This is a genomic window from Thermicanus aegyptius DSM 12793 (assembly GCF_000510645.1).
Taxonomy (GTDB): domain Bacteria; phylum Bacillota; class Bacilli; order Thermicanales; family Thermicanaceae; genus Thermicanus; species Thermicanus aegyptius.
Window position 1 is genome coordinate 1,781,626 of the sequence record NZ_KI783301.1, and the last position, 54,694, is coordinate 1,836,319.

Annotated in this window: 55 protein-coding genes and 1 other RNA gene (1 of these 56 cut by a window edge); 4 read left to right on the forward strand and 52 right to left on the reverse strand. The window is 46.9% G+C overall.

The window, feature by feature from the left end; translation table 11 throughout:
- The 4 genes from THEAE_RS0109545 to ytvI all read right to left on the reverse strand — a co-directional run.
- On the reverse strand, positions 1–921 hold the 5' portion of the coding sequence (locus tag THEAE_RS0109545) for a methionine gamma-lyase family protein (RefSeq protein ID WP_028987286.1). It extends 348 nt beyond the left edge of the window; only the first 921 of its 1,269 coding nucleotides appear in the window; its start codon is at positions 919–921; the stop codon falls past the left edge of the window.
- Positions 922–991: 70 nt separating this feature from the next.
- Positions 992–1,933, reverse strand: coding sequence for an AAA family ATPase (locus THEAE_RS0109550; RefSeq protein ID WP_005586509.1), 942 nt, complete (start codon positions 1,931–1,933; stop codon positions 992–994).
- A gap of 83 nt (positions 1,934–2,016) precedes the next feature.
- The gene (locus THEAE_RS0109555) at positions 2,017–3,177 is read right to left on the reverse strand and encodes an iron-containing alcohol dehydrogenase (RefSeq protein WP_028987287.1); all 1,161 of its coding nucleotides are present in this window, start codon (positions 3,175–3,177) and stop codon (positions 2,017–2,019) included.
- 15 nt (positions 3,178–3,192) lie between these two features.
- Complete coding sequence (gene ytvI, locus THEAE_RS0109560) at positions 3,193–4,353, reverse strand: sporulation integral membrane protein YtvI (protein WP_028987288.1); 1,161 nt, start codon at positions 4,351–4,353, stop codon at positions 3,193–3,195.
- A 179-nt stretch (positions 4,354–4,532) separates the two neighbouring features.
- Here ytvI and THEAE_RS20615 point away from each other — a divergent pair, with 179 nt between their 5' ends.
- Positions 4,533–5,393, forward strand: a complete 861-nt coding sequence (locus THEAE_RS20615) for a polysaccharide deacetylase family protein (protein ID WP_084213510.1) — start codon at positions 4,533–4,535, stop codon at positions 5,391–5,393.
- A gap of 108 nt (positions 5,394–5,501) precedes the next feature.
- On the opposite strand, the gene THEAE_RS22980 is transcribed toward THEAE_RS20615, so the two are convergent.
- Both THEAE_RS22980 and THEAE_RS0109575 read right to left on the reverse strand, forming a co-directional pair.
- Complete coding sequence (locus tag THEAE_RS22980) at positions 5,502–5,645, reverse strand: hypothetical protein (RefSeq protein WP_156920589.1); 144 nt, start codon at positions 5,643–5,645, stop codon at positions 5,502–5,504.
- 33 nt (positions 5,646–5,678) lie between these two features.
- The gene (locus THEAE_RS0109575) at positions 5,679–6,023 is read right to left on the reverse strand and encodes a hypothetical protein (protein WP_028987289.1); all 345 of its coding nucleotides are present in this window, start codon (positions 6,021–6,023) and stop codon (positions 5,679–5,681) included.
- Between the two features lie 259 nt (positions 6,024–6,282).
- Here THEAE_RS0109575 and THEAE_RS0109580 point away from each other — a divergent pair, with 259 nt between their 5' ends.
- Entirely contained in the window at positions 6,283–6,783 is a 501-nt protein-coding gene (locus THEAE_RS0109580; RefSeq protein WP_028987290.1) for an inorganic diphosphatase, read from the forward strand.
- 67 nt (positions 6,784–6,850) lie between these two features.
- On the opposite strand, the gene THEAE_RS22580 is transcribed toward THEAE_RS0109580, so the two are convergent.
- The 26 genes from THEAE_RS22580 to THEAE_RS22030 form a co-directional block, all read right to left on the reverse strand.
- Complete coding sequence (locus tag THEAE_RS22580) at positions 6,851–6,988, reverse strand: YqzM family protein (protein ID WP_005584200.1); 138 nt, start codon at positions 6,986–6,988, stop codon at positions 6,851–6,853.
- A gap of 164 nt (positions 6,989–7,152) precedes the next feature.
- Positions 7,153–8,889 carry an ATP-binding protein gene (locus THEAE_RS0109590; RefSeq protein ID WP_005584202.1) on the reverse strand — a complete coding sequence of 579 codons (1,737 nt, stop codon included), beginning with the start codon at positions 8,887–8,889 and terminating at the stop codon, positions 7,153–7,155.
- Positions 8,886–9,599 carry a response regulator transcription factor gene (locus THEAE_RS0109595; protein WP_028987291.1) on the reverse strand — a complete coding sequence of 238 codons (714 nt, stop codon included), beginning with the start codon at positions 9,597–9,599 and terminating at the stop codon, positions 8,886–8,888. Before THEAE_RS0109595 ends, THEAE_RS0109590 begins: the two co-directional genes overlap by 4 nt.
- A 43-nt stretch (positions 9,600–9,642) precedes the next feature.
- Entirely contained in the window at positions 9,643–10,860 is a 1,218-nt protein-coding gene (gene ccsA / locus THEAE_RS0109600) for a cytochrome c biogenesis protein CcsA (protein ID WP_005584206.1), read from the reverse strand.
- Entirely contained in the window at positions 10,857–12,437 is a 1,581-nt protein-coding gene (resB, locus tag THEAE_RS0109605; RefSeq protein ID WP_028987292.1) for a cytochrome c biogenesis protein ResB, read from the reverse strand. The genes ccsA and resB overlap by 4 nt, the downstream gene beginning before the upstream one ends.
- Before the next feature lie 109 nt (positions 12,438–12,546).
- A complete protein-coding gene (locus tag THEAE_RS0109610; protein WP_028987293.1) occupies positions 12,547–13,269 on the reverse strand; it encodes a pseudouridine synthase in 723 nt (240 codons plus the stop codon).
- A gap of 118 nt (positions 13,270–13,387) precedes the next feature.
- A complete protein-coding gene (locus THEAE_RS0109615) occupies positions 13,388–13,921 on the reverse strand; it encodes a spore maturation protein (protein WP_028987294.1) in 534 nt (177 codons plus the stop codon).
- Positions 13,922–13,925: 4 nt separating this feature from the next.
- The gene (locus THEAE_RS0109620) at positions 13,926–14,519 is read right to left on the reverse strand and encodes a nucleoside recognition domain-containing protein (protein WP_028987295.1); all 594 of its coding nucleotides are present in this window, start codon (positions 14,517–14,519) and stop codon (positions 13,926–13,928) included.
- Positions 14,519–15,661, reverse strand: coding sequence for a D-alanyl-D-alanine carboxypeptidase family protein (locus tag THEAE_RS0109625; protein ID WP_028987296.1), 1,143 nt, complete (start codon positions 15,659–15,661; stop codon positions 14,519–14,521). Before THEAE_RS0109625 ends, THEAE_RS0109620 begins: the two co-directional genes overlap by 1 nt.
- Positions 15,662–15,727: 66 nt before the next feature.
- Positions 15,728–16,324 (reverse strand): SMC-Scp complex subunit ScpB, encoded by a 597-nt coding sequence (gene scpB, locus THEAE_RS0109630; RefSeq protein WP_005585630.1) that lies wholly within the window; start codon positions 16,322–16,324, stop codon positions 15,728–15,730.
- On the reverse strand, positions 16,324–17,079 hold the full coding sequence (locus THEAE_RS0109635; protein WP_005585631.1) for a segregation/condensation protein A: 756 nt from the start codon (positions 17,077–17,079) through the stop codon (positions 16,324–16,326). Before THEAE_RS0109635 ends, scpB begins: the two co-directional genes overlap by 1 nt.
- Before the next feature lie 15 nt (positions 17,080–17,094).
- A complete protein-coding gene (gene lysA, locus THEAE_RS0109640) occupies positions 17,095–18,426 on the reverse strand; it encodes a diaminopimelate decarboxylase (protein WP_028987297.1) in 1,332 nt (443 codons plus the stop codon).
- 223 nt (positions 18,427–18,649) lie between these two features.
- Positions 18,650–20,137: a spore germination protein gene (locus THEAE_RS0109645; RefSeq protein WP_005585635.1), complete on the reverse strand. Its 1,488-nt coding sequence runs from the start codon at positions 20,135–20,137 to the stop codon at positions 18,650–18,652.
- 44 nt (positions 20,138–20,181) lie between these two features.
- Positions 20,182–20,616, reverse strand: coding sequence for a stage V sporulation protein AB (locus THEAE_RS0109650; protein WP_028987298.1), 435 nt, complete (start codon positions 20,614–20,616; stop codon positions 20,182–20,184).
- Positions 20,600–21,235, reverse strand: a complete 636-nt coding sequence (locus tag THEAE_RS23700) for a stage V sporulation protein AA (protein ID WP_039944411.1) — start codon at positions 21,233–21,235, stop codon at positions 20,600–20,602. Before THEAE_RS23700 ends, THEAE_RS0109650 begins: the two co-directional genes overlap by 17 nt.
- A 56-nt stretch (positions 21,236–21,291) precedes the next feature.
- Positions 21,292–22,047, reverse strand: coding sequence for an RNA polymerase sporulation sigma factor SigF (sigF, locus tag THEAE_RS0109660; RefSeq protein ID WP_028987300.1), 756 nt, complete (start codon positions 22,045–22,047; stop codon positions 21,292–21,294).
- Positions 22,048–22,057: 10 nt separating this feature from the next.
- On the reverse strand, positions 22,058–22,498 hold the full coding sequence (gene spoIIAB, locus THEAE_RS0109665) for an anti-sigma F factor (RefSeq protein ID WP_028987301.1): 441 nt from the start codon (positions 22,496–22,498) through the stop codon (positions 22,058–22,060).
- Positions 22,495–22,848, reverse strand: a complete 354-nt coding sequence (spoIIAA, locus tag THEAE_RS0109670) for an anti-sigma F factor antagonist (protein ID WP_028987302.1) — start codon at positions 22,846–22,848, stop codon at positions 22,495–22,497. The genes spoIIAB and spoIIAA overlap by 4 nt, the downstream gene beginning before the upstream one ends.
- A gap of 143 nt (positions 22,849–22,991) precedes the next feature.
- The gene (locus tag THEAE_RS0109675) at positions 22,992–24,149 is read right to left on the reverse strand and encodes a D-alanyl-D-alanine carboxypeptidase family protein (protein ID WP_028987303.1); all 1,158 of its coding nucleotides are present in this window, start codon (positions 24,147–24,149) and stop codon (positions 22,992–22,994) included.
- 108 nt (positions 24,150–24,257) lie between these two features.
- Entirely contained in the window at positions 24,258–25,559 is a 1,302-nt protein-coding gene (locus THEAE_RS0109685) for a pyrimidine-nucleoside phosphorylase (RefSeq protein WP_028987304.1), read from the reverse strand.
- A gap of 18 nt (positions 25,560–25,577) precedes the next feature.
- Positions 25,578–26,747 (reverse strand): phosphopentomutase, encoded by a 1,170-nt coding sequence (locus tag THEAE_RS0109690; protein ID WP_028987305.1) that lies wholly within the window; start codon positions 26,745–26,747, stop codon positions 25,578–25,580.
- Between the two features lie 56 nt (positions 26,748–26,803).
- Positions 26,804–27,700 (reverse strand): site-specific tyrosine recombinase XerD, encoded by an 897-nt coding sequence (xerD, locus tag THEAE_RS0109695; protein WP_005585644.1) that lies wholly within the window; start codon positions 27,698–27,700, stop codon positions 26,804–26,806.
- Between the two features lie 67 nt (positions 27,701–27,767).
- On the reverse strand, positions 27,768–28,001 hold the full coding sequence (locus tag THEAE_RS0109700; RefSeq protein WP_005585647.1) for a DUF4227 family protein: 234 nt from the start codon (positions 27,999–28,001) through the stop codon (positions 27,768–27,770).
- Between the two features lie 57 nt (positions 28,002–28,058).
- On the reverse strand, positions 28,059–29,174 hold the full coding sequence (gene ald, locus THEAE_RS0109705) for an alanine dehydrogenase (protein WP_028987307.1): 1,116 nt from the start codon (positions 29,172–29,174) through the stop codon (positions 28,059–28,061).
- 104 nt (positions 29,175–29,278) lie between these two features.
- Entirely contained in the window at positions 29,279–29,776 is a 498-nt protein-coding gene (gene fur / locus THEAE_RS0109710; RefSeq protein WP_028987308.1) for a ferric iron uptake transcriptional regulator, read from the reverse strand.
- 87 nt (positions 29,777–29,863) lie between these two features.
- Positions 29,864–30,466, reverse strand: coding sequence for a stage II sporulation protein M (locus THEAE_RS22030; protein ID WP_005585650.1), 603 nt, complete (start codon positions 30,464–30,466; stop codon positions 29,864–29,866).
- 167 nt (positions 30,467–30,633) lie between these two features.
- Here THEAE_RS22030 and ffs point away from each other — a divergent pair.
- Positions 30,634–30,732, forward strand: an RNA gene (gene ffs / locus THEAE_RS22585) — signal recognition particle sRNA small type.
- On the opposite strand, the gene THEAE_RS0109725 is transcribed toward ffs, so the two are convergent.
- The 9 genes from THEAE_RS0109725 to THEAE_RS22985 all read right to left on the reverse strand — a co-directional run bounded on the left by THEAE_RS0109725 (position 30,724) and on the right by THEAE_RS22985 (position 42,063).
- Positions 30,724–31,731 carry a branched-chain amino acid ABC transporter permease gene (locus THEAE_RS0109725; protein WP_028987309.1) on the reverse strand — a complete coding sequence of 336 codons (1,008 nt, stop codon included), beginning with the start codon at positions 31,729–31,731 and terminating at the stop codon, positions 30,724–30,726. The genes ffs and THEAE_RS0109725 overlap by 9 nt on opposite strands.
- Positions 31,732–32,598 (reverse strand): branched-chain amino acid ABC transporter permease, encoded by an 867-nt coding sequence (locus tag THEAE_RS0109730; RefSeq protein ID WP_028987310.1) that lies wholly within the window; start codon positions 32,596–32,598, stop codon positions 31,732–31,734.
- 13 nt (positions 32,599–32,611) lie between these two features.
- Positions 32,612–33,334 carry an ABC transporter ATP-binding protein gene (locus THEAE_RS0109735; RefSeq protein WP_028987311.1) on the reverse strand — a complete coding sequence of 241 codons (723 nt, stop codon included), beginning with the start codon at positions 33,332–33,334 and terminating at the stop codon, positions 32,612–32,614.
- Positions 33,303–34,082, reverse strand: coding sequence for an ABC transporter ATP-binding protein (locus tag THEAE_RS0109740; protein WP_028987312.1), 780 nt, complete (start codon positions 34,080–34,082; stop codon positions 33,303–33,305). The genes THEAE_RS0109735 and THEAE_RS0109740 overlap by 32 nt, the downstream gene beginning before the upstream one ends.
- 29 nt (positions 34,083–34,111) lie before the next feature.
- Positions 34,112–35,389, reverse strand: a complete 1,278-nt coding sequence (locus THEAE_RS0109745) for a substrate-binding domain-containing protein (RefSeq protein WP_028987313.1) — start codon at positions 35,387–35,389, stop codon at positions 34,112–34,114.
- A gap of 66 nt (positions 35,390–35,455) precedes the next feature.
- Positions 35,456–38,632 carry a BTAD domain-containing putative transcriptional regulator gene (locus THEAE_RS0109750; protein WP_169729980.1) on the reverse strand — a complete coding sequence of 1,059 codons (3,177 nt, stop codon included), beginning with the start codon at positions 38,630–38,632 and terminating at the stop codon, positions 35,456–35,458.
- A 129-nt stretch (positions 38,633–38,761) separates the two neighbouring features.
- Complete coding sequence (locus THEAE_RS0109755) at positions 38,762–40,285, reverse strand: acyl-CoA synthetase (protein ID WP_028987315.1); 1,524 nt, start codon at positions 40,283–40,285, stop codon at positions 38,762–38,764.
- Positions 40,286–40,347: 62 nt separating this feature from the next.
- Positions 40,348–41,511, reverse strand: coding sequence for an endonuclease Q family protein (locus tag THEAE_RS0109760; RefSeq protein ID WP_028987316.1), 1,164 nt, complete (start codon positions 41,509–41,511; stop codon positions 40,348–40,350).
- Positions 41,512–41,514: 3 nt separating this feature from the next.
- Complete coding sequence (locus THEAE_RS22985) at positions 41,515–42,063, reverse strand: NUDIX domain-containing protein (RefSeq protein ID WP_005585666.1); 549 nt, start codon at positions 42,061–42,063, stop codon at positions 41,515–41,517.
- Between the two features lie 118 nt (positions 42,064–42,181).
- Here THEAE_RS22985 and mciZ point away from each other — a divergent pair, with 118 nt between their 5' ends.
- A complete protein-coding gene (mciZ, locus tag THEAE_RS22590; protein WP_156920592.1) occupies positions 42,182–42,334 on the forward strand; it encodes a Z-ring formation inhibitor MciZ in 153 nt (50 codons plus the stop codon).
- 23 nt (positions 42,335–42,357) lie between these two features.
- Here mciZ and THEAE_RS0109775 read toward each other — a convergent pair whose 3' ends face one another.
- From THEAE_RS0109775 to THEAE_RS0109825, 11 genes are all read right to left on the reverse strand, one after another.
- On the reverse strand, positions 42,358–43,437 hold the full coding sequence (locus THEAE_RS0109775; RefSeq protein ID WP_028987317.1) for a DUF3866 family protein: 1,080 nt from the start codon (positions 43,435–43,437) through the stop codon (positions 42,358–42,360).
- A 96-nt stretch (positions 43,438–43,533) separates the two neighbouring features.
- Positions 43,534–45,087, reverse strand: coding sequence for an acyl-CoA carboxylase subunit beta (locus THEAE_RS0109780; RefSeq protein WP_005585669.1), 1,554 nt, complete (start codon positions 45,085–45,087; stop codon positions 43,534–43,536).
- Positions 45,077–45,925, reverse strand: coding sequence for a methylmalonyl-CoA epimerase (gene mce, locus THEAE_RS0109785; protein WP_028987318.1), 849 nt, complete (start codon positions 45,923–45,925; stop codon positions 45,077–45,079). The genes THEAE_RS0109780 and mce overlap by 11 nt, the downstream gene beginning before the upstream one ends.
- A gap of 110 nt (positions 45,926–46,035) precedes the next feature.
- Positions 46,036–47,682, reverse strand: a complete 1,647-nt coding sequence (locus THEAE_RS0109790; protein ID WP_028987319.1) for an acyl-CoA mutase large subunit family protein — start codon at positions 47,680–47,682, stop codon at positions 46,036–46,038.
- 24 nt (positions 47,683–47,706) lie between these two features.
- Entirely contained in the window at positions 47,707–48,447 is a 741-nt protein-coding gene (gene lipB / locus THEAE_RS0109795; RefSeq protein ID WP_028987320.1) for a lipoyl(octanoyl) transferase LipB, read from the reverse strand.
- Between the two features lie 121 nt (positions 48,448–48,568).
- Positions 48,569–49,345 (reverse strand): flagellar motor protein MotB, encoded by a 777-nt coding sequence (motB, locus tag THEAE_RS0109800; RefSeq protein ID WP_028987321.1) that lies wholly within the window; start codon positions 49,343–49,345, stop codon positions 48,569–48,571.
- Complete coding sequence (gene motA / locus THEAE_RS0109805; RefSeq protein WP_005585674.1) at positions 49,332–50,123, reverse strand: flagellar motor stator protein MotA; 792 nt, start codon at positions 50,121–50,123, stop codon at positions 49,332–49,334. The genes motB and motA overlap by 14 nt, the downstream gene beginning before the upstream one ends.
- Before the next feature lie 122 nt (positions 50,124–50,245).
- Positions 50,246–51,535, reverse strand: coding sequence for a dihydrolipoamide acetyltransferase family protein (locus THEAE_RS0109810; RefSeq protein WP_028987322.1), 1,290 nt, complete (start codon positions 51,533–51,535; stop codon positions 50,246–50,248).
- Between the two features lie 27 nt (positions 51,536–51,562).
- Entirely contained in the window at positions 51,563–52,546 is a 984-nt protein-coding gene (locus THEAE_RS0109815) for an alpha-ketoacid dehydrogenase subunit beta (RefSeq protein WP_028987323.1), read from the reverse strand.
- Positions 52,547–52,561: 15 nt separating this feature from the next.
- Positions 52,562–53,548 carry a thiamine pyrophosphate-dependent dehydrogenase E1 component subunit alpha gene (locus tag THEAE_RS0109820; protein WP_028987324.1) on the reverse strand — a complete coding sequence of 329 codons (987 nt, stop codon included), beginning with the start codon at positions 53,546–53,548 and terminating at the stop codon, positions 52,562–52,564.
- 408 nt (positions 53,549–53,956) lie between these two features.
- On the reverse strand, positions 53,957–54,694 hold a 738-nt coding region (locus tag THEAE_RS0109825; RefSeq protein WP_028987325.1), incomplete at its 5' end, for an IS110 family transposase.

Sequence of the window (54,694 nt, forward strand, 5' to 3'; positions counted from 1 at the left end):
TATTTTTTCAAGGAGCGCGGCGGTAAACACCGCCCCCTTTAGTGCCTCTCCCACAATGTGGGGGGCTAGAAAAAAGCCTTGAAACATTTCATGGAGGCTGTACAAGGTAGCCCCCCCCTCCGCCCCAATCCCTGGAGCCCCAAAGCGGTAAGAAGCAAGCCGTATCGCCTCTTCGCTACCCACCAGATAGCCACCGCTCTTTACGATTCCCCCTCCGGGATTTTTGATGAGGGAGCCGGCGATGAGATCGGCCCCTACATGGGTGGGTTCCCTCTCTTCCACAAATTCTCCGTAACAATTGTCGACGAAAAAAAAGAGATCCCGCTTCATTTTTTTTACAAACCGGACAGCTTCACCTATTTCTTCTATCGATATGGAAGGTCTCTCTTCGTATCCCCGCGATCGCTGAAGTGCAACCACCTTCGTACGCGGGGTGATGGAGGCAGCAATTTCATCCCAGTTTAAGGCTCCGTCAGGAGTGAGGGGAATTGCCTTATAGGTCACCCCCCACTCCTGCAAGGATCCCATATTGACTCCCCTCGAACCGATCACTTCTTCCAATGTATCGTAAGGCTTGCCGGTAATGTAGAGCAGCTCGTCACCGGGTCTTAAGAGTCCAAAAAGGGCAATGGCGATCGCATGGGTACCCGATAGGATTTGAGGACGAACGAGAGCCTTCTCTCCCCCAAAGACAGCGGCATATACTTCTTCCAGTTTCTCTCTCCCTGCATCACCATACCCGTACCCGGTGGAGGGAGTAAAATGAAAAGTAGAAACCCGCGCCTCTTGAAATGCTTTGAGGAGACGATACTGATGCACCTCAGTTCGCCGATCTATTTCCTTCCATAATGGGGCAATTTCCCGCTCGATCTCCCCCACCCACTCCCGCAAAAGAGAACCGTTTTTAAAAAACTGATAGATATCTTTTTCCATGTGAGTCGTTCTTCGATCCTTCCCTCGCCTAAATTTCTTATTCCCCTTGCTAAAAGGTTTAATTCTCTTTAAAATCTTCTGCTCGTAAGGTCATGAGGACCTCACGGTTGAAATAACTTTGTTTTAGAATTCGAACGGCATGGTGCCGAATTGCCCTTTCAATTAAATTTCGAACAAAGCGGGCATTGCTAAAAGGAGTAAGGGGGTCGGTCATAAAACGTTGCAGGATCTGTTTCATTCGAAAGCGGCCATTGACATCAATTCGGTATTCACGGTTTTCACACATCAAATCACCGATCTCCAACAGTTGTTCCAGGGAATAATCGGGAAAATGAAGTTGTATGGGAAAACGCGAGGGGAGGCCAGGATTGGTTTGCAAAAAGCGCTCCATTTCATCCTCGTAACCCGCCAGGATGAGGACAAAACTGTTGCGGTAATCTTCCATGCCCTTCACCAGAGTATCGATTGCTTCTCGACCAAAATCCTTTTCTCCACCCCGGGTGAGGGAGTAAGCTTCATCAATAAAGAGAATCCCTCCTAATGCCCGCTTCATCATTTCTCTCGTTTTTTGAGCGGTATGACCAATATATTCCCCGACCAGATCGGCCCTTTCCACTTCAACGAGGTGTCCTTTAGACAAAACCCCCATTTCACGGAAAATATTCCCTAAGATACGGGCCACCGTCGTTTTTCCCGTTCCCGGGTTCCCACGGAAGATCATGTGAAAGACCTGTGGCTCGGTCTTTAGGCCTAACTCACTTCGCTTTTGATTCACGTAGAGGAGGGCAAAGATTTCAAAGATTAAACGTTTTAATTCTTCCAAGCCGACCAGACGATCCAATTCCTGAATCGCCTTTAGTAATTCCACTCGTTCTTTCAGTTCAGGATAAGATAAGGCAATATCTGTAAAAGATTGGGATAAACGATTCGTTTCTTTGGCAGAGTCTATAACGACGGACAATTGGCGGGAACTCGTCTGGGTGATATTGGGTCTCGACAATTTCCCCACCTCGCTTCTAAGGCTCCTTTACCCTATGCATTAGCCCAGGTTCATGTGCTTGAAGCCTGAATCCGTCCGTTGCCTCATAACGCCATGCGATAGATGGCCCGTGTCTCCTCCTCGCCCAGCACCTTAAACCTCCCGTATTTCCCCCTGGCCATCGCCTTTTCCACCATCAGTTCCAGTTTTGAATCATCAATCTTATAATCGGAGAGGCGGGATGGGGCTCCAATGCTCTTCCAGAATTCCTCCAGTCGGGATATTCCTTCCAACCCAATCTCTTTATCGGTTCGTCCTTTTTCCTCAACGTGGAAGACGCGAACGGCAAATTGTCTGAAACGAGCCGGATTTTCATCGATGACAAATCTCATCCACTGAGGAAAGAGAATGGCTAATCCTCCGCCATGGGGTATATCATAAACGGCTGAAACCGCATGTTCGAGATTGTGCGTAGCCCAATCTCCTTCCACACCCATGGAGAGGATTCCGTTTAATGCGATGGTTCCACTGTATAAAATGGTCTCCCTGTATTCATCATTGGTGAGATCCTCCAGAAGGAGAGGAGCGGTCTCTATAATCGTTCTCAATACCCCTTCTCCCATACGATCTTGGAGGGGTGTATTAGGGGTATGGTGAAAGTACTGTTCAAAGACATGGGACATCATATCAACAATCCCATAGACGGTTTGATCTCTCGGTACCGTTTTAGTAAACTCAGGATCCAATATGGAGAATCTAGGATAGATGAGAGGACTTCCCCATCCATATTTTTCTTTTGTTTCCCAATTGGTAATCACCGAGCTATTGTTCATCTCGGAACCCGTAGCCGCGAGCGTTAAAACCGTCCCAAGGGGCAACGCATCCCTTGCTTCATCTTTGCGGGTAATAATATCCCAGACATCTCCATCATACTTCGCCCCCACGGCAATCGCCTTCGTGGCATCGATGACGCTCCCTCCTCCAACGGCAAGGAGGACATCAATTTTTTCGTTCCTGCATAGTTCGACTCCCTTATGTACGGAGCTAAGGCGGGGATTTGGTTCAATGCCCGGAAGTTCAAAGAGAATAAACTGATTTTTTAAAAGGGAGAGGATTTCATCATACAGCCCATTCCTTTTAATGCTCCCTCCCCCATAAACGAGAAGTACTCGTTTCCCGTATTTCTCTAGTTCTTGGGGCAATGTTTTTAATTGTCCCCGGCCAAAAATCAGCTTGGTCGGATTGTGAAAAGAAAATGGACGCATCGTAAAAATCCCTCCTTATTTTTTTTCCTCTTTATTATCCACCTTTCTCTCCTTCTTTTCAATTGGGAGAAAAGAGAGGGGATCTCCCTCCGTATCGTATTCCCCCTCCGGAAGGTGAATCCAGCGGGCAAAATATCCGTGATCATAAAGGGCTTTCATGAGAATCACCAGAATCGGGGAGAGGATTAACCCGGCGACACCAAAGAGAGAAGTGGAAAGGATCACGAAGGAAAGCATCGTAAAGGCGGAGACTCCGAGCGTTTCCCCCATGATCTTAGGCTCTGCAAACTGTCGAAATAGGATGACCACAAGCCACAAAAGGGTGATCCACAAGGCAAGAGTGAAGTTTTTCACGATTAAGAGATAAATGATCCATGGAATAAAAAGGGTGGAGACCCCTAAGATGGGAAGCAGGTCAAAAATAGCAGCCAATAAGGATATGGAAAAGGCGTTTCCAACCCGGAGGATTAAAAGGCCGATAAAAATGATCAAAAAGGTGAAGGAGATCAATTTCAATTGTGCTTTTAAATAAAGAAGAATTCCTTTTAAAACATTTTCTCTTAAGAAAGTAAATGCATTCATAAAGGTTTTTGGCGTTTTCTCCTTTGCCATCTTCTGCAAATTGTCATATTCTAGGCTTAAAAAGAAGGAAAGGATGAGGCCCATGCCAAAATTGAATAGGAGAGCAGGAATGGAGGTAAGCATGCGAAAAAGGGACAAGAAGAAGGAAGAGAGGAATTGGGAGCTTTTCTCCGCGATGAGCATCATATATTGCTGCAGTTTCGTTACATATTCTGTCGGAAGATTTTCAAGTGAGCCTCTTAGTTGATTAACCTGTTTGATCACTTCCTCTTGAAGCAAGGAGAAATAAGTAGGAATGGAAAGGGAGAGCTGATAAACCTCGGTGGTGAAAATGATCCCACCTGTTACCACCACCCCTAAAAGGACTGCGATAAAAAGAAACATGGCGATGGAGGTGGCGAGCAGCGGCTTAAGACCTCTTCGCCTCAAAAATTGAACAAAAGGGTGAATGAGCAAAAAGATTACGAAGCCTATGAAGATGGGCTTTGCGATAGAGTAGAGATAACTAAAGATCACCATGATGAGATAAACCGTAAGAATAATAAGAGCTATATCAAAGACGGTACGGGCATATCGTTTGTAAAACTGAAGCATGTTCCATTCTCCGTTCGATGAAATCATTGGGTTTCTATCTACATCTTAGACAAGAAGGGATCGGTTCAACCGAACCGGAAGATGAAGAATCTAGATTTTTCCTGAAATCTCCCTATTTCCAATCTCCTAACGGTTCGATAATATAAAAATAAGAAATTTTTTCCCGGAGGGGATCAAACATGAAAAGGTTTTTTGGGCTATTCTTCTTTCTTCTATTCACCATTTTTCTCTGGATCGCCGGATGTGGTAACGGAAATCCTTCTTCCGTGGTCCCGTCAGAAGATGGGGCCTCCCCTTCCCCTTCTCCCCCCTCTCCTTTGCAGTCCTCAGATTCTGTGGTGCCACCCACCGATTCACGCCACTCCCAGGAGACTTCCACCTCCAATGCGCCGGAAGAATCTTCTCCTCCTTCAACCGGCTATTATGTGGACGACAAAAGTTTCATCCGTCCCGTCGATCCTGACCGGAATAAGGAAAAGATCCTTCTCCTCACTTTCGACGATTCCCCCTCCGGCAAATCAACCACTAAGATCCTCGACATCTTGGACAAGTATCATGCAAAGGCGATTTGGTTTGTCAACGGATACTACGCAGAGAAACATCAGGACCTTCTCAAGGAGATTCATGATCGGGGAAATCTGATCGGAAATCACACCTGGTGGCACGAGAATCTGAAAAAAATATCCCCGGAGAAGACGAAGGAAGAGATTGTTTCGCTCAACGACTTGATTGAAAAAGTGACGGGAGTTCGCCCTGTCTATTTTCGCCCTCCCTTTGGCGTAAATTCTGAAGCAGCCTTTAACGTCTTAAAAGATGAGAAGATGCAGTCGATGAATTGGACCTGGGGATCCTTGGATTGGGTACTAAAGAAACCGGCAGAGATCGAGAAAAATGTACTGGATCACGTAAAGAGTGGCTCAAACATCCTCTTTCATGATAAGGAAGTGACTGCAGAAGCGTTGGAAGCCATCTTGAAGAAATTATCCGATGAAGGGTATCATTTCGTCCTGCCGACGGAAGTGAAGGTGAAATCACCATAGAGAGAACGCTTTCTGTTTCATTGTATGTAAATCCCAGGGAAAAAAGTAATGCTTTTCACCCGGTGCATGAAACCCATCTCGTAGGCTCTTTATTTTTTCAATTCCTTGCTACGAACCGCAATACCACATGACGATGCGAAACCGGGTATCCTTCTTTTTCACTTCATAGCGTATTGTCGTCCCCTTTTTACCATTTCCTTTTTCATTTTGTACAGGATTTTTATTTGTTTTCCCCTTACCGATTTCAATCATACCTGTCTGCTTCCACTTTCTCCCTTTCCCCTTTCACAGGGGTATATCCATTGAGATCGATCCCTTTGGAGAAAGGGGGATGCTAGGATAGGCGCCAGGAAGGAAAGGAGGTGTTCCCTCCTTTTGAATGGATAAAGAAGAGGAAGAAAAGAAGGGAAGTGAATGATTGGAACCTTTGGTATAGAAATAGAGAAAGAGAGTTATTAAAAGAGCAACAAAGAGGAGAAAGAGAAGAAAAGTAAAAAGGGGCTTCTCAAAAAAAGATTTTGGTTTTGGATGGGTGATCTTCCGGGAAGGTAAGGAGGAGACATCTCCATCGTTCTTATTTTCCATCTCTTTTATCTCTTCATTTCCAGGATTGTACAGTACATCTTTCATTCTTCATTCCACCTTAATCCATACCGTTGATTCCCTTATCTTTTTTCCAATCTTACCATATCACATTCGGAAGGAGAAGAGAAGGAAGGGTTGAAAGAGAAGAGAATAAGAAAAAAGACCTCCTGCCAGGGAGCTCACAGGAGAGGAAGATCAAAATAAATTTCATTAAACTTCTTAACTTTTAAAATGGATTTTGTGATGCTTCCTCTTTTTTGGTATAATAACCTTTGTGTATGAATGCCTTATAGGAGGGAAACGTATGACAGGAACAAAAAAAGTTGTGGATGCTCTGATTGAAATTCCTACCGGAAGTCAGAACAAGTATGAATTTGACAAGGAACGGGGAGTTTTCGTTTTGGACCGCGTTCTTTATTCCCCCATGCATTATCCGGCGGAATATGGATATCTGCCCAATACCCTCGCTTTAGATGGAGATCCGTTGGACATCCTCGTCCTCACCACTTTTCCCACTTTTCCAGGTTGCATGATCAAGGCCAGGGTCGTAGGAGTCCTCATCATGTCCGATGATAAGGGACAGGATGAAAAACTGCTGGGTGTTCCGGAAGATGACCCGCGGTGGGATGAGGTGAATAGCCTAGACGATGTACCCTCCCATCGCTTAAAGGAAATCGCCCACTTTTTCCAGGTCTATAAAGATTTAGAGAATAAGAAGACTGAGATTGTTGGATGGGAAGGAACGGAAAAGGCGATTCAGCTCATCGATGAATGTTTGCAACGCTATCGGGAAAAACATGCATAGGGGCCTTAAAAGGAAGGAAAAATCGAGCAAAGGACCGTTGGACGGTCCTTTTGCCTATTTTACTAACCTATTTTACTAAAAAGAATTGAAGAATCATGGCAAGGATCCCAATTCCCAAGAAGAAACCGAATCCAACGAGGAAGCCTGTAATCGCATCGGTGAGGTCGTTTTCATTTTCTATTCTGCTCTTCATCTCTTCCGTCATCTTTATCCCTCCTCAACAAATTGACTTAAGATGATTATACCACGCGGTGAACTCTTAACCAAGAGTTCGGTTCAAAGCCCCACTCTCACCTCACACTATTTCCCCGGCAAGCGCAAAAGTTGAACTTTTCTTCCCTGTTTTTCTTCCCTTCGACAGAATAAGGCTCATACTTCTTCGCACGGGATCTGGATGATAAACGTTGTCCCCTTTCCCACCTTGCTCTGAACGAAAATTCTCCCCCCGTGCGCCTCAACGATATTTTTTACGATGGCTAATCCTAACCCGGTCCCTCCGGAATTTCCTCTGGTTCTTGCTTTATCCCCTTTATAAAAGCGTTCAAAAAGGAAAGGAATATCTTCCTCCGCGATGCCGCTTCCTGTGTCCGTCACTTCAAGGATAAGCATTCCCTCTTTTTTGTTGGCCGAAACCAGGATTTCTCCACCGTAGGGAGTATAGCGAAAGGCATTATCGATAAGATTGGTCAATACTTGTTCCATCCGGTCCGCATCAATGTAAACCAGGTCATTTTGTTGGAGATGAAAAAATTTGAGTTGTATTCCCTTATCTTTGGCCAAGGATTGAAACTTGCGGTTTACCTTTTGCAGTAATTTGTCCAGGTGTACGTCATCACGGTTTAATTCAAAATGGCCTGCTTCCATTCTGGCTAAATCTAATAGTTCCCGTACCAACCTCCCCATCCGTAATGACTCATCGTAGATAATTTTAACCAATTCCATGCGATCTTCTTCAGTTTCCGCCACACCGTCGAGAATGGCTTCGCTGTAACCTTGCAGCATCGCGATGGGGGTTTTTAACTCATGGGATACATTGGCGATAAAGTCACGCCGCAATTTATCCATTTGCTTTTCATAAGTAACATCCCGGATAACGGCTACCGCTCCATTTAATTCATTCCTTTCATAGAGAGGGGTAGCGACTACCGCAAGATAATGGCCGTTCATCTCAAGAATCTGCGTCGTCTCTTTATTCTCTCTCATCGCTTTATCCAGGATTTCTTCAACTTTGGTTGGCAATCGTTTCCTTCCCGTCTGCCATGCGAAAAGCATCTCTTCGGCCAGCGGATTGATGATCTTTATTTCCTTTTCGATATCAACGGAGATTACACCATCCCCCATGCTCTTTAAGATCCGGTCTAACCGATCTTTTTCATACTGCAGCTCGGTGATCGTTTCATCGAGTTGAGTGGCCATGTGGTTAAAAGAACGGGATAGTTTTCCGATTTCATCGTGAAATCCGATCGATAAGCGTTGATCCAATTCTCCTTCGGCAATCCTTTCCGCCGCTTCTTGGATCTGGCGCAGAGGGCGCGTAATCCTTCGGGTCAGGAATAGGGCAAAAAAAGTGGTGAAAAGAAGGGATACTCCTATGGCATAGAGGATAATCCGATTAATACCTGCTGCCGTAGCACTTACAACCTTCATGGATTCATAAATGATGACTAAAACTCTCTCATCCTTTAAATCGTAGGATGAAGCGATTACGAGTAATTCGGTGTACGTTCTCTTTCCCTCGATAAGGAGAGGATAGGTTTCCCGATAAGCGGTCTTCCCTCCTTGCCATGCTTTCGTTACCCGCTCATCTTGAATGATCTCCTTAACAGGGGAAGGGAGAACTTCCCTGTTTTCTTTCGTGACGACAAATAACTTCCGGTTTTCATTTTCGAAAAGCTGGGTAAGATAGCTTAAGGCAGAGGGCCAGTCGTTGCTGTTATTAAGAACATGGGCCACCGAGTCGGAAATCAGCATCAGATCCTTCGACTCTTGATTATTGGCGTAACGTTCAAACATTTGCGTGAGTAACAACCCCAAAACGATCAGGATGAGTGTAACAAATCCTAAAATCGTAAGCCACAGCTTCCCGACCACGCTTCTAAAGATCACTTGGTCGGCACCTCTAATTTATAGCCCACTCCCCATACGGTTCCAATCATATGGGCTGCTTCCGGCGATACCTTGTTCAGTTTTTCCCTGAGGCGTTTAATATGGGTATCTACGGTTCTAAGATCACCAAAGAAATCATACTGCCATACGTCTTTCAACAGCTGCTCCCTGGTGAACACTTTGTCGGGAGTTTGGGCCAGATAATAGAGAAGTTCATATTCTTTAGGGGTAAGATTAACCTCCACCCCATCTGCCATCACCCGGTGGGCGTCATGGTTAATGGTTAGGTGGGGAAAGACGATCGTCTCCTTGGAATTGGCCGTATTCAGATAAGCGGTGGCAGAGGTACGCCGCAATAAGGCACGAACGCGGAAGACGACCTCCCTCGGGCTGAAAGGCTTCGTTACGTAATCATCGGCTCCAGCCTCAAATCCTTGAATCCGATTGGCTTCCTCACCTTTTGCAGTGAGCATGAGCACCGGGGTTGATTTTTTCTCCCTCAATTTCTCACATACCTCGATCCCATCCATTCCGGGGAGCATGAGATCGAGGAGGATAATATCATAGTCTTTTTCTAAAGCCATTTGCAATGCTTTCTCCCCGTTATCCGCCTCTTCAATCTCATACTGTTCCCGTTCCAAGTACATTCTCAACAGTCTACGGATTCTTTCTTCATCATCAACAACGAGAACTGTAGGCGTTTTTTTCAATTCCAAGCGAATACCCCCCTAACATTTATTTCAAGGCCCACCCTTATGCATAAGAATGGAGCCCGAAGATGACTAAATTAACGACGACTAAGGTGATCATTACTACCACGAAACCGAGAACCGCCATCCAAGAGGACCTTTTCCCATGCCAACCGCTGTTTAAACGAAGGTGGAGATAGATTGCATAAAAAAACCAGGTAATGAGAGCCCATACCTCTTTCGGATCCCATCCCCAAGGTCGCCCCCACGCCTCCGCCGCCCAGATCATGGCGAAGATGAGTGCCCCTAAGGTAAAAAGTGGAAATCCTATGGCGATCGAACGATAACTGACTTCATCAATGGTCTCCTCGTCGACGTCCACCAGCCGAAGCCAGCCTTGGATCACGGCCCCCAATCGCCTTCGAGCAATCAGCCGTAGGAGGAGATAGAAGAGGCTCCCTAAGAGGATCGACCACAAGACGGTGTTAAATTTCATCCCCGCATTTGTCCCCTTCATCCAGCCAGGAGTTTCGATAAAAGGACCGAAGCCGTTATTTGTAATCTTCTCTCCTTGATAGGGGGAAGCAATGCTGGGGATGTCGTAGGTAATCACCATCTGCCCACCCATCGGATTCGGCACGGAAAACTGCTCGCTAAATCCAATCGCCTTACAGACAAAGTTGATGGAGAGAAAACCGACTAAGGATAATATGGCCCACAATGTAAATTCTAACAAACGGTTTTCCCAATTGGAATGGGTTTGATCAACTTTATAAAGAAGATAGAGAAACCCTGCGGCAAAAGCAATCGCAAAGGCCCCCTCCCCAAGGGCGGCGGTTGTTACGTGAATTTGCAGCCAGTAGCTTTTCAAAGCCGGGATGAGAGGGGTGACCTTTGTTGGGAAGACGGATGCATAGGCAATCATGATGATTACGATTGGAATTGAAATCATTCCTAGGAGGGGAATTTTATAGATTCGGTAAATGATGAGAAAGGCGAGCGAAATGGAAAAAGAGAGGAAGGACATAAATTCAAACATATTGCTTGTGGGAGCATGTCCCCCTACAATCCATCGAAGAATCACAAAGATGAGTTGAAAGATAAACCCTAGGATGACCAATAGATATCCGCGTTGACCCCATTTTTCCGTGTGGGCGTCAGGATTTTCTACCCCCCTCCACTTTCTTCCGGTAATCGAAATAAAATAGCTGATGGTCGCGAAAATATATAGGAAAAACCCCAGTAACAAAGCCAATTGGCTCATTGTGATGAGCAGTTTCATCTCAATTTTTTTCCTCCCCGGTCTAATTCTTTTATGTTAAGAGGGAGATTTGCTACTTTGGCAATCCCCTCCAGCTCTTTTTTTAACCCAAACCAGTTCTTATTCGTGTGGGCAGCGAGGTATAAAGTTCCTTCTTTATAGTTTACCCAAATCCGCCGATGCTGCCAATAAAAACCCATAACCAGTCCCATCATCACGATCCCCATGGAAACATACAGGGCGGGCAGGCCTCGATCCACCCGTACCATAAGACCGGTGCGGTCTTTCAAGGTAAAGTTTGCGAGATCAAAGCGGTAACGATTATTCGGGGTTAAATCATCCCCGTTAACGCCTGCGATAACCCAGCTCTTCTCACCCTGGGGTACATCCGGGGAGATCGTTTCGACGACATAGGCGGGACGATTCGGAACATTACTTTTAGAGTAGGGAAGTTTCTCTTCGTTCAAGGCAAAATCAGGATAATATTCTAAAACCTTAACTTTGATTCCCCCTGCCAGGTCAAACTCAGACTTCGGATCATAAAGGCTTAACTCGATCTCCCCCACATTCTTGTTTTCTCGTTTATCGATCAAATTTAACCTGAGCGCATAAATTTGATCCGGTTGGCTCCCGGACTGATAAAGGTAAAGGCCATTGTATTCGAAGGGGTGGTTCACCTGAATCTCTCCCCTTTTCACCTCCTGCATGCTTCCATTGATCTCTTCATAAAGAATCGCGTCCGTTTGGTAATTTTTAACTATTTTGCCGTTTGTCTTAATCTTTTCCGGAAACTCATTTTCTTCATAATATTGAACCTGAAAATCTACGTTTTTCACATAGTAATTTGTCCCTGGAATCTTTTTGGTCTCTCCATCCCAGACCCAAACATACTCGTCCAAATAAAATCCGGGAATAAAACGAAGCATTACAGAGAGTAGGATCAGGATGAGCCCGATATGGTTGATGTAGGGGCCCCATCGGCTTATTTTTCCCTTCTCCGCCAGGAGAAGATCTCCTTCCCTTTTTAACGCATAATGTTTCCGCTTTAATACCTCAGCGAGAAGTTCGACCGGATTTTCCTCTATCTTTCCCTCCCAAAAAATCCTTTGACGGCGGAAAAAGTCCATGTGTCTCGGCAATCTTTGGCGATTTAATGCCTTATATAAGGGAATGAACCGATCCAGGCTGCAAATGATGAGGGAAATCCCGATCATTAAGAGAAGGAGGATATACCACCAGGAATAAAAGAGACGATGAAACCCAAGCGTATAATAAATTTGCCCAAACCACCCGTAAGTTTGGGGATAAAACTGCTCAGCCGGCAGACTCGATTGTTTAAATTGTTCCTGAGGGAGGATCGTCCCGATGATGGAAGCGACGAGGGCGATGGCAATCATCCAGATGGCCACTTTGACAGATGAAAAGAATTTCCATAGATGGTCTATCACTCCATGAGGGGCAAGGTTTGATCTTCTGGCCGCTCCCTCATAACGCATGTTCAACGGTTGGTCCGATTCCTCCAATGGTTTGCCGCATGCTTCACAAATCGAAGTTCCAGGCGGATTCACATGACCACAGCTGCATTTTATTTGCTCCATCTGTTTCCTCTCTTTCATCCCTGCAGAGGGTGATGTTTCTCTCCAGTTTTATTTTAACATTCCATGTGTCAAGGTTAAGGATAATTTGTGACTATTTTGTGACGGGTTTCTATCGATCCCTGGTGATCCTCCGTAGTTTGGCGACCTCTTCATCGGTCAAATGCCTGTATTCCCCTTTTTTTAATCCTTCCAACGTTAGAAAGGAAATTCGGACTCTCCTCAAGTAGAGAACCGGATGTCCTACCGCGGCACACATGCGCCGCACCATCCGATTTCTCCCCTCATGGATCGTTAGCGTCAACCAGGTTCCCCGCTTGTCCTTCTTCAAAACGCTTAGTTTAGCGGGTGAGGTCACACCATCCTCCAAAATAACTCCATTTTCCAATTGATCCAAAGCATAGGGGGATGGAATGCCTTCAACATGAACGAGATACTCTTTCTCTACTTCAAATCGAGGATGAATGAGCCGATAAGCCAATTCACCATCATTGGTAAGGAGCAGGGCTCCTTCCGTTTCATAGTCCAGACGCCCTACCGGATAAACCCTTTCTTTCAATCCCGCAATCAATTCCATAACGGTTCTTCGCCCTTCCGGATCTTTCACGGTGGTCATAACCCCTGCCGGTTTGTAAAGGAGTATATATACCCTCTTTTCTTTTTGTGGAATCGGTTTACCATCTACTTCAATATGATCATGAAGAGGGTCGACTCTCGTTCCCAGTTCAGTAATCACCTTGCCATTTACCTTTACTCTTCCCTTCCGGATCATCTCTTCGCATACCCTTCGGGAAGCGACTCCCCGCTCCGCCATCACCTTTTGTAATCGCTCCATTGGATCTCACCCATCCCTTATCTTACCCCGCCTTATAGCGATTCACAATAAGGGAAGGTTTTAACGATAAAAAGAAAAGCCGAATCGTTGATGATCCGGCCGTACGGCTTTTCTTTTTTTAACCAAAGAGGGCATGGGCAATCGTTACGGAAGTAATAATCCCGACAACGTCGGACATAAGACCTACGGCCAAAGCATGCCGATATTGTCGAATTCCCACGGAACCGAAATAAACCGTTAGGACATAGAGGGTTGTGTCCGTGCTTCCTTGCATGATGGAAGCCAATTTCCCAAGGAAAGAGTCCGGTCCGTACTGGGTAAAGATATGGGTCATCACCGCCGTTGATCCTGCACCGGAAATAGGTCGTAAAAGAGCCAAAGGAACAACCTCAGCCGGGATGTGAAAGAACACCAAAAGAGGACTGATGATTCCGATCAGTGTTCCTAAAGCGCCGGAATCCCGGAAGATCTCTACAGCCACGAGCATTCCCACCAGATGGGGAATGATCGAGATCGCCGTATCAAAACCATCCTTTGCACCATCAATAAAAGTTTCATAAATCGGTACCTTCTTCCACAATCCCGTCGTTAAGATACCGGCGATTGCAACCGGGATGGACCAGGTGGAGATGATCGCAAGAACCTCAAACACCCGTCTACCTCCCTTCACCGGAACGACTAAAACGGTGAAATATACGATCTAAAAAAATCGCAACGGAAGTAGACGTGATCGTTGCCAGAAGTGTGGCACCCACAATTTCTACCGGATTGTTGCTCCCTGCTGCGATACGGTATCCGATGATGGTGGTTGGAATGAACGTTAAGCCTGATGTGTTTAAGACCAGGAAGGTGATCATGGAGCGGGAGGCTACTTTTTTATTTGCATTGATTTCCTGCAGCTCCTTCATTGCTTTTAAGCCCATCGGGGTGGCGGCATTCCCCAATCCTAAAAGATTGGCGCTCATATTGGAAAGAATATAGCCCAAAGCGGGATGGTTTGGAGGGACCTCGGGAAAAAGGAAGCGTACCACCGGTTTCATCAATTTCGCAAAAGCTGCAAGAAGTCCCGCATCCTCTGCGATCTTCATCAATCCCATCCACAACACCAAAAAGCTGATCATGGTGAAGCTGATGGTCACTCCTGTTTTCGCTCCATTAAAAATCGATTGGTTGATCTTATCTAAACTCCCATTAACCGCAGACATGAAGAGGCCCAAGAGGATCATGCCACCCCAGATATAGTTAACCATCATGACACCTCCCGGATCAAAGATTGAAGAACAATGCCCCATTTATCTAAGAAGGAAGGTTGTTTCTCTTTCTTTGTTTTTAGATCATCGTTTTTTTGGGCGATTCGGAGGGGAACCTGATCGATCAATTCCTTTCCAAGAAAGAGATGGAGGTAACCGGAAGGAGCGAACCCCTTCTTTAAGTTTTCTTCATTCCATACCACTTTGGATGTGACTTTTCCCAGTTCCCCCTCTTGAAGGGGATAGACGGAAGATCTCATTGTCTCAAGGGTGAAATTCTTTCCTCTAAATACTTCATCCAAGGTATAATGTTCAGGGATAACTTCTACGTTTTGATATTCTTGAAAGCCATAATCAAGAAGGCGCATGGAATCGTTCCAGTCATTCCCGTCATGAAGGACGATCGTCGCCAACTGTCGCCCCTCGCGGGTGGCGGAAGAGGCTAAGCATCGATTTGCGATTTTTGTATACCCCGTTTTTATCCCATCGGCTCCAGGGTATAGGCGCAACATCTTATTTTTATTGATCCATTTCCGGTCCCATTCTTCTCCCGGCATAGGAACGTTCTTTATCTTTGTCGCTACGATTTTTTTAAAAATAGGATTTTTTAATGCGTAGGCCGTTAAAAGGGCCAAATCGTGGGCAGTGGAATAATGATCCGGATGGTCCAATCCATGAGGGTTCATAAAGTGGGTATTTGTCAATCCGAGAAATTCCGCTTTTTCATTCATAAGATAGACGAAACCATCTACGGATCCCCCGATATGCTCCGCGATGGCAACGGCCGCGTCGTTTCCGGAGCGCAACATCAACCCATATAGTAGATCCTCCAATCTCATTTCTTCATTTTGCCGTAAATAGATTGAAGAGCCTTCCACCCCAACCGCGTTCTTCCCCACCTTCACTTTATCTTCCAAGTTTCCTTCCTCGATGGCAACAATGGCGGTCATGATTTTCGTTAAACTGGCGATGGGGAGCCGCTCGTTGCCGTTTTTCTCGTACAGAACGCGTCCCGATTGAACATCAATAAGAGCTGCGGCTTTTGCTTGAATCGATGGACCTTTCGCAAAGAGAGGTTGAGGCAAGATGAAGAGAATGAGAAAACAAGAAAGGAAGAATAGTAAGCTCCGCCGCTTCACCATAAAATCCTCCCTGTCCCAGAGGTTTGGTACAAGTATATGCGAAACACAAAAAAAAAGACCGTCAATCTAACGGTCCTTTTCTTCTTCCGTTTTATTCTTTTCTTTCTCCTGTAAGGGGGAGAACAGCGGAGAATTTCCCTTATGATTTAGATCTTCCGGCAAAGAGGGCAATTCGTCCAAGGAATTTAATCCGAAATGTTCTAGAAAGAACGGGGTGGTCCCATACAGAATGGCTCTCCCCACTCCTTCTGCTCTCCCCATTTCTTTAATTAATCCTCTGGCCATAAGGGTCTGTATCGCCCGATCGCTCTTCACTCCCCGGATCTCCTCGATCTCGAGGCGGGTTATCGGTTGGCGGTAAGCAATAATGCTTAATACTTCGATCGCGGATTGGGATAGAGTGGTATTTTGGGGTTGATTGGCCAGTTTTCCGATATAGGGAGCATGTTTTGGTAAGGTGGTTAACTGAAAATGCTTGGCCACTTCTACAATTTGAATTCCTCTCCCCATTCGTTTCCATTCTGCCATCATCTCATAGAGAAGATCGAGGAGCATCTCCTCTTCCATTTCTACGATTTCAGCTAACTGTTTAAGGCTAAGCCCTTCATCTCCGGAAACGAAGAGAAGGGCTTCTATCAGGGATTTCTTTTCTTCATAATCCATTAAGAACCCCCACCTCCGCTCGGGATGGTGATCTTGATCTCACCAAAACGTTTTTCTTGGATACATTCGATTTTCCTTTGTTTGATTAATTCCAGAATCGCTAAAAAAGTAACAACCACGTCGCTTTTGGCGCAGTGGACCGAAAATAGACGGGAAAAGAAAAGGATCCCCCCTGACTGAGAAAGGTGCACCAAAATCTCCACACTCCTTTTTTCAATGGAGACCTCTTCCCTTTCTATGGTCGCCACCTTTTCTTTTTCCTGTTTTTGCCGCCAAACGGTCTGATAGGCGATATAAAGTTGGAGCATGGAAAGATCAAGGCGGCTATTTTCTTCTTTCTGTCGGTATAGAACCAAATCGGCGGCAGGGCGCGTATAGAGAAGATTCCTGGAGAGGCTTCGTTCCCTTAATTGATCGGCAACTTGTTTATATTTTCGATATTCGATCAGTCTCCTCACAAGTTCATCCCGGGGATCCAGTTCATCCTCCCAATCTTCATAAAGGGAGACTTGGCCCTCTTCCCTCGGTTTAGGAAGAAGCATCTTGCTTTTGATCTCCAACAAAGTAGCAGCCATTACTAAAAATTCACTGGCGATATCGAGTTGAAATTCCCTCATCCGATATAAATACGCAAGATACTGTTCCGTGATCTCGGCGATGGGAATATCATAAATATCTACTTCAGCCTTTTGAATGAGATGGAGCAACAGGTCGAGCGGCCCCTCAAAGTGTTCCAGCTTAACGGTATACGGCAAGAAATCTCTCCCCTCTTACTCCTTACTATGGACAAATTGCTGCAAGGAATCATTTAACGGGAGTTCATTGAGAAGCAAATCTTCATATCTCTCCCTGCGAACCACAAGTTTTTCTCTCCCCTCTTTCACAAAAAGAACGGCAGGACGGGGCATTCGATTATAGTTATTGGCCATGGAATATCCATAGGCCCCCGTGGAAGATACGGCTAAAAGATCTCCTGAATGCGCATGGGGGAGACGTGCATTCAGGATCAATATATCCCCGCTTTCGCATAGTTTTCCTGCCACCGCATACTCCTCTTCGTTTTTCTCATTCGCCCGGTTGGCGAGCATGGCTTCATATTTTGCTTGGTAGAGGGCGGGGCGCAAGTTATCGGACATTCCTCCGTCCACCGCTAAGTAATTTCGTATTCCCGGCACACGTTTGAGTGATCCGACCCGGTAAAGGGTCGTACCTGCTTCACCCACTATGCTTCTTCCCGGTTCAAACCAAAGCTCCGGAAGAGGCCATTTCCGTGAGGCAAAACTTCTTTTAACATGGAGAACGGTTTCCCCCAAAACGGTTTCTAACGGTTTTGGGTCATCTTCGCTTACATATCGGATCCCGAAGCCTCCGCCCAAATTTAATACGTTTATGGGAAGAATCGATTCATTTTTTTCAATAAATTGGATGATTTTATCGATGGCCGCAATAAATCCCTCTTCGCCAAAGATCTGCGACCCGAGATGCATATGAATTCCCATGAAGTGAAACTTTTGTGAAGAAAGGACCCGATCTAGGGCCATTTCCACCTGTCCGCTCGCCAAATCAAAGCCGAACTTAGAATCTTCCTGACCTGTCTGGATATACCGGTGGGTCGATGCATGAATTCCCGGCGTGATGCGAAGAAGGACGTTCATTCTCTTTCTTTTGAAGGTAAGGATAGATTCCAAAAGATCGATTTCATGGAAGTTATCTACAACCACGGCACCGATATTCGCATCAACGGCCATTTCCAGCTCTTCTTTCGATTTATTGTTCCCGTGAAAATGAATTCGTTCAGGAGGAAATCCGGCATGAAGAGCGGTATACAATTCCCCTCCCGAGACCACATCTAAGCCGAGGCCTTCCTCATCGATCAATTGGACGATGGCCAATGTGCAAAAAGCTTTACATGCGTAGGCTACGTGATATCTTACCCCGGCACGCTCCAAAACCTGGATAAATGAACGGCATCGTTCCCGAATCAGCGCTTCGTCATAGACGATGAGGGGAGTTCCGTACTTTTCAGCCAGGTACACCGTATCGCATCCACCAATTTCCAGATGCCCCCATTGATTAATTCTACTCGTACCATGCAGAATCATCTCTCCACTCTCCCCTGTTCTAACTCTACGAAACCGTCATAGTGAAAAAAGCGAACGCAAGGCGTTCGCTTCCCTCTACAGTCTCAACATGAGATACATCCGGTAAAAGAAGGCTTGCGACATAAAGGACATTACTTATCTTCACTTATCTTCTCTACACTATACCACAAGAATCCGTTTCCTTACAAGGAAAACTTTCATCCTTACTGGTTACCGGTGATTTTCATCCTTTACCGGCCTTTTGACCGTTTTGTGGATGAACGATACTGGGGCGAGTGGAGATCAACGGCAACGACATGCGTACCAAGATATGGATTATCCCTTTTAAATTAAAGGGAATAAATGGCCAGAAGTACGGGGTATTTAATGAACGGGTCGTAACGAGAAGGAGGAGAAAAAATAACGTTCCGAACAAAAATCCGGGTGCATTGAAGAGGTAGACCATGAAAATAAGGAAAAGACGGGATAGGCGATTGGCCAGGCTAAGTTCATAGCTAGGGGTGGAAAAAAGGCCGATCGCGGCTACCGACAAGTAAAGAATCACCTCCGGTGAAAAGAGGCCAACCTTTATCGCGACATCTCCAATTAACACGGCAGCGATTAACCCCATGGCCGTTGCGAGGGGAGTTGGAGTATGAATGGCCGCCATGCGCATCAGGTCAACCCCCATCTCCGCCAGGAATAGTTGGACAATAAGGGATACTTTTCCATGTTTTTTAGGCCCAATGAAAGAAAACTCAGGGGGGAGAAGATGGGGTTCTTTCACGTATAAATACCACAAGGGAAGAAGAAAGATGGAAGCGATAATCCCTAAAAAACGTATCCAGCGAATATAAGCTCCTGTGACAGGCGTTTGACGATACTCTTCCGCATGTTGCACATGATGAAAAAAGGTGGTTGGTGTAATCATCACACTGGGCGACGTATCGACATAAATTAAAACATGCCCCTCTAATATGTGGGTGGCCGCCACATCGGGCCGTTCCGTATAGCGAACCAATGGGAATGGATTCCATCCCCTACCCACAACGAATTCCTGGATCGACTTTTCGGCCATGGGAAGCCCATCCACTTCGATATCGCGTATTTTTTTGCGAATTAGGTCAACCAGCCCCGGATCGGCTACATCCTGCAGATAGAGAATCGCTACATCCATTTTGGAGCGCTCCCCCACCCTCAACATTTCGATGCGCAGGCGTTCATCCCGTATTCTTCTTCTCGTTAAGGCCGTATTCACCAAGATACTTTCTGTAAATCCGTCCCTGGCTCCCCGAACCACCCTTTCCGTGTCCGGTTCGTCAGGAGTTCGATTGGGATACTCCCTGGCATCGATGACGAAACCCTCGTCCATGCCATCCACCAATAGGACAAAGAGACCCGCCAGAATAAAGTCTGCCGCTTCATCGATGGTTTTTACCAAATTGACTTGCACATGGGTTAAATAATGTTGAAACAGTTCCTTAAAGGGTTGAGGGGAGAGATCGCCTCGATTAAGGGTAGAGAGGACCTGCAGGATGAGGACAAGCGTTCTATTATCCGTTAACCCATTCAGAAAAAAAATGGCCATTTCCCGGTCAGCCAATTTCATCTCCCGAACTCCGAAATCAAATGAGACGCCGAATCCAAGGCGTTGCTTCAGAATTTTAATATTTTCCTCAAGTTCTTTGTGAATCGGAAATCCGGATGAGGGATTTTTCTTCCTCGTTTCCATGAGACCGCTCCTTTCTCACTATGATTTAATTTATCCAACCTCGGTTACTCCGGTTTATAAAAAAAGAACCAATCGAGAAGCGAACCGATCACTTTCCCTAGAGCCATCGCCATGAGGAGGAGGAGGATTTCTCCCTCTAATCGGACCCGTTTTGCCAAAATGGGGATGACGTTAATCACCTCGGTTAGCGCTGCAGCAAGCAGCCCCACAAAGACACCAAATCCTAACCCCGCCGGGATGAGAAAAATAGGGATCCCTGGGATGGAAGAGAGGCTCGGAAAAAAATCAAACAGGGTAAAACAGGTGGCTCCAAAGGTGATCGCCCATTCGTATGACCGTATAGAGGAATAAGACTGGGTTAACTGTGCCAGCCGAGGGACGATATCAAGAACAGTGAGTAAGGCGACCATCCCTGTCCCCACCACGATTCCCCCACTGATCCCAATGAGGATCATCAACAGTTCATGTAGTACTTGCATCTTCTCCTTTTCGATTCTCCCTGTTCTCATGGTCCTTTGCAAACTTCTCCACATTCTCTTGGTAGAGATACATCTCTAACTCCAACGGACTGGGCTCTTCGTTCAATCTCTTTCGGAACAGATGATTAAAAAAGAGAATCATGCCTATCCCAATCCCGACCGAATAGGGAATCTGGAGCAGATAAGGATGGGGGTTTACCTTTCCGGTTAACAGATAATAAAATCGCTCGTGCACCTTCCCCATGCTCACATCCGTATGAAAATTCATGATGGCTAACCCGCTTCCTAGGAAGAGTAGGAGCCACACAGAAGCAACCTTCCACAAGGGAGCTTTTTTCCCTGATTCCTCCTTCACCTCAACTAAGGTTTCCTCGTCGCCAATCACATGGGGCATAAGATCCGGAAAGGATTTTAAAATTTCTTCAATGATCGTCATGGCATCGATTACGAAGAGATTCCCGTCTGCCGGAGTGATTTGTTGGAGAGTCATCCCTTTGAGGGAGGTCTTTACATGGGAAGGAGCCACAATTTGGGCGACATCATCCAAAGTTACTTGTTTCCTTGAGGAAGTGAGGGTTACCTTTCTTCGCAGCCGCAAATAAACCGCGTGGCCGATCATCCATCCTCCTCCTTCCATTTCTTCGGTTAGTATTTGCAAAAAAATAACAGATAAACCTAAAGGTCTATCTGTTTTCGAAGCATAGTTAAAATTTTTTTCTCTAAACGGGAAACCTGAACTTGGGAAATCCCCAACCGCTCCGCCACTTCCGACTGGGTCTGGTCCTTGTAATATCGGAGATATACGATGAGCCTTTCCCGTTCCGACAGCCGCTCAATCACATCTCTCAACGTTAAATTGGAGAACCATTTTTCTTCGGGATCATAGGCAATCTGGTCCATTAAGGTGATGGGATCCCCATCATTTTCATATACCGTTTCGTGAATCGAGGTGGGTGTCCGACTCGCCTCGTGGGCAAGGACTACTTCATCAGGAGTAATTCCCAACGCACCGGCGATTTCATGGATCGTGGGATTTCTGCCCAGCTCCTTCGCTAAATCATCCCTTTTTCTGCGGATTCGATGGTTCATTTCCTTTAGAGATCGGCTCACCTTTACAGAACCATCGTCTCTTAAAAAGCGCTGAATTTCTCCAATGATCATGGGAACAGCATAGGTGGAGAATTTCACCTCATAGCTCAGGTCAAATTTATCGACCGCTTTCAATAAACCGATCGCGCCAATTTGAAATAAATCATCCGCTTCATAGCCACGATTGAGAAAGCGTTGGACGACAGACCAAACGAGGCGAAGGTTTGCTTTTACCAGTGCATCTCTCGCTTCTTGATCCCCTTCCTGACTCTTTTTAATCAATTCTCTAACCTCTTGGTCAGAAAAAGAAGGGGGACTGGCACTCATAGGATGAAGCTCCATCGTCCCACCCCTAACTCAAAATCGTCTGATTTGACAGGTTCTTCACCATTTTTATCTTCGTCCCTTTCCCTACCTCGGTGGTAATCTCGACATGATCCATAAAATTTTCGATGATGGTAAAACCCATTCCGGATCGTTCTAATTCCGGTTTCGTGGTGTAGAGAGGCTGTCTGGCTTCTTCAAGGTTTGGAATCCCAACACCGAAATCCTCCACTTCTATGACGAGTTGCCTTTCATCCAATTGGACCCGGACGACGATGATTCCATCCCGTTTTTCTTCATAACCGTGAATGATCGCATTGGTTACGGCTTCGGAAACGACCGTCTTTATCTCATTTAGTTCTTCAAGGGTAGGGTCCACCTGGGCCACCAAAGCGGCGACGCTAACCCTCGCCAACGCCTCATTTTCGCTAAGACTAGGGAATTTAAGCTCCATGTAATTGGAGGTCATAAGGTCACCCCCAGCGAAGCGAGTACCTCTTCTTCCGTTTCTTTTACCGTTAAAATCTTAAACAATCCGGCTAATTCTAAAATCCGATAAATGGTGGGGTTCATGGAACAGACGAACATCTCACCTTTTTTGGCGGAGATCTGTTTATACCTTCCCATGAGGACACCTAATCCGGAACTATCCATAAAGGTTAAGTCCCGAAGATTTAAAATGAGATGGGTAAAGCCATGGCGTTCAATTTTTTCCCCCAGCGTTTGGCGAAGATCGTTCGCCGTATGATGATCCAGCTCCCCCTTTAAGCGAACGACAAAAACCTTATCACGTTCAAGAATTTCAACCTGAAGGCTCATTTCCACTATTTCACTCCTTCTCCCGAAGTCTTTTCATATATTTCTCTTTCTGAATATCCAACTCCTGCCAGGCGACAAAAATAGAAAAAAATCGAGCAACATCGTCTTGTTGTTGTCTCGATCTGAGCTGCCCTTCTTTTCACTTAAAAGGAAAGTAAAGTATGGAAAACCCGCATATACATTTCGCCGAAATGAATTCTCTTGCTATCTTCTTTTAAGACGAGATCGACCTCTCCCACCACCGTTCCTTCCCTTGTCACTTTAAGCTTACCGATCACCTCCCCTTTTTGCAGGGGTGCTTTCAGTTGAGGAGTTAAAGAAATTTGCTTTTGGTAATCCTCCGCCTTTACTCCCCTTTTTGTCAGGATTCCAACCTGAAAGGATGTAACGGCCGAAACTTGGTTTGGGCTTCCTTTATCGATTCTTACCTTCGCCACCTCCGCATCCTTGGGATAAAGGACGTGTAAGGTATATTGGGAAAAGGCGTAATCGAGGAGTTTTACCGTTTCGGCGTTTCGCAATTTCGCATTGGGCTCACCAAGTACCACTGCAACAAGACGAAGATTTCCCCTCTTGGCGGTCGCAGACAAGCAGAATTTCGCTTCATCGGTGTAACCTGTTTTTAATCCGTCCATTCCCGGATAAAAACGGACGAGCCGATTCGTATTGACGAGCCAAAAAGGGTTCTTGCTCTCCTTTCGCAGGTAGTCTTGATATATGCTCGTATATTTAGTGATCTTATCATACCGGAGAAGTTCTCTGCTCATGATGGCGATATCCCTGGCAGTAGTGAAATGATCCGGTGCCGGAAGGCCATTCGAGTTCTGAAAATGGGTGTTATTCATTCCTAATTCTTTTGCTTTTTGGTTCATTCTCTTAACAAATTCTTCTTCGGTACCGGCAATATATTCCGCCAAGGCAACCGCCGCATCATTACCCGAAGCGACCGCCACTCCTTTAAGTAAATCCTGAACCGACATTTCTTCTCCCGGTTCTAAAAAGATTTGGGATCCCCCCATCGAGGCTGCATATTCGCTTGCTCTCACTTTATCGTTGAGAGAGATGCTTCCTTTCTCGATGGCCTCCATCACGAGGAGCATCGTCATGATCTTGGTGATACTCGCAGGAGGCAATTTTACGTCCGGATTTTTGCTGTAAATGATGGTGCCCGTATCCACATCCATGAGAAGAGCCGATTTTGCATGGGGAGCAAGGTCGACGGTTTCTTCAGCGAAACCGGTTTGGGGAAGAAAGAGCATGATGATAAGTGTGCAGAACATCATAATGAGCGCTCGTTTCATAAAAAAATCCCTCCTGCCTCGCGCTATTCCTCCTTCTATTCTTCGCATAAAGAAGGGCTTTTATACCTGGGCAGAGGGAATTTTTCTCTTTTTTCCTTTGATCGTCATTTATTCGATGACACCGTAAACAAAAGGAGACGGTTCAGGGCTCTTTTCTTCGATTTGAAAAGACGACTGAAATAATGCGAGCGTTTCTCTGTCCGGCTTTCGATTCGAATGGAGAATTCCAAGGGGTTCGCCCCTTCTCACCGGATTCCCTATTTTTTTCCTCAATGTTACCCCGGCGGCATGATCGATTTGATCCTCTTTTTTCTCCCGTCCCGCACCGAGACGCATTGCAGTGAGCCCCACCTTCTCGGCATTGATCTTTGTGATGTATCCATTTCTTTCGGCAAACACCTCGGTATGGTAAGAGGCGGTGGGAAGCTTCTCCGGATCTTCAATGATCGAAGGATCTCCCCCCTGCGCTTCAATAAAGCGGCGGAAATACTCCAATGCTTCTCCTGTGTCCAAGGATTTCTCTACCGAGAGGCGAGCCTGTTCAAGATCTGTAAATGCTTCTCCAAGGACCGCCATATGAGAAGCCAATGTGAGCGAGATCTCCCTTAAGTCCGGAATCGTTTCCCCTTTTAAAACCTGGATCACCTCTTTGATTTCGTTCCCATTTCCCACTTCAAAACCTAAAGGCTGATCCATATTGGTTAAGACCGCCACCGTCTTCTTACCCAGGCGATTTCCGATCTTAACCATCCACTCGGCTAAGCGACGGGCATCCTCCTCTTTTTTCATAAACGCCCCGCTCCCTACTTTTACATCGAGAAGGATGGCATCCGCTCCGGAAGCCAGCTTTTTGCTCATGACGGAGCTCGCAATGAGGGGGATGGACTCGACGGTGGCGGTCACGTCCCGGAGAGCATATAATTTCTTATCTGCAGGGACGAGATTCCCTGTTTGTCCAACGATGGAGAGCCCCACTTCCTTAACGGTTTGGATAAACTCGTCCCTGGATAGCGAAATGCGAAAACCGGGGATCGATTCTAATTTATCAAGGGTTCCCCCCGTATGCCCCAAACCCCGCCCCGACATTTTAGCGACAGGAACCCCCATCGAGGCGACCAGAGGGCCAACAATTAAGCTGATCTTATCGCCTACACCCCCTGTAGAATGTTTATCCACCTTCTTGCCCGGTATTGGACGTAAATCAACCGTCTCCCCCGAATTGGCCATGTATGAAGTGAGAAGAGCCGTCTCTTCTTCGTTCATTCCTTGGAAATAGATGGCCATGAGGAGTGCCGAGATTTGATAATCAGGAATGCTCTCTTTCGTTACCCCTTCGACAAAAAACCGGATTTCTTCTGCCGTCAAGGGATAACCTTCTCTCTTTTTTTCAATCAGATCGATCATTCGCATTGAAACGTACTCCTCTAACTAAAGTTGATGGAGGAAACTTTCCCCATGGTCGGGCCTTTCTATGTTGAAATTGTCGGCTATTGTGGCCGCCACATCGGAAAAGGTGGATCGTATTCCCATATTTTCTCCTTTTTCTATCCCTTTGTGATAGAGAAGGATAGGCACATATTCCCGGGTATGGTCCGTCCCCGAATGGGTGGGATCATTTCCATGGTCTGCCGTGATGATCAAAAGATCACCTGGATGAAGTCCATCCAAGAGTTCAGGCAGACGGGCATCAAATTCCTCCAATGCTTTTTTATACCCTAACGGATCCCTGCGGTGTCCATATTTGGAATCGAAATCGACCAGATTTGTAAAACTGAAACCTTCAAAATCCTTTTCCATTGCTTTCAGGGTCGCATTCACTCCATCTTGGTTGGAGGTGGTGTGTATGCTTTCGGAAATTCCTTCACCAGCAAAGATGTCTGAGATTTTTCCAATGGAGAGAACTGCATAGCCCCCAACCAGCAAACGATTCATTACCGTAGGTTGAGGGGGTTTGACGGAAAAATCCCTGCGATGGGGTGTTCTTTGAAAAGAGCCGGGTTGACCTATATAGGGACGAGCGATCACCCTTGCCACCGCAAATTCTGGTTGAAGGGTCAAACGTCTCGCGATCTCGCAACCCCGGTAAAGCTCCTCCAGGGGGATTACTTCTTCATGGGCGGCAATCTGAAAAACGCTGTCCGCCGATGTATAAACGATCCAGGCTCCCGTCTTAAGCTGTTCTTTTCCCAGCTCCTCGATGATGACGGTTCCCGAAGCCGGCTTATTGCCGATTACCTTTCTTCCCGTCTCCTTCTCAAATTGTTGGATCAGTTCCTTTGGAAACCCATTCGGGTAGGTCTTAAAAGGAATTTCCACTTTAAGGCCCATCAATTCCCAATGTCCGGTTGTGGTATCTTTTCCTACCGATGCTTCAGCCATCTTTCCAAAGTGGGCTGCGGGAGTGGAAACGGGAGGGATTCCCTCAATGGGTGCAATATTTCCCAATCCTAAACGGGCCAAATGAGGAAGAGAGAGTCCCACCTCGCTTGCTATGTGCCCCAGCGTATTGACCCCTTCATCTCCATACTCCTTCGCATCGGGAAGAGCCCCGATTCCCACACTATCTAAAACGATACAAAAAATCCTTGAAAAACGCATGTCCCAGCCTCCTCATGCATGCCTCGAATCCTGAACTAACTCTGTCATTCCTCGTTTTATGCCCGCGGGTGCGTCTTATTGTACACCTCTTTTAAACGACTTGGCGTAACGTGGGTGTAAATTTGGGTCGTCGAGATATCGGCATGGCCCAGCATCTCTTGAACCGCCCGCAAATCGGCGCCATTTTCCAGCAGGTGGGTGGCAAACGAATGTCGCAACGTATGGGGAGTGATGGGCTTTGATATCCCCGCATGCAAAGCATATTTCTTCATGATTTTCCAGAATCCCTGTCTTGTCAGTCCTCCACCGAGGTGGTTTAAGAAAAGATGATCGGTCTCCTTCCCCTTAGCCAATTTCACCCATCCCTTGGCTAGATATTGTTCCAAAGCCGTTATGGCCTTCGAACCTAAAGGAATGATCCGCTCCTTTGAACCTTTACCCATACAGCGGATAAAACCAAGATTTAAATTAATGTCGGTCTTCTTTAAAGAGATTAACTCGGAGACGCGGATCCCCGATGCATATAAAACTTCCAACATCGCCTTATCCCGCAGTGAAGAGGGTTCTACCCCTTTAGGCTGCTCCAAAAGAGTTTCCACTTCCCGCATGGAGAGGGTTTTTGGGAGCCTCCGTGCGATCTTTGGCGTGTCCAGATTAGCCGAAGGGTCATTCTCCAGGATCTTTTCCCGATAGAGGTATTGATAAAAGGAACGAAGAGCGGTCAGGTTCCTGGAGATGGTGGCGGGTGCCTTTTTCTCTTTTTGAAGTTTTTGCAAATAAGCGAGGATCTCCCCGCGGTTAGTCTCTTCTGCATATCGAATCCGGCGTTCATTGAGAAAATGGATATAGGAGGTCAAGTCCCTCTCGTAAGAGATCAGCGTATTCATAGCCAAGCCTTTCTCAATGGCTAAGGAATCTATGAATGATTTTAAACACTGGGTTAACTCGTTCATGCAATCTCCCTGCCACAGTCTTTAAACTCCTATGATTCCATTCGACAAAAGGATATCATTTTCCTCCTTATTCCCCATTTCCCCAGAAGTTAAAAAGAATGGTGTGCAAATCCTCCTCATTCCTTTGATAAACGACCGGAGAAATCACTTCAATGGAACTTCCGTCCGGACGTTGAAATTGAAAATGAGGGGTAATTTGCTCCAATCCCCAACGGATCAGATGATAAAAGATAAAAGTGAGTAGGGAAAAAATGATCAGCAAAAGGAGGAATTCCATCCACTTTTTTAAAGAAATAATCATAAAAACTCGCCCCCTTCAAGATAGTATATGAAGAAGGCGAGAAAAACATACCCGAGTTTAAAGAAGTTGTTGTAAAGGCTGATAAGGGAGCCCCAATGAATCAGCCACCCCTTTGTACGTTACCACACCCTGGTATACATTTACCCCTTTTGCCAGAGGAACATTTTCTTCCAGAGCCCTTCTTAATCCCTTTGAGGCAATTTGAACCGCATAGGGGATGGTCACATTCGTGAGGGCAAGGGTAGAGGTTCTTGGAACCGCCCCGGGGATATTGGCCACGGCGTAATGAACCACATCATATTTCACATAGGTTGGGTTGCTATGCGTCGTTACCCGGTCGATGGTCTCAATGGATCCCCCTTGGTCGATGGCGACATCGACAATGACGGAACCGGGGGACATTTTCTTCACCATCTCCTCGCTTACCAATTTTGGCGTGCGGGTTCCTGGTACGAGAACGGCCCCGATGAAAAGATCCGCTTCCGCCACTGCTTGTCCGATATTATAGGTATTGGACATCAGGGTGGTGAGCCTCCCTGCAAAAATATCGTCCAAATAGGCAAGGCGTTCCGGATTTAGATCGATGATGGTTACCCTCGCCCCCATCCCTAAGGCAACCTTCGCCGCATTGGTCCCTACGGTTCCTCCCCCGAGGATCACCACATGGGCCGGAGGAACACCCGGAACGCCACCTAATAGAATTCCTTTGCCGCCGTAAGGTTTTTCCAATAATTGGGCCCCAATCTGGACGGCCATTTTGCCGGCCACTTCACTCATCGGGGTGAGTAAAGGGAGGGAGCCATTGGGAAGCTGAATGGTTTCATATGCGATCGCCGCGACTTTCTTTTCCATTAAAGCTTTGGTCAACTCCGGCTCCGGAGCAAGATGAAGATATGTAAAAAGAATTAAGCCCTCGCGAAAGTATTGATATTCACTCGGCAGGGGTTCTTTTACCTTAATCACCATTTCAGCCGTTTCCCAGATATCGCTTGCGTTTTCCAAAATCTGTGCTCCGGCTGCTTTATAATCCTCATCGGAAAATCCGCTTCCTGCTCCGGCCATGGTTTCAATCAATACTTGATGGTTCTCCTTTACCAATTGAACCACCCCGGCGGGAGTGATGGCTACCCGATTCTCATTGTCCTTAATCTCCTTTGGAATTCCGACGATCATCTTGTCTCCTCCTTGTCGTAAAAAAACTGGTAATCATTTTTCTTTCCCATATATTAATATATTAAAGGTTAAAGAGAAAAGTTTCAAATTAAAAAGCTTCCTCTTTATTCAACCGGAAGCTTTTGATTTTCCTTCATTTCTTTCTCAGGACTTTCACTTTGTTTTTTTTGGCATTCCGAACAAACTCCGTGAAAAGTTAAACGGTGATCAATAATGGAAAAATGAAATGTCTCTTCGATCTTCTTCTCCACTTCCCCCAGATAATCTTCCTCAATCTCTTGGACCTTTCCACAATGTACACATAGAAGATGATGGTGATGATGCTGGGCGCTCTCGGAGCGAAAGTCGTAACGGGTTACCCCATCACCAAAGTTAATTTTATGGATGATGCGTAGATCGCTCAGCAATTCCAACGTACGATAGACGGTGGCTAAGCCGATATCAGGAGCCCGATCTTTTAAGGCTAAAAAAACATCTTCCGCGCTGAGATGATCTTCAATATTCTCTAATAAGATACGAACCGTCGCTTCCCTTTGCGGGGTTAATTTATAATTATGGGCATGTAAAATCTGTTTGATCCGTTCAATTCTCTCTTCTTCCATGCAGGATCCCCCCTGCCTTGACAAATTAAATACTACCCCCATTATAGAAGAGAGGAAGAAAAGAAGTCAAATGAAAGATGGGAAGGATCAGAATCCCATGAGGTAAAGGGACTGCTCCATGAGAGTTAGAGCAATCGTTTTTTCATACCAGCTTATCAATGCAGCCAGTACAAAAGAAATAACGGTAAAATAAAGAAATCGGAGCAGAATCGGTTGTAATTTCCCTTGAGCAGATAATATGCGGTTTAGAAACAAGTAGAGGGATACGGATAAACCCATCGCCGCCATGAGCATGTACAGGGGAAGGAGCAAGAGATTCTGAGGGAGAACCGAATAAAGGAAGAAAAGAACACCTTTTTCTTTAAATAAAAGAAGGAGCGTTGAAAATGTAAAACCAAGCAGCGTGCCTTTTATGAACAGAAAAAGGAGGAGAAGCGGGCTCCCAAGGACCGAGATGCCCAAAAGGAAAAAGAGGAGAATCCATTTCCCGTGATGGAAGAGGAGCGAAAATAAGGCTGCTTCCCCATGAACCGTTTGATCCTGGGAAAAATCGGCGAAAAAATGGGAGAGATAATCATGAAGGCTTCCGGCTTGCTCCTTGGGAAGCAGCAGGGCAAAAAGGACTCCGAAGATGAATCCTGCCATGTATAAATAAAGGATGAAACGGCTCAGTATACCCACTCTTTCCATACCTTCCCCTCCTCTCTACAGTCTATGAGAGGGAGGAGAAAGAGATGCCAATCATGGTGGAGAATCTTAGCCAATTCCACAGGATAGGATCATGAGGAGAAAGAAAAGGGGGAATTCCCATATAATGGATTATCCATCCTCTTGTCATGGAAGAAAAATTGTGTTATAGTTAGTAAACCAGCAAGCACCTACCTCCGAACCAGGTCAGGTCGGGAACGAAGCAGCCTTAAGGAGGTGTGGACTGTGCTGGTTTCCTTTTATTCTGATTCGGCCCTCTCCTGTATGAGCCCCACAGATGAATAAGAGGTCTTTCCCTTCCCTTTCGATTTCGGAATCATTTGATAAATGGTACCGACGATCCCGAGGGGGAAAAAGCGAACAGCCAGGATATAGACGAGGCCAATAAAGAGGAGCCATCTCTCGAAGAAAGGAATGGTTTTTGATAAATCCTGCAATCCTTGGGAGACGAGTTCGATTAGACCTGCCCCCAACACCGCTCCGATCAATGTTCCCACACCTCCTACAATGGTCATCAGAAGGGCATCCAACGTGAGGTCAACGCCTAAAACACTGGGGACGCTGACAAAACGCATTCCGATTCCATAAAGAATGCCTGCAAAACCGGCTACAACGCCGGCCACTACCGAAGCGATCAGCTTATATCGAAGAACAGGATAGCCAAGAGCCTCCATGCGCCGTTCATTCTCACGAATCCCTATGAGAATCCTCCCCATGGGTGAAAGCGTAAATGTACGCAACAGAAAGTAAATGAGGAGCATCATCGCGATCGCAACATAGGAGAAGGTTAATTTATCCTTAAAAAAGGCAGGGACAGAATAGCTGAATCCATCTGCGCCTCCCGTCATGGATTTCCATTTTTCTGCGATGACCGCTAAAAGTTCGGCTACGGCCAGGGTGAGCATGGCAAAAAAATGGCTTTTAATACGGGTTGTAAACGCGCCCAAAAGAAGGGAAAGAAGTGTGGTAAAGATCATCACCAGAAGAAAGGAGAAAAGGAGCGTTCCCCAATGGGCTCCCATCTCTCTCATGAGAATTCCGGTTGTAAACGCGCCGATTCCAAAATACATGACGTGTCCAAAAGATACGATTCCTGTAAACCCGAGAAGAAGATCGTAGCTCATAGCGAAAATGGCCATGATCGCAATGTTTATGAGTATGATGAGGCTGCTGCGGGATTCCATAAAAAAGAGGGGAAGTAAACCGGCGATCAAGATGAAGAGAAGAAAAGAAATCTTTTTTACCACTTAATATCTCTCCTTTGTTCCGAATAGGCCCTGAGGACGGAGGGTTAAGATGAGAATCATCAGGAGCATATTGACCGCCATGGAGATGTCGGGAAAGAAATAGGCGATGTAGGCATTTGCAAGTCCAACCAATAGTGAAGCGGATGCAGTACCCAAAATCTGCCCCATCCCTCCAATCACCACCACGACGAAGGCGAGCAACTGATATTCCATGCCGATCTCAGGGGTAAAAACGCCTACATAAGGACCTATCATCACACCTGCAAGGCCGGCCAATCCGGCCCCCAGAAGAAAGACAAGGAGAAACATGAGGCGTACATTATACCCCAGGGTTTCAACCATCTCTTTATTCATGACCCCTGCTCGGATCACCAGTCCCCACCTTGTTCCCATGATGAAGAAATGAAGGAGGGCAAGAAGGATCACTCCCATAAGAATAATAAAAAGGCGGTATTTAATCATGACGATCCCACCGAAGGTAAAACTGCCGGCCAACCAATCGGGTATAAGGGCTCTGACCGGATTTGCTCCGAAAAAAAGCTTAATCAGTTCTCCCAATAGAATCATGGTCCCCAAAGTGATGAGGATCTGCTGTACATGATTTCCATAGACCGGAGCGATAATCCATTTTTCCATGAGATAGCCGAAGAAAATCCCCGTAAGAAATCCGATGAATAATCCGAGAATGAAATGTCCACCGGCTAAATATCCCCAAGTTCCCATATAAGCACCCCAGGCGAAGAGACCTCCATGGGCGAAGTTAAGCACTCCCATCAATCCAAAGATGAGGGATAATCCGGCAGCGAGGAGAAAAATGAGAAACCCGGTTGCCAGTCCATTGATGGTTAACGAAAAAAAGAGATTCATAGTTCCCCTCCTTTCATGCAATTCCTAAATATTTTCTCTTCAGGAGATCATCCCCGGTTAATTCTTCCATTTCCCCGGTTTTCACCGTTCTTCCGTCATCGATGATGACAAAACGATCGCCGATCCGACTCGCTATAATGAAATTTTGTTCCACCAACAATATCGTGGTATGTCTTTTGATCGCAACCAGTGATTCCATCAGGGTTTCTACCATCACGGGGGCCAACCCCTTACTGGGTTCGTCGATCAGGAGGATGCGGTTATCATTCATATACGCCCTAGCGATGGCTAACATCTGTTTTTGTCCGCCACTTAGTGCCCTGCCCTTTTTCTTCCAAGCTTTTTTCAAGTCTGAAAATTGAGAGAGAATCCATTCCAAACGTTCATTTTTCTTTATGTCCATCTTCCCCATGGCGATTTTCATGTTCTCTTCAACGGTAAGGCCGGCGAAAATTCCTTGATCCTCCGGAATAAATCCAATCCCCCTTCTGGAGATTTGGTATGGGGATAACCGATGGATCTCTTCCCCTTCAAAGAGGATGGATCCCTTATAAGCCTTGTTTAATCCCATAATCGTACGGAGTGTCGTCGTCTTCCCCGCTCCGTTCCTCCCAAGCAAGACGGTTATTTTCCCTTTTTCCGCCTCCAGCGAAACGCCTTGAAGGATGTGAAATTGGCCGATGTAAGTTTCTACTCCATCCAGTTTAAGATGGATATTGTGATGAGACCTCTCCATGGTATAATCCTCCCAAATATGCAGATTGAACCACCTCATTCTCCATGATCTCTTTTGGGGAGCCGTCCGCGATGAGTCGGCCATGATGAAGCACGGCCACCGAATCGGAAAGGTCGAGAACCATATCTACCTTGTGTTCGATGAGAAGGATGGCCCTCTTCCGCTCATCCCGCAAACTTCTGATCACCTCAAGAATGGAGGGGACCTCTTCTAAGGACATTCCCGCCGTCGGCTCATCAAGGAGGAGGAGTTTGCTGTCTAAGGCGAGCAACATGCCAATTTCCAACTTTCTTTTATCCCCATGGGGTAAATGTTTAGCCAAGTCATATGCTTTTGAAGTTAATTTCGCCTTTTCCATGATCTCCTCGGTTTTACGATTCATCTCCTTGAACGAAAGGTGGTGGCGGAGCACATGGTGGGAGGCTTTTCCCCTCGTCTGAACCGCTAAGCGGAGATTCTCATGGACGGTGAGATTGGGGAAAATATTGGCGATCTGAAAAGAACGACCCATTCCCATCTGGGTGCGGGCATGGGGAGGGAGAGAGGTGATCTCTCTCCCCTCAAAGTAGACGCTGCCCTTCGTCGGTTTTAGCTGACCGCTTATGAGATTAAAGAAGGTTGTTTTTCCCGCCCCATTTGGACCGATGATGGATTTAAAATGATCTTCCTCTAAGGTGAAATTTACCTCATGTACCGCCGTGTGCCCGCCAAAAGAAATCGTTAAATCTCTCGTCTCCAACAGTTTCAAACTTCCACCTGCTTTCCGAGTCCTTCGGGTTATTTTTGATTCATAATGGGCGGTGCAGTCTCCTCAGGTTTTAACTCGCGAATCAGTTTAGGTACCGGATAATCGGTCCCTTCCTCCTTTACCAACTCTGCCACATAGAGAGCCTGGAGAGCCTGATGGTCTTCCTTACGGAAGGTCATCGTCCCTTTTGGGGAATCAAAACTCATTCCTTCCATGGCGGAAATTAAGGTATCCGGATTTGTATCCCCATTGGTCTTCTTCACCGCTTCCACGATCGCCATCGCCGCGGTAAAACCTCCGGCGGTAAATAGATCGGGAACTTCTCCGTTAAACTTTTCTTTATGCTTTTCCACCAACCAATCATTTACCGGATTCTTCGGCAACCGGTAATTGTAAACGGTAAATCCTTTTAATCCTACGGCCGTATCGCCCATGGCTTTAAGTCCTAAGATGTCCGGGAATCCGGTAATGGGGGTCACTTTTTCAAAGAGTTTCATATCTTTCATCTGCTGCCATGGGGTATTGGCCCCGGCCCAAACCACATAAACATATTCGGCACCTGAATTCATCACTTTCTGAATGTGGGCGGTGTGGTCGGTAATCTTCGGATCGGTAAACTCCTCCAATACGATGGTGTGGCCAAGTTTTTCCGCCTCCCTCTTAAAGGAAGCAGCGCCATCTTGACCGAAAGCATAATCTTGAGCATAGATCGCAATCTTGGCATGAGGCCGATCGATGGATTGGGCGGCAGCGGCGGCATCTTGGGAGGAGTTTCGGCCCGTGCGGAAAATATATTTGTTCCAAGCCGTCCCTGTGATGGCGTCGGCTACAGCAGGCTCTACAATCATGATCCGCTTATACTCTTCCGCGAGCGGCAAGACGGAAAGGGCTGCCCCGGAACTGGTGGTTCCTACGAGAAAATCTACCTTATCCTCATCCAGGAGCTTCGTCGCTTTTTCGATCGCCACTTTGGGATCGAGTTGATCATCCTCTGTAAGCACCTCAATTTTCCTTCCGGCTACTTCCCCCGTTCCCCCCGTTGCATACTCGATCCCTAGTTGAAATCCCTGGATCGTTTGTTTTGCATACGCTTCCAAAAGACCTGTCTTTCCGGCTAAGATCCCAATTTTAAGGGGTTTCTTCTCTTGGGTAGAATTTCCCCCGCCTCCTTGATCCCCGGTAACCGCTTGGGTTCCGTTCCCGGGGGAAGGATTGGCGCCGTTCTCCTTTTGCCCGCAACCGGCTAAAAGAAGTGCTAAAGCGAAGAATAAAAGGAATGCTTTTGGAACGAAATGGATCCGACTCATTTCATAACCCCCTTCGGTTCGTTTATGAACATGTTAAAGGGGAATAGTTACAAAGAAGTTACAATATTATGGCATAATCTCAGGATCTTTTCCCTCTAAAATTTGCCCATAAAGGCGAGTTGTTTCCTCCATGGGAGGAACTCCTAGTTCCCTTTCCAGGACCTGTTTACACTTTTCATACCACCATAAAGATAAAGTTCGGTTGGCCAATCTTTGGTAGGCCACCATAAGGATGCGATAGGCGCTTTCCCATAAAGGATCGATAGACAACATCTTCTCGGCAACGGGAATCGCTTCATTCTCTCTTTTCGCTCGCAGTAATAGAAAAGATAAGCGTTCGCTTCCTTTCAGGAACAGGAGGGAGAGTCGTTCCCTCTCCTCATTTACCCAATCATCGTAGAGGTTGTCGGGAAGAAAATCACCATGGTATCGTTTAAATCCTCTCATCAACAGGGTGATGGCATCCTCTTCATTTTTTAAGACAAGCCCCTTTTCATATTCCTTCTCAAAATCTTCGACATCGAGGAAAAATCCGGTGTGAAGCTGGAGACGATAGTTTGATCCTTGACGAAAAATATAGTAAGAAGAACTTCTTGCTTTTCTATCCGGTTCGAGGGCTCTTGTCAAAGCATTCAGGGAAACTTTGAAATCCCGCTCCCTGGTATCCTCGTCTGCCTCCGGCCAAAGATCCTCTTGAATCATCTCTTTGGGCAACTCTCTATTCCGTTTGGACAAGAAATATTGAAATAAACGTTTCGCGCTGCTACGTTGCCAATCCTTCTCCTGCAATTCTCGGTCTCCCAGATAGACGCGAAAACGTCCTAAAGTTTCTACTCGTAAGGTATATCCCGGATGAAAGATAAGATCCCGAAACCCCATTTTTTCCAATATTTTTTTGGAATAGTGGGTCAAATTCTCCTCCATATATTCTTGTGATCTGATGAAGAGAGGAATCATCATTTGCGGATCCTTTGGGCTTAAGAAAGAGGAATGGGTGAACAGAAAGTCATATTGACCGTCGATGGCTAAAGCAAGCGTTCTACCCCACCATTCCTTAAAGTCGTCCATCCGTTCTAACCGCTCATAAAGAAGAGAAAGCCATAAAGAAGAGGCGGTCTCAAGGAAATGGTCTTTACACTCTATCGCCTGCTGGTATGTTTCCCGGAAAAGAATCTCTGCCTCTCTCTCCTTCTTGCTGTAAAACGAAGCGATCCCCATTCCCAGTGTCGTTAATGCTCCGATCCAAAGATCAGAAACCGATTGAGCCAGCTTATATGCCTTTTCCCCATAGGAAAGGGCTAAATCGTATTTCCCCATCTTCCCATACAGAAACGTAAGTCCCATCATAGGTTCTGCCGGACCTCTGGCCACTCCAATTTCTTCAAAAATCTCCAAGGAAGTTAAATAACTCTCTTCGGCTAAATGAACTTGATCGGATGCAAACGTTGAAATGGCATGCCCCATCCTCGACCACCCCACCGCTTCAACAAAGGGAGCGTTCATCTCGGCGGCAAAGAGAATTCCTTGCTGAGCCTTCTTTTTCGCCTTTTCCCCCTCTCCCAAAAAGGCACAAACGATGGATTGGACAAGGGAGGATTCTCTGAAACCATAATAGAGGGGCGTCTCTTCTCGGTTTACTTTCTCCTCTTTGGATAATAGGAAATTGGCCTCCTGTAACCTTCCCGTTCTAAGCAGGAGACGACTATAGATCATGGGATCGACCTTTTGGTTTAGTCGTCTAAGAAGTCGAAAAATTTTTTCCGCCCGATTCGGTTTTCCAATATTAATCAGATTTTCAGCAATAAGATGTAAAATACGTCGATTTAAAGTGGGCTCCATTCTTCTCGCTTTGCGCAAATCATGATGAAGAAGGGAATCTGCCTGCTGCGGTTGTACCGTATCGAGATATACGAGGATCTCCCCTTCTATGGCCATCAGTTCTCCGTCATAATCCCCGTGATCCCGGCAGTTCCTTCTAGCCTCTTTATACAGTTCTAAGGCACGATCATAATCGGAATGAAGCCGATAATAATCCCCTTCCACAATAAATAAACGGCCAAACGATCTCCTGTACGGGAGGGGAATTCTCTGAATCGTTTCTTTTACTTTCTTCAAATGCCCCAATTGCATCAATTGCGGTCCGATCTTGGTTAACAAATAGGATAGATCCTCCCATTCTCCTGCGGCGATGTAGTGGGGAAAACTTAAAGGATACTCCTTCCGGCTCGTATAATAGTGAGCAAGTCGGCGATGTATATTCCTCTTGGTCTCTAAAGGCGTTTTATCTTGAAGGAGAAGACGAAAAAAAGGGTGAATCCTTCTTCCGTTTCCATTGGTGTCAGGGAAAAAGAGACGATAGCGCTCCAACTGTTGAAGGAGAGTTTCTTCCATTCCAAAATAGAGAAAATGCAACACCTCTCGATCGATCTCATCGATGAGGGCTAGGTCCTTCAAAAAGCCCTGCAAGGTGGAACTAAGGGGAATGAAGATCTCTTCTTCCATAAATTCAAAGAAAGGACGTAAAGAGCGGTTTGGTTCGGCGTGAATTTGCTCTAACTCTCCTCCCCTCGAGAGATAAAGGTAGATAAAATGAACGAGGATCTGCCACCCTTGCGAAAGATGGGCGATTTCATCCACCTCTTCCTCCGTTCGTTTCATTCGATAAAAGCGATGAAATAATGTAGAAATCTCCTCCTTATTTAAGAGAAGATGATGTTCCGAGACCTCCAACACCTTATTCTGCAAAAAGAGTTTTTTCATCACTTCATTTTCCGGCATGAAGCGGGTGGCAAGAAGTAGATGTACTTCCGGCGGGAGCAGTTCAATCAGACGGAAAATAAAGCGGCTTACAGGGGAAGATTCATCGATGAGATGAAACTGATCCAGCAGGAGGATGGTATCTTTCTTTTGCTTTGCCAGGCGATCTACCCATTGATGGATCCATTCATCTCCATCCTCTTCCTGATAGAGCATAGAGGAGGCCTTTTTCCCGATGAAATCCCACTCCCCTTCTGGAAAGGTGTGGTAGAGCTCTTCTTGCAAATGATCGAGAAACGAATGAAATGAGCGGTCTTTTTTCGTTAGAGTCATCCACAGAACGGGAGAAGGTGTTTCTTTCACGAAGAGAGAGAGAAGATGGCTTTTCCCAAATCCCGCAGGGGAGAGAAGCAGGGTAGAAGGATAGTGGCGAAATTGGTGCAAGCGATCCAATGCTGTGCGGCGAAAGATCTGATCTGTTCCCATAACCATCACTTCCCAGCGATTTTCACAAAGTTCATTTCTTTTTTTAAAATTCTCTAGAAAACTTTTATCTCCTGCATAAAAAAACCATCCCAAGGATGGTTTGATACGAAAATCATTTTCATGGGATGCTTACACGTTTTCCGTCTCCTTCAATGGGAATGATCGATAGATCCGAAGAAGCTCTTTCTTATCGATTTTCCCCACGCCCGTTTTGGGTAATTGGTCTAAAAAGATAAATTCCTTTGGAATCTTAAAACGGGCAAGATAACGAGAACAGTATTCTTTTAATTCCTCCTTCGATAGTTCCTCCCCATTCTTTGCGACGAGAAAGGCAATCCCCTTCTCTCCCCATTTATCATCCGGTACACCGATCACCACCGCCTCCGCCAAGGAGGGATGGTTTTGTAGGACGTTTTCAATCTCCAAAGGGTAGATGTTCTCTCCCCCTGAAATAAACATCTCCTTTTTCCTTCCTACGATATAATAATATCCTTCCTCGTCTCTCCTCCCCAGATCCCCGGTGTATAGCTTTCCGTCCCGAATAACCTTTTCCGTCTCCTCTTGATTATTCCAATAACAAAAGAAGACATGAGGCCCTTCGATCACCAATTCCCCCACTTCACCGGAAGGAACCTCTTTTCCATGTTCGTCCACCAGCGTGATCCCATTATGAATCATCGGCTTTCCGACCGAACCCTTTTTCTGAAACGCCTCATCCGGAGAGAGATAAAAATTGTTCGGCCCCGCTTCCGTTAAACCATACCCCTCTTTAAAACGGATTCCCCTTTTCTGATATCCGTCATAGATGGAAAGAGGACAAGGAGCTCCCCCGGATAAAAAGATGGGATCATGGGAGAAATCTGCATGCTGCAAAGCGGGTTCCTGAAGAACTTGAAGGTGCATGGTGGGAACGAGGAGAAGGATGGTCACTTTTTCTCTTTCAACGGTCTGTATGGTCTCGTATGGTTTAAATTGCTTTCCTACGATTACTTTTCCCCCGGCGTATAAAACAGGAAGGGTTAATGCATTTAACCCCCCTGTATGAAAGAGAGGCATTACCGTGTAGGTGATGTCCCGTGGGCTTAATCCCCAACTGACCACGGTATTTATCGCATTCCATAAGATATTGCGATAGGTAAGGACCACTCCCTTCGGTCTCCCTGTTGTTCCCCCTGTATAAAGCATCACCCAGGGATCGCCGGCAGCTCCTTCCGGGGAGATTTTATTGGCGATCGTTTCCTTGCTCTGGAAAAAGATCCCATGTGTTGAAATCATCTGGATGGAGGGAATCTCTTCTCGAAGCAAATCGATCTGATCTTCAAAAGAAGGATGATAAAATAAAACCTTCGCACCAGAATCTTGCAAAATATAGGTTAATTCGTGGACACTTAACCTGTAATTGAGTGGGATAAAAATGGCCCCGATCAAGTACGTGGCAAATAAAACCTCAAAGTAAGGAATCTCATTCGGAGTCAGGATCGCAATACGATCCCCTTTTTCTATGCCAAATTGGATTAAACGGAAAGCCGCCTCATTCGCCCGCCGGTAAAGCCCTTCATAGGTAACCTCTTCTTTACTTTCCCCATCCACCAATGCGATACGATTCGGCGTAAGAGCGGCTCTCCTCTCAAACCATCTTCTTTCCCAATCCATCTATTTTCCCCCTTGTTTCCCCTTTCTTTTCTCCAATCTAGCAAGAAAGGGTTACAAAGGGGTTACAGAAGATCCTTATCCACTTTGCCGTACATTCCCCCTCCCCCCGCTTCAATGGGAAGGCGATTTTCCCGGCTTAATTGAATTCGTTCCGCGAGGGTAGGACCAAACTTTTCTTTAATCTCACGGATCGGAACCCTGTGAAGAAGATTCATTTCATTCCCAAAGGCTTCAATCAGGCGAAGATATGTTTTCTTTCCCACTCCAGGAAAGAATTCCAAAAGGATCTGCGGGAAATAGGGAGGGCGCCAATCGGGATGGAGGGCCTCTTTTTCGCCTAATTCAAGGACCCGATCAAACACCCCTTTGGCGACAGGCCCACCGCATTGGGAACAACGGGACTGATAAGGCTCTACCCGCTCACCGCAATGGGAACATCTGCTTCGATAATACTTCCCCAGACTGGGATTTAAACCATAGTTTGCCTCTATGAAATTCCCCCCTTCCCTTTTTAAAGCCAGCCTTAAACTTTGAAAATCCGGGTTTTGTAAGCAAATCCTCTGATATTCCCTACCGATCTTTTGAATCGAATGGGCGTCGGAATTCGTTAGAAAAGGATAGTTTCTTAACTCCGGCAAATGATCCGCCATCTCGGTGTCTCCGCTTAGGCCTAACTCCACCGCATCGATATGTTTCGGATCACACACCTCTTCAAGGCGATTGACAGCCGACAGGATGCCTTTATGGGGAGTGAAAATATGGGCAGGAATAAAGAGACCTCCAAGCTCTTTCGTCGCCTCCTGCAGCTCCCGGGTGGAGCGATTAAACCGTTGAGAGCTAAGGTGAGGGTTTTTCATCCCTTTGCTTAGATAGTTGCTAAATTCCTTCATCTTCTTAAACGTAGGCAGATAAGAAAGAAGGTGAAAAGGCTTCCTTCCCTCTTCCCGAATCTCGATTTCGCTTCCCAGAAGGAGCGTAATTCCTTGATAGCGGATTCCTCCCCCCGGGAGTTCCCTGGCCTTTCCACTTTCGAGATCCTGTTCCAATTGATTCAATATTTCCGGGACGTGGGCATCGATCACCCCAACCAGATCCATCCCTTTTTGGTCCCTCGAACCTTTGAGAAGATTTGAGAGAGTGAGATCCTTGGAGGCGCTGTTTTTTACCGGCCTCCCTGAGTCGGTAGATCCGATATGAATGTGTAAATCGGCATAAACACTGGGCAAAACTTATTCCCCTTCCTTCTTCTGAAACAACGCCCAATGATAAACGGCAAGAATGGTTTTGGCATCTGCGATTCTTCCACGGGCCATCTCTTCAAAAATTTCTTGTTCCGTAAGCTCATAAACCTCCACAAATTCATCATCATCCAGGTGATGCCGGCCCGCTTTTAACCCCTTTGCTAAGAAGAGATGAACGACCTCATTGGAAAAACCGGGAGAAGTATAGAAGCGGGATAGAAAGATCCATGAATCGGCCATGTATCCCGTTTCTTCCTCCAATTCCCTCATGGCAGATGTGAGGGGCTCTTCTCCCGGCTCTAACTTGCCGGCCGGAATCTCCAACAGATCTCTCTCCAATGCCTTGCGGAATTGTTCTACAAAAATAAATTTCCCCTCCTTGGTGACGGCCAAGACGGCGACGGCACCCGGATGGAAAACCAGCTCCCGGGTAGATCTCTTCCCATCAGGAAGTAGGACTTGATCAACAGCAAGTTCTACGACTTTTCCTTTATAAATTTCCTCCCGGTGAAGGGTCTTCTCTTCAAAATGGGACATGGAAGTGCTCCTTTCTTTCATAACTGGTCCGATATGAACATATGTTGTAGCAATAAAAAAGTGAAAAATGAAGGCGTCGCTTGTAAAGAGGGGGATTTTTGTGAAGGAGGATGGGAGTGTGAAGATCTATACCGGTGAAAAAAGCCTCCGTATGGTCGGGAAGGCCTGGCAGGTTCGAGCGAAACTGAGAGAACTCTCCCGCATACCTATAACCTTACATCAATTTCTGCTTCTTCGCAAAGGGAAAGAGGGAAAGGAACGGAATTGGTGAAGTTGATTGAATGGAGACCTTTTTTATTTAAGGATGGAGAGAAAAAAAGAGGAAGCGACGGCAATTCCCTGAAGAAACGGCGGATCCTCAAGAATCCCCCGTCCCATCGTTTCAATGGGGTATTCCTCGATCATGGAGACGAGCCCATCCCATTTTTCCAAGGGCCGCCAAAGAAGATGATGCTTTTCTCCCAACCGATAATGCTCGATCTGCTCTTTAATCCATTCCTTCTCTTCCCCTGCGAAAAGGGGGATGGGAAGATAGGCGGGGGCGAGGGCAATTCGAGATAGGGATGTGAGGAGATGATGGCTTAAGCCGCGGTGACGGGGGCGGGGGTCTTGAAATTGGATCCGGGGGACCACAATCCCGGTTCCATTGAGAGCAGCCACCGCATTGATCAATTCTCCGGTCTCCACGGCCGAATATCCGAAAGGATGAGCGGTGCCGACGCTTCCTGGCCCTGGTCCAACGAGGATCACATCTGCTCCCAAACTATACCGGGCGGCAAGCATGGCAGAATAGACATTAACGCTTTCCAAGTCCCCCCCGAAGGCTTGCCCTGCGGTAATGGTCTTATAGAGAAGGCCCTCTTCCTTCAAACTTCTCACGTGATTGCTTAACCAAATCGGAAGCGCCGTTCCATCGGTCATGATGTAAACCGCCTTTAAATTCGGCTTCTTCTTTTGAATAAAGAGGAGAGAAGCAGGCAACATGCTATGTAAGCTGAAGAGGAGGATAGGGAAACCTTGCAAATCTCCACCCCTTGTTTCCGGGGAGTAAAGGGGATGCTCCTCCTCCTCCACGCACTGCACTGCCAGCTGAAAGGGGGTGTATCGCCCTTTCATGATATGACCGGATGGGGCGTTTCTTTCCTTTTCATTTCTGTTTAAGATGGCCATCACGATATGAAATCCACCGGATCCAAGCGTTAGGCGAACCGCCGTGGTGTTTAGAAGCACCTCATCTCCCTCACGAACAGCGCCGGTGATGGAGGGATAATTTATTCCTTCTTCGATTCTTTCATCCGTTTCCACTCGGATCAACTCTATTTCCTGAGACCTTCGCCATACCTCGATCACTTTGCCCGTTTCCCGTTGAAGCATAGGCTCCCCCCTTTCTCCTGCCGCTCCTCGTTTCATTCGAACGCTCATCGGCATCAAACCGACCGATTTAAACTCACGGGACCCCAATTCATTTACCTAAAGGGGTATATTCCCATGTTTCTTATGAGGACGTCCTTCCTGTTTGTTTTGCAACATCCGTAAAGCCTCTTTTAGCTTCTTTCTTGTCTCCCTGGGATCGATCACATCATCCACCATGCCCATACCCGCCGCCACATATGGGTTTGCAAACTTTTCCCGATATTCCTTAATTTTCTCCGCCCGGGTCGCCTCCGGGTTTTCACTCCTCTCAATTTCTTTGGAATAGATAATGTTGGCTGCCCCTTCCGGTCCCATAACGGCAATTTCCGCATTGGGCCATGCATAAACCAGATCCGCACCGATCGCTTTGCTATTTAAGGCGACGTAAGCTCCTCCATAGGCTTTACGCAAAATGACCGTGATCTTGGGGACCGTTGCTTCGGAATAAGCATAGAGAATCTTGGCGCCATGCCGAATTATTCCCCCATGCTCCTGATTAACCCCAGGAAAAAATCCGGTTACATCTTCCAAGGTGATCAGCGGAATGTTAAAAGCATCGCAAAAGCGGATGAAACGGGCCAGTTTATCGGAGGAATGGATATCAAGCCCTCCTGCCAAATACTTTGGCTGATTGGCGATCATCCCTACCGTATAACCGTCAATTCTTCCGAAACCCACCACGATATTTTTCGCAAAGTTCTCATGGACTTGTAAGAAATCTCCATGATCTACCAATAGTTTGATGACTTGAACCACATCATAAACCCTGGTCCCCTCTACCGGCACACGATCAACGATCTCTTCAATCCAATCTCCACCCTCATCCGGTTTTCCCCGCGGGGGTTTCTCCCTATAGTTTTGAGGAAGAAAGGAGAGAAGTCGGCGTACTCCTTCTAAAGTAGATTCTTCATCAGGATGGGAGAAATGGGCATTCCCGCTAATCGTCGTATGAACCCGAGCCCCGCCCAGATCTTCACTGCTGATTTTCTCACCGGTTACGGTTTCAATCACTTTGGGTCCTGTGATAAACATTTGGCTCGTCTTTTCCACCATAAAAACAAAATCGGTGATCGCCGGCGAGTAAACGGCTCCTCCGGCACTTGGTCCCATAATGACGGAGATCTGGGGAATGACGCCGGAGTAAATGGCATTCCGATAAAAAATATGCCCATACCCGTCAAGGGAGACAACTCCCTCCTGAATGCGTGCCCCGCCTGAATCATTTAATCCGATGATCGGAGCCCCATTTTGGGCGGCAAGATCCATGACGCGGGCAATCTTTCTTGCGTGCATCTCCCCTAATGCTCCGCCAAAGACGGTAAAATCTTGGGCAAACAAATAAACAAGTCGCCCATGGATCGTCCCGTACCCTGTAACCACCCCTTCCCCAGGCGCTTCTTTCATCTCCAGACCGGCTCCCCGATGTTCAATAAAAGGAAAGAGTTCGACAAAGCTATCCGGATCGAGCAGAAGATGAATTCGTTCTCGGGCGGTCAGCTTTCCCTTACGATGCTGCTGGTCAATTTTTTCATAGCCTCCGCCTAATTCAACCTTTCTTCGCCGTTCATAGAGTTCGTCGATTTTTTCGTACATCTTCTCGTTATTGGTCATGATGCTCACCCGGATTTACCAGTTCAATTAAAACGCCATAGGTAGATTTCGGGGAAAGAAACGCCACCTGTGATCCATGTGCGCCGGTTCTTGGGGCGGGAGGAATGGGAATAAGATTCGCTTTTTCCACACGATGAAGTGTTTCTTCCATTTCCCCTGTACGAAGGGCAATATGGTGAATCCCTTCCCCCCTTTTCTCGATAAACTTAGCGATCGGGCTATCGGGAGAAGTGGCTTCCAAAAGTTCAATCCTCGTCTCCCCAATGGGAATCATGGCCACCTTCACCTTTTCTTCCGCCACCTCTTCTTCACTTACGATGAATAAGCCAAGGGCTTCGTAAATTTTTCTGGATTCCGTAATACTTTTAACGGCAATCCCGATATGATCGATTTGGGAAGGAGGGTGGATCGGGTCTTCTTTCCCCGCCTCCCCTTGCCTTCTCCTCTTTTCTACCTCGGATCGAATAAATGCGACGGTCTCCTGGAGGCTGCTTCCCGGCGTAAAGATTTTTGCAATTCCTTTTTCCAGGAGATATGGAATATCCTCATCGGGAATGACCCCTCCTCCAACCACCAGGATGTCCGACGCCCCCTCTTCTTGAAGAAGTCGGGTCACTTCCGGGAAAAGTTGATTATGAGCACCTGAAAGGCTGGAGAGTCCAATACAGTCCACATCTTCTTGGATCGCTGCCTTTACAATTTGGGCAGGCGTCTGGCGGAGGCCGGTATAGATCACCTCCATTCCGGCATCCCTTAACGCTTGGGCGATGATCAGCGCCCCCCGATCATGTCCGTCCAATCCCGGCTTGGCTACCAACACGCGAATCTTTTCACCCATCTACTCTTTCCTCCTATCTCACAAAACATATCCTGTCACACGGGGGCTTTCGGCGCTCCATGTTTCGGCACTCCATGACAGAAACGATTCTCCACGGCCCACGATCTCTTTTACCCTTGATATTCCCCGAAAACTTCCCTTAGGCTGCCGCTCATCTCCCCCACCGTGCAATACGATCTCACGCAATCGAGGATAACCGGCATCAAATTTTCGTCTCCTTGCGCGGCTTCTTTTAACCGCTTTAAGTTTTTCTCCACTTCCCCCTGATTTCTCCGTTCTTTTAGCTTCCGCAATCTTTCTACTTGATTCTTTTCCACCTGATCATTGACGCGTAAAATCTCCGGCCGATTCTCATTTTCAACCTGGAAACGATTCACCCCCACAATCACCATCTCGCCCTCTTCAATCTTCTTTTGGGTTTCATAGGCAACCCGGTGGATCTCCTCTTGCATATATCCTTGCTCGATAGCGGCGACCGCGCCGCCCAAGGAATCAATCTTCTCCATATATCGTATGATTTCTCTTTCCATCTGATCTGTCAGCGCTTCTAGGAAGTAAGAACCGCCCAGAGGATCCACGGTATCGGCAACGCCACTCTCATAGGCGATAATTTGCTGGGTCCTCAAGGCCACTCTGGCCGACTGCTCAGTCGGTAAAGAAAGAGCTTCATCCATGGAATTGGTATGAAGACTTTGCGTCCCTCCCAGCACTGCGGCCAGCGCTTGTAAGGTAACGCGGACAATATTATTCTCCGGTTGCTGTGCGGTCAAGGTAGAGCCGCCTGTCTGTGTATGAAAACGGAGCTGTAGCGATTCTTCCTTCTTGGCTCCAAATCGTTCTTTCATGATTTTTGCCCATATTCTTCTCGCGACCCTAAACTTTGCAATCTCTTCGAAGAAATGGTTATGCGCGTTAAAGAAGAAGGCAAGTCGGGGGGCAAATTGATCTACATGAAGTCCGGCTTTGATCGCCGTTTCCACATAGGCAATCCCGTTGGCCAGGGTAAATGCGACCTCTTGAACAGCGGTTGAACCCGCTTCACGGATATGGTAGCCGCTGATGCTAATGGTGTTCCACTTGGGCACCTCCGCAGCACAAAAAGAAAAAATGTCGGTGATGAGACGCATGGAGGGTTTCGGAGGATAAATATAGGTGCCCCGTGCGATATATTCTTTTAAAATATCGTTCTGAATGGTACCGGATAATTCTTTGAATGAAAGACCTTGTTTTTCCCCTACCACCAGATACATGGCCAAAAGAATCGCCGCAGGAGCATTGATGGTCATCGAAGTGCTTACTTTATGGAGAGGGATCCCTTCAAAAAGCGTTTCCATATCTTCCAGGGAATCGATGGCAACCCCCACCTTCCCCACCTCTCCCCGGGAGAGGGGATGATCCGAATCGTATCCGATCTGGGTAGGGAGATCAAAGGCAACGCTTAAACCCGTTTGTCCTTGTTCTAATAAATAGTTAAACCGTTTGTTCGTTTCCTCCGCCGACCCGAATCCCGCATATTGCCTCATCGTCCAATAGCGTGCACGATACATGGTGGGACGAATTCCACGGGTATAAGGCCATTCACCGGGAAAACCCAACTTCTCCATATATTCATCCGTCATGTGGTCCGGATAGTAAACCCTTTCAATGGGAATCCCTGAAAGCGTTTTAAATTCCTTCTTCCTCTCCGGGTATTTATTCAATAAAATCTCCGTCTTTCTTCTCCAATCCTCTTTTTCTTTTGCATAGTCTCTCTCCATCTTGATCACTCCAATCTTCTCAATTCATTCGTCCTTGGAACTTTTGTCGCTTGCAGGCGGCTCAACTTCTCTTTTCCAATGCGTATAGGTTTCATTTCTTTTTTCAAAATGGAAGACGGATGAAAACGCATCCATGATCGGAGAATAGAGAGAAGATATGGCAGGGCTCTTCCCCAAAACCTTTTCCATGGAGGTTACTCCCAGGTGAACGATCCCGCAGGGACGAATATATTGGAACATCTGCAAATCCGGGGAGATATTTAAAGCAAAACCATGGGAGGAAATATAGCCAACCCTCTCTTTAGCCCGATTCAACTTGACTCCAATCGCGGCGATTTTCTCGTCTCCTACCCAAACCCCGGTATACGTTTCCTTTCTTTCCCCTTCAATGTTCCAGAATTTTAAGGTTTGGATCAGGCCTTCCTCGATAAGTCGCAAGAAACGGTGGGGATCATTGCCCCAATCGGCCAGATGAAAGATGAGATAACCGACCAGTTGTCCTGGGCCGTGATACGTGATATCCCCTCCGCGATCAATTCGTTGAAAATCGATTCCTTTTCTCTCCCTTTCTTGATGCGTGATCAGCAAATTCTCTTCATGTCCAGCCCTACCTAACGTGTAGATGTGCGGGTGTTCCAGGAGAAGAAGGGTATGCGACCGTCTCCCTTTGTCCACCTCCTTCACCAACTCTTTTTGCATATCCCATGCTTCTTGATAGGGGGTTAACCCCGAGAGAATGAGGACATCCAACTCTTTTTTGCTCATCGTACAAAATCCTCCTTTACATAGGATATCAGAAATTTATGAATGAGGGAATTCTTCCATCTTAAAAAATAAAAAAAAGGGGAGACCCCCTCGTTCGTTCATTCGATGTCGCCGTACATCATTATTTATACATCCTTGCGATCAGTACTTCCACTCTTCGGTTTAGCGCCCTTCCCCGCTCGGTATTGTTATCGGCCACCGGCCTGTACTCTCCATATCCGATCACCCGAAATTTGTCAGGGGATAAGTTTTTATTCTCCAAAATTACATTGAGGAAATTGACCGCCCTAGCTGTACTTAAATCCCAATTGGACTGGAACTCGGCATTATGAATCGGCCGATTGTCCGTATGCCCCGAAACAGAAACTTCGTGGGGAAAACTCTTTTCCAGAATGACGGAAATCTCTTTGGCGATCTTCCTGGCCTGAGGAAGGATATCTGCCTTACCGGAGTCAAAAAGGGCGTCTTCTCCGATGGTAAGGAGCAATCCTTCATTGGTTAAGGAGGTCTTTAATTGATTGGTCAAACCATTTTTCTCAATATATTGATTCATCTCTTCCATGATTTTTTTTAGTTGGGCGGTTTCTTGTTGATATGCCTGCAAACGTTCAATTTCCTTTTGGTCAAAATTGTTTTGGGAACCACTGCCGGCTGGATTGCTTGTTAAGTTCGGAACTTTTGTAGGAATCATCTGGTCATATTGTAAGACGCCTACTGCTCCTCGAAAAGCGATATTAAACGCATTGGCCATTTTCTCGACTTTTTGACTGTCTATCTCACTAAGAGAAAAAAGAACGATGAATAGGGCCAGAAGTAAAGTGAGCAAATCGGCGTAAGGAATAAGCCACGTTTCGTCCATTTGATGCTCTTCCCCATGGGAACGTTTATTTTTCCACATGTTTCGTCCTCCATCGCTCTTCCCGTTCAGCAGCCGGTAGATAGACGAGAAGTTTTTCTTCAATATTTGATGGAGAAATCCCGGCCTGGATGGATAGAATGCCTTCGATCATCAGGCGTTTTAGCTCTACCTCTTCCTTTGATTTTTGCCTCAATTTATTGGCAAAAGGATGCCATAAAACATATCCGGTGAAAATCCCCAACAAGGTAGCGACAAACGCTGCGGCGATGGCGTGCCCCAGCTGTTCGATGTCGCTTAAATTCCCCAAAGCGGCAATTAGACCGATAACCGCTCCCAATACCCCTAAGGTAGGGGCGTAGGTCCCCGCCTGGCTGAAAATCTGGGCTCCGGACTGATGACGAGATTGCATCGCCTCTATATCCTGTTCCAGCGCATCCCGGATAAATTCCATTTCCCTGCCGTCAACGACCATCTTCATGCCGTTCTTTAAGAAAGGATCCTTAATTTCGTCAATGCTGTTTTCCAGCGCCAAAAGCCCTTCTCTTCGTGCGGTTTGCGCCCAAGTCATAAAATGATCGATCAATTCCGTCCTGGAAATCAGAACCTGTCTGGTGAAAAGAATCTTAAAGAGAACAGGGACCTTTTTCAACTGTGACATGGGGAAAGCATTTAAGACCGCTGCTATGGTACCACCGAAAATAATAAGGTAAGCGGCAGGATTTGTGAGGAGAGAGCTAAGAGGAGCCCCCTTCAGTACCATTCCAAACCCTACTGCGATCAGTCCGATAATAATCCCGATTAAAGTTGATCTCTCCATCCATAATTCCCTCATTTCTATGCTGCGACAAATTCATCCTATTCTTTATATCGACAAAAGGAACTTTTATTTTTACAAAAAAGGAAAGGGCCTTCCGCTCGGCCCTTTGATTCCTCACTTTTTTAATAAATCTCCATTTCCGGACGGATCGCTTCAATCTTTTCCTTGACCCGTTGCATAAACCGCCCACAGATCAGGCCATCTAAGATCCGATGATCAAGGGATAAGGTGAGGTTTACCATATCCCGAACGGCAATCATCCCCTCGATGACAACCGGTCTTTTCACAATCGCTTCGATGCTTAAAATCGCCGCCTGCGGTGAATTAATGATCGGCATGGATAAAACGGAACCAAATGAACCCGTGTTGTTCACGGTAAACGTTCCACCGCTTATATCATCGGGAGCAAGGCGCCCCTCCCTGGTTTTGCGAACCAACTCCTCAATGGAACGGGCCAAGCCTAAGACGCTTTTCTCGTCGGCTCTTTTAATAACCGGGACAAAGAGGGCATCATCCGTTGCCACGGCGATGGAGATGTTCACCTCTTTTTTCATGATGATGCGGTCTTTCGCCCATTGGGCATTTAACATCGGAAATTCCTTCAGAGCTTCCACGACCGCCTTTATGAAAAAGGGAAGGTAGGTAAGGTTAAATCCTTCTCGCCTTTTAAATTCCTCCTTAAGCCCGTTCCTAAGTTTTACCAGATTGGTGGCGTCCACTTCGATCATCATCCACGCATGAGGCGCTTCATGTTTGCTGCGAACCATTCGCTCTGCAATGGTTCTCCGTACCGGCGTAACGTCAATCTCTACATCCCCTAAAGCGGCAACAGGAAGAGGAGATGGCTTAGTCATCTCTTCTTCTCGCCCGATAGCAGCGTTTAACTCGCGGACCGGGGGTTTGCTCACTTCATCGGGGAGAACGTTTGCCTTTGTTTTCTCTCTCTCCTCTAAATAGAGAAGGAGATCTTTCCTCGTGATCCTGCCTCCGGCTCCTGTCCCTCTGATCTTTTCAAGGGGGATCTTCTTTTCCGCCGCTAATTTTAACACGGCGGGGGAAAGCCGCTGTCCTGCCTCCCTTTTCCCAAATAGTGTCCCACCACTTCCTGGGTCGGCTTTTTCCTTCTCCCCGAAGGTCTCTTTATGCTCCGCTGATGCACTCTCCTCTTCATTCTTTTCTGTCTCAATGGTGCAAATCACTTTCCCAACCGGGACGGCTTCATTCTCGGAGGCCAGAAGTTCCGCTACTCTTCCGGCGACGGTAGAAGGTACCTCCGCATTTACTTTGTCGGTGATCACTTCACAGAGGGGATCATATACGTTTACTTGATCACCGGGTTTGACCAGCCATCTGCCAAGGATTCCTTCGGTGACGCTCTCCCCCAACTGAGGCATCGTTATATGAACGATCATCCTTTTCCTCCTTTCGCTCGATACGACTTAAAAATAAGCCAATTCCCGCATGGCCTGAGCAATTTTGTCAGGATTCAGCATATAAAATTTCTCTAATGGAGGGCTGTAGGGCATGGCCGGAATGCTCGGTCCTCCAAGGCGCTTAATGGGTGCATCTAAATCAAAGAGAGCCTCTTCTGCGATAACGGCAGAAACCTCTCCCCCGATGCCCCCTTCTTTATGATCCTCATGGACGATTAAAACCTTCCCCGTTTTTGCCGCCGCCTCGATAATTCCTTCTTTATCTAAAGGATATAAGGTCATTAAGTCGAAGACATGGGTGGAGATGCCTTCCTTCGCCAGGGATTCCGCCGCTTGCAGAACATAATGGAGGGTAAGCCCATAGGAGATGACGGTGATGTCGCTTCCCTCCCTCTTTATATCCCCCTTTCCAATGGGCAAGGTATATTCCTGTTCGGGCACCTCTCCTTTTACAGAACGATAAAGCCGTTTATGTTCAAAAAAGAGGACAGGATCTTCGTCGCGAATGGCCGAGGTTAATAGACCCTTCACGTCGTAAGGAGTTGCGGGAGCCACGATTTTAAGTCCAGGATTTCCTGCGAAGATTCTTTCCATACTTTGGGAGTGATAGAGGGCACCATGAACGCCACCACCATACGGAGCTCGTATCACGAGGGGAACATGCCAATCATTGTTGGAACGATATCTAATTTTAGCAGCTTCGCTAATGATCTGATTCACCGCCGGCAGGATAAAGTCGGCGAATTGGATTTCGGCAACCGGTCGCAGACCATACGCGGCTGCCCCGATGGAAACGCCTACGATGGCCGATTCCGTAAGCGGGGAATCGATCACCCGTTCTTCGCCAAATTCTTCAATCAGTCCTTGGGTTGCTCGGAAAACGCCTCCCCGGACTCCCACATCCTCTCCGAGGAGAAAAACTCGAGGATCGCGCTTCATTTCTTCCCGAAGGGTATGGGTAACCGCTTCAATATATGACAGGATAGCCATCGCCTCATCTCCTCCTTAACCATATACGTGCAGCATGGCGCTTTCCGGTTCAGGATAAGGCGCCTCTTCCGCGTAACGGGTTGCTTCGTCGATCTCTTCCATCACCTTTTTTTCCAAGGCGGCCAATTTCCCTTCATCCATCAAACGCTGAGATAAAATATATTCCCGATAACGGAGGATGGGATCCTGTTTTTTAGCCAACTCTACCTCATCACGGCTTCTGTAGGTGCGATCATCGTCATCGCTGGAGTGGGGGGTTAAACGATAGGTTTTTGCTTCGATCAGCGTTCCCCCCTCTCCCCGGAGAGCTCTCTCCCTTGCCTCTTTGACCGCTTTGTAAACCTCCAAGGGATCATTCCCGTCTACGGAGACACCGGGCATACCGTATCCTACCGCTCGATCGGCCACCGACTCGCAGGCGAGCTGTTTTTTCACCGGCACGGAGATGGCGTATTGGTTGTTTTCCACCAGGACAATCACAGGCAGTTTATGAACTCCGGCAAAGTTTAAGGCTTCATGAAAATCTCCTTGATTGCTCGTTCCCTCTCCTAAGGTGACAAAAGAAACGAACGGTTTCTTCTCATATTTTGCCGCCAGGGCAAAACCAACCGCATGGGGAATCTGGGTCCCGGTGGGGCTGGATTGGGTCATGATGTTTAATTTCCTACTGCTGAAATGACCCGGCATCTGCCTGCCCCCGCTGTTGGGGTCCTCCGCCTTGGCAAAAGCAGAAAGAAGGAGGTCTCTCACCGTCATCCCCATCACCAAAACGACCCCCGTATCCCGATAATACGGATTTAGATAATCGACCCCCTTTTCTAAGGCGAAGGCTGCTCCAACCTGTGCAGCTTCCTGCCCTTGGCATGAGATGACGAAATGGATTTTACCGGCGCGGTTTAAGATCCACTCTCTTTCATCCACTTTACGGGCCATGAACATGTAGCGATAAATCTCTACCGCGGTTTGATCGCTCAACCCAATCTCCCGGTGATGGATTGCCATCTGAATTCCTCCCTCATTAAATTAATGTTTTCTCCGTCTTTCTTGCTTTTTCTCATGATTTCATCTTTGACTTACGAAACATCCTTGGATAAGATTTGATGAGAAGTGAAAATATGGAATCGACCTGTTGGCGGGAATAGAGGTGGTGGTCACCTCGATTTTTTTAGCCATATGATCGCAAATGGATCTCCACATAAGCCCTTGCGGTTTACCCTCCCATATCTCCCTGGGTCAATGCCCTTACATTCCTTCGTTCTACCTCTCAAGGGGTGGAGGCCAGGCAAGCTCCTTTGCGGGGTCGATGCCCTAATGGAATAAATTGCTCCCAGCCTATCCGTGCTTCGCTTTTCAAAGATCAACATGTGGATAAAGCAAGTAAAACGAATGAGTTACTAACCTGCGAATAAATTAAGCTGCTGCTTGAAGCTGAGCCTCCCGATGGGGGCCGAGCACTTTGCTGCTGTCATAATTCTTCTGTTTACGGCCTAGCTCAAACAAGATGCGGATGAGCTTGATGCAAAGCGCGATCATGGACTGTTTCTTTTTCAGCGGATTGTCCCGGCGCGTCGTGAAATACATGTGCAACGCGCGGAATTCCGGGTTCCTGGCAACCATCGTCAGTGCCGCCCGGTACAGCAGGGCCCGGAGACGACAGCGACCACGTTTGCTGATGGTCGTTTCCCCTTTGTGCAGCCCGGAGCTGTTTTCCCGCAGGCTGAGACCGGCGTGACGGACGATTTGCTGGCTGTGATCGTAGCCGCTCAAGTCCCCGACTTCCGCCAGGAAACCTGCCACAGTGACGAGACCGATGCACGGAATGCTCATCATGTGGGAGGCGCCCGGAATCTGCTCCACCAGAGCCGCCACATGCTCCATCAGTTCTTCGATCTGCCTGCACAGCATGGCGTACTGCTCCAGGTACATGGCTAGCTCATGCCTGGCCGCCGTAGCGCCTTCCGTGAGGCCGATGGACTTTTGGGCTTTTTGGTAGAGCATCCCCGCTCTCTTGGGGCCTACAGCTCGTTGTACGCCGCTCTTCTTCCAGGTCGCCACAAGAGCAGTTTCGCCAGCGGCGACGACGTCTTGCGGCAGCGGAAAGTTCTGCAGCGTAATGAGCGAAGCCTTGCCTTCCCAGTCTTTAAACAC

Excerpts from the sequence above, each read along its gene's own strand:
- THEAE_RS0109555 (WP_028987287.1), bottom strand. The coding sequence starts at position 3,177 with ATGCGTCCATTTTCTTTTCACAATCCGACCAAGCTGATTTTTGGCCGG.
- ytvI (WP_028987288.1), bottom strand. The coding sequence starts at position 4,353 with ATGCTTCAGTTTTACAAACGATATGCCCGTACCGTCTTTGATATAGCT.
- THEAE_RS20615 (WP_084213510.1), top strand. The coding sequence starts at position 4,533 with ATGAAAAGGTTTTTTGGGCTATTCTTCTTTCTTCTATTCACCATTTTT.
- THEAE_RS22980 (WP_156920589.1), bottom strand. The coding sequence starts at position 5,645 with ATGATTGAAATCGGTAAGGGGAAAACAAATAAAAATCCTGTACAAAAT.
- THEAE_RS0109575 (WP_028987289.1), bottom strand. The coding sequence starts at position 6,023 with ATGAAAGATGTACTGTACAATCCTGGAAATGAAGAGATAAAAGAGATG.
- THEAE_RS0109580 (WP_028987290.1), top strand. The coding sequence starts at position 6,283 with ATGACAGGAACAAAAAAAGTTGTGGATGCTCTGATTGAAATTCCTACC.
- THEAE_RS22580 (WP_005584200.1), bottom strand. The coding sequence starts at position 6,988 with ATGACGGAAGAGATGAAGAGCAGAATAGAAAATGAAAACGACCTCACC.
- ccsA (WP_005584206.1), bottom strand. The coding sequence starts at position 10,860 with ATGAAACTGCTCATCACAATGAGCCAATTGGCTTTGTTACTGGGGTTT.
- resB (WP_028987292.1), bottom strand. The coding sequence starts at position 12,437 with ATGGAGCAAATAAAATGCAGCTGTGGTCATGTGAATCCGCCTGGAACT.
- THEAE_RS0109610 (WP_028987293.1), bottom strand. The coding sequence starts at position 13,269 with ATGGAGCGATTACAAAAGGTGATGGCGGAGCGGGGAGTCGCTTCCCGA.
- THEAE_RS0109620 (WP_028987295.1), bottom strand. The coding sequence starts at position 14,519 with ATGGTTAACTATATCTGGGGTGGCATGATCCTCTTGGGCCTCTTCATG.
- THEAE_RS0109625 (WP_028987296.1), bottom strand. The coding sequence starts at position 15,661 with ATGGTGAAGCGGCGGAGCTTACTATTCTTCCTTTCTTGTTTTCTCATT.
- scpB (WP_005585630.1), bottom strand. The coding sequence starts at position 16,324 with ATGGATTATGAAGAAAAGAAATCCCTGATAGAAGCCCTTCTCTTCGTT.
- lysA (WP_028987297.1), bottom strand. The coding sequence starts at position 18,426 with ATGATTCTGCATGGTACGAGTAGAATTAATCAATGGGGGCATCTGGAA.
- THEAE_RS0109645 (WP_005585635.1), bottom strand. The coding sequence starts at position 20,137 with ATGGAAACGAGGAAGAAAAATCCCTCATCCGGATTTCCGATTCACAAA.
- THEAE_RS0109650 (WP_028987298.1), bottom strand. The coding sequence starts at position 20,616 with ATGCAAGTACTACATGAACTGTTGATGATCCTCATTGGGATCAGTGGG.
- THEAE_RS23700 (WP_039944411.1), bottom strand. The coding sequence starts at position 21,235 with ATGATCGGCCACGCGGTTTATTTGCGGCTGCGAAGAAAGGTAACCCTC.
- sigF (WP_028987300.1), bottom strand. The coding sequence starts at position 22,047 with ATGGAGCTTCATCCTATGAGTGCCAGTCCCCCTTCTTTTTCTGACCAA.
- spoIIAB (WP_028987301.1), bottom strand. The coding sequence starts at position 22,498 with ATGACCTCCAATTACATGGAGCTTAAATTCCCTAGTCTTAGCGAAAAT.
- spoIIAA (WP_028987302.1), bottom strand. The coding sequence starts at position 22,848 with ATGAGCCTTCAGGTTGAAATTCTTGAACGTGATAAGGTTTTTGTCGTT.
- THEAE_RS0109675 (WP_028987303.1), bottom strand. The coding sequence starts at position 24,149 with ATGAAACGAGCGCTCATTATGATGTTCTGCACACTTATCATCATGCTC.
- THEAE_RS0109685 (WP_028987304.1), bottom strand. The coding sequence starts at position 25,559 with ATGCGAATGATCGATCTGATTGAAAAAAAGAGAGAAGGTTATCCCTTG.
- THEAE_RS0109690 (WP_028987305.1), bottom strand. The coding sequence starts at position 26,747 with ATGCGTTTTTCAAGGATTTTTTGTATCGTTTTAGATAGTGTGGGAATC.
- xerD (WP_005585644.1), bottom strand. The coding sequence starts at position 27,700 with ATGAACGAGTTAACCCAGTGTTTAAAATCATTCATAGATTCCTTAGCC.
- THEAE_RS0109700 (WP_005585647.1), bottom strand. The coding sequence starts at position 28,001 with ATGATTATTTCTTTAAAAAAGTGGATGGAATTCCTCCTTTTGCTGATC.
- ald (WP_028987307.1), bottom strand. The coding sequence starts at position 29,174 with ATGATCGTCGGAATTCCAAAGGAGATTAAGGACAATGAGAATCGGGTA.
- fur (WP_028987308.1), bottom strand. The coding sequence starts at position 29,776 with ATGGAAGAAGAGAGAATTGAACGGATCAAACAGATTTTACATGCCCAT.
- THEAE_RS22030 (WP_005585650.1), bottom strand. The coding sequence starts at position 30,466 with ATGGAAAGAGTGGGTATACTGAGCCGTTTCATCCTTTATTTATACATG.
- THEAE_RS0109730 (WP_028987310.1), bottom strand. The coding sequence starts at position 32,598 with ATGAATCTCTTTTTTTCGTTAACCATCAATGGACTGGCAACCGGGTTT.
- THEAE_RS0109735 (WP_028987311.1), bottom strand. The coding sequence starts at position 33,334 with ATGGAGAGGTCTCATCACAATATCCATCTTAAACTGGATGGAGTAGAA.
- THEAE_RS0109745 (WP_028987313.1), bottom strand. The coding sequence starts at position 35,389 with ATGAGTCGGATCCATTTCGTTCCAAAAGCATTCCTTTTATTCTTCGCT.
- THEAE_RS0109750 (WP_169729980.1), bottom strand. The coding sequence starts at position 38,632 with ATGGGAACAGATCAGATCTTTCGCCGCACAGCATTGGATCGCTTGCAC.
- THEAE_RS0109755 (WP_028987315.1), bottom strand. The coding sequence starts at position 40,285 with ATGGATTGGGAAAGAAGATGGTTTGAGAGGAGAGCCGCTCTTACGCCG.
- THEAE_RS22985 (WP_005585666.1), bottom strand. The coding sequence starts at position 42,063 with ATGTCCCATTTTGAAGAGAAGACCCTTCACCGGGAGGAAATTTATAAA.
- THEAE_RS0109775 (WP_028987317.1), bottom strand. The coding sequence starts at position 43,437 with ATGCTTCAACGGGAAACGGGCAAAGTGATCGAGGTATGGCGAAGGTCT.
- THEAE_RS0109780 (WP_005585669.1), bottom strand. The coding sequence starts at position 45,087 with ATGACCAATAACGAGAAGATGTACGAAAAAATCGACGAACTCTATGAA.
- mce (WP_028987318.1), bottom strand. The coding sequence starts at position 45,925 with ATGGGTGAAAAGATTCGCGTGTTGGTAGCCAAGCCGGGATTGGACGGA.
- THEAE_RS0109790 (WP_028987319.1), bottom strand. The coding sequence starts at position 47,682 with ATGGAGAGAGACTATGCAAAAGAAAAAGAGGATTGGAGAAGAAAGACG.
- lipB (WP_028987320.1), bottom strand. The coding sequence starts at position 48,447 with ATGAGCAAAAAAGAGTTGGATGTCCTCATTCTCTCGGGGTTAACCCCC.
- motB (WP_028987321.1), bottom strand. The coding sequence starts at position 49,345 with ATGTGGAAAAATAAACGTTCCCATGGGGAAGAGCATCAAATGGACGAA.
- motA (WP_005585674.1), bottom strand. The coding sequence starts at position 50,123 with ATGGAGAGATCAACTTTAATCGGGATTATTATCGGACTGATCGCAGTA.
- THEAE_RS0109810 (WP_028987322.1), bottom strand. The coding sequence starts at position 51,535 with ATGATCGTTCATATAACGATGCCTCAGTTGGGGGAGAGCGTCACCGAA.
- THEAE_RS0109815 (WP_028987323.1), bottom strand. The coding sequence starts at position 52,546 with ATGGCTATCCTGTCATATATTGAAGCGGTTACCCATACCCTTCGGGAA.
- THEAE_RS0109820 (WP_028987324.1), bottom strand. The coding sequence starts at position 53,548 with ATGGCAATCCATCACCGGGAGATTGGGTTGAGCGATCAAACCGCGGTA.